The sequence below is a fragment of the Streptomyces sp. NPDC007157 genome, assembly GCF_040634235.1.
In the GTDB taxonomy this organism is placed as follows: Bacteria; Actinomycetota; Actinomycetes; order Streptomycetales; family Streptomycetaceae; genus Streptomyces.
The window spans coordinates 1-55812 of the sequence record NZ_JBEYFE010000024.1 but is presented as its reverse complement, the minus strand read 5'-3'; the positions used below and the strand labels follow the sequence as shown (position 1 = coordinate 55812).

Genomic DNA, 55812 nt, shown 5'->3' with positions numbered 1-55812 from the left:
CCCGCCGGCCGTCGAACTCGGCCTGACCGGCGGCCGGTTCGTCGAGCCGGGCAGCACGGCCGTGCTCACCACCTCCGTCACCGACCTCGGCCGCAGCACCGCCCACAAGGTCTCCGTGACGCTCACCGGCCCCCGGGGCTGGACCGTCACCCCGACCTCGCCGACCAGGACCACGGCACTGCCGACGGGCCGTGCCCTGCGCACCGGCTGGAAGGTGACCGCCCCCGCGGGGACGCCGAAGGGGTCCTACGACCTCGGGCTCAGGGCGAGTTACCGGTCGCCGGCCGGAGTGCGCGCCGAGAGCACCGTGACGATCACGACGACCGTCGCGGACCCGCCGCCCGCCGGAAGCTCCTATCTCAGCGACCTCCCCTGGCTGTCGGCCGACAACGGCTGGGGCCCCGTGGAGCGCGACACCAGCAACGGGGAGACCGCCGCGGGCGACGGGCATCCGATCACCGTCGGCGGTGTGGTGTACGCCAAGGGGCTCGGCACCCATGCTCAGAGCCAGGTCGACTACTACACCGGGAAGGCGTGCGAGAAGGTCACCGCCGAGGTCGGCGTGGACGACGAGGAAGGCGCCGCCGGAAGCGTCTCCTTCGAGGTGTGGGCGGACGGCACGAAGGTCGCCTCGACCGGCGTGCTGACCACGGACATGCCCGCCCAGCCGCTCACCGCCGACGTCACCGGCGCCGAGGTCGTCAGCCTCGTCGTCACCGACGGCGGGAACGGCGTCACCTCCGACCACGGCGACTGGGCGGACGCGCGGATCACCTGCTGACGGCCCGCGGCGACCGCGTCGCACGTTCCCGGCCGGCCGTCCCCGAGCGGCCCGGTCGGCCGGACCTGAACCCCGGCCGACCGGGCCTGAACGTTCCTGCCGAGTACGGCGGCTGTCTCAGACCCCCGCCGTCGTCGCGTCCGTGCCCATCCGCGCCAGCGCGGCCGCCGCGGCGCCCACCAGTCCCGCGTCCGTGCCCATCTGGGCCGGCACGATCGTCAGGCGCTGCACGAAGGAGAGGGTCGCGTAGTCGGTGAGGGCCTTGCGCAGCGGCGTGAAGAGGATGTCCCCCGCCTTGCCCACCCCGCCGCCGATCACCGCGATGTCGATCTCGACCAGGGTCGCGGTGGCCGCGATCCCGGCCGCCAGCGCCTGCGCGGCCCGCTCGAAGGACGCCACCGCGACCGGGTCGCCGGTCCGGGCCGCGTCCGCGACCGCCGCCGCCGAGGTGTCGCCGTCGGGACCCGGCTGCCAGCCGCCCTCCAGCGCGCGCCGGGCGATGTTGGGGCCGCTCGCGATGCGTTCCACGCAGCCGCGCGATCCGCAGGGACAGGGGTCCCCGTCGAGGTCGACGCTGATGTGACCGATGTGGCCCGCGTTGCCGGTCGGTCCGGGGTGCAGTTTCCCGCCGAGCACCAGGCCGCCGCCGACACCCGTCGACACCACCATGCACAGCGCGTTGTCGTGGCCGCGGGCCGCGCCCTGCCAGTGTTCGGCGGCCGTGATGGCGACGCCGTCGCCGATCAGCTCGACCGGCAGCCCGCCGGACGCCGCGCGGACCCGCTCGACGAGCGGGAAGTCCCGCCAGCCCGGCACGTTGACCGGACTCACGGTGCCGGCGGAGGCGTCCACCGGACCCGCGCTGCCGATCCCGAGCGAGCCGGCCCTTCCCCACAGGGGTGAACCGGCGAGTTCGCCGACCACCTCCTCGACGGCCCCCATGACCGTCTCGCCGTCCTGCTGGGCGGGCGTCGCGCGCTGGGCGCGCGCCTGGATCCGTCCGTGACCGTCCACCAGAGCGCCGGCGATCTTGGTGCCGCCGATGTCGAGGGCCGCCACGAGGTCGGTGTGCATCAGAGTCAGATCTCCCCGTCAACCATGAGTAACCGAGTGAAAGGCAGCCGTCCAGCGGTGGGGGCGCGGGCCGGAGATTGCGGTGGACAGTCTCCCTCGCATCTGACAACGTTGTCCAGGCTCTATGCTCGACGCCACATCCTCATACAAACCCATGGACCTGTGCATCCCCCGTGGACAACAGGAATCCCACCGTGGACGACAGGACAGGACGCCGCATCGTGCCCGAGACCTCCCGCCGCGCAGACCGCCTTCCCGGCTCCCGTTACGGGACCCGGCCGACGATGAAGGACGTGGCTGCGCGCGCCGGTGTAGGCCTGAAGACGGTGTCCCGGGTGGTCAACGGCGAGCCCGGGGTGACCCCGGACACCGAGCGGCGGGTCCAGGAGGCGATCGACGCGCTCGGCTTCCGCCGCAACGACAGCGCACGGGTGCTGCGCAAGGGCCGTACCGCGAGCATCGGTCTGGTCCTGGAGGACCTCGCCGACCCGTTCTACGGCCCGCTCAGCCGTGCCGTCGAGGAGGTGGCCCGGGCCCATGGCGCGCTGCTGATCAACGGATCCAGCGCCGAGGACCCGGACCGGGAGCAGGAGTTGGCGCTCGCGCTGTGCGCGCGGCGGGTGGACGGGCTGGTGGTGATCCCGGCCGGGGACGACCACCGTTATCTGGAGCCGGAGATCAGAGCGGGCGTGGCCACGGTGTTCGTGGACCGCCCGGCCGGGAAGATCGACGCCGACGTGGTGCTGTCCGACAACTACGGCGGGGCCCGCGACGGCGTCGCCCATCTGATCGCGCACGGCCACCACCGGATCGGCTTCATCGGCGACATGCCCGGCATCCACACGGCGGCCGAGCGGTTGCGGGGCTACCGGGCCGCGATGGAGGACGCCGGGATATCCGTCGAGCCGGCGTGGACCTCCCTCGGCATGACGGACCCGGAGCGGGTGCGCCGGGCCGCCGAGGAGATGCTGTCCGGGCCGGCGCCGGTGACCGCGATCTTCACCGGAAACAACCGGGTGACCGTCACCGTGATCCGGGTCCTCGCCGAACAGCCCCGCCCGGTCGCGCTCGTCGGGTTCGACGACATCGAGCTGGCCGATCTCCTGCATCCGGGCCTCACGGTCGTCGCCCAGGACGCGGCCCTGCTCGGCCGTACAGCCGCCGAGCGGCTCTTCCGCCAGCTGGACGGCGTTCTCCTGGCGCCGGAGCGCATCGAGCTGCCGACCCGGCTGGTCACCCGCGGCTCGGGCGAGCTGCCGCCCTCGGAGTGAGCGGCGCGTGAGCGGCCGTACACTCGCGGAGCTGGGCCTCGACCTGGCACCGCGCGACCACCCGCTGACCTACCCCGGCTCCTGGCCCGCCGACTCCGGACTCCTCGACGGCGACCGGCTGTTGCCGCTGGACCGGCTGGTGCACGACGACGGACGGGTACCGGTGCTCGCGGTCGGCTCCAACGCCTCCCCCGCCCAACTCCAGCACAAGATGGCCGAGTCCGGGGTGACCGGGCCGATCCCCATGGTGCGCACCCGGGTGACCGGCCTCGACGTGGGCGTCTCCGCGCATGTCAGCCGGCTCGGCTATGTCTCGGCGTCCCCGCTCCGATCCGCCACGACGGTACGGGAGTTGTTCGTCGTCTGGCTGGACGGACCGCAACTGGAGGTGATCGACGCGAGCGAGGGCGTGCCGCTGCCGGGCGGCAACTTCGGCCGGGCCTGGCTGCCCGCCCCGCACGTGCGCGTCGCCCTCGCGGACGGCACCACGCTCCCCGGCGTCCACGCCTACGTCAACCGGCACGGTGTCCTGCACGACGGCACCGGCACACCTCGCCGCCACCCCGGCGAGCGCACCCTCCTCACCGAACTCCTCGAAGAATCAGCGGCGTTGAGGGAGCTGTTCGGTGTCACGCCCGAGGAGTTCTGCACGCGTGCGCGGGCCGACTCCGAACTGTGCCGCCGGGGCACCCGGTTGTTCGCCGAACGGAACTGGGCGGTCGCGTCGGGCCTGGAGCGGTACCTGCGCGTTCAGCAGACGGGAAGACCGGGGACCGGCTCGTCGTGGGCGCCGCCCTCGGTGTAGACGCCGCTGATGTACACGCCGGTGTCGCCTTTGTCGTCGTCGGTCCCGGCCCACCAGACGTCCGCCCCCAGACGTCGGTCCGCCTGCCGCGGGGCGCCCGGCGGCCCGGATCTCCCGAACCCGGACACGCCGGCCGCTACTTGCCCCGGGCCGTCAGGTCGCCGCGTCGAGGTGCCGCGAAGCCCTCCAGGTCGGCTCGGGTCAGACCGGCCAGCCGGGCCACCTCGGCGATGTCCAGGGCGCCGCAGTCCAGTCCGCGCAGCAGGTAGCCGCTGAGAGCCTTGGCGGTGGCCGGCTCGTCCATGACGTCACCGCCGGTGCGGTTGGCGTACCGCGCGAGCCGGGCGGCGGCCTGTTCGAAACCCTCGCGGTAGAAGGCGAACACGGCCGCGTACCGGGTCGGGATGTGGCCGGGGTGCATGTCCCAGCCCTGGTAGTAGGCGCGGGCCAGGGCGCGCCGGGTGAGCCCATAGTGCAGCCGCCAGGCGTCGTGCACCTTCGCGGTGGGGCCGACCGGCAGCACGTTGGTGGAACCGTCCGACACGCGTACGCCGGTACCGGCGGCCGCGACCTGCATGACCGCCTTGGCGTGGTCGGCGGCCGGGTGGTCGCTGGCCTGGTAGGCGGCGGAGACGCCGAGGCAGGCACTGTAGTCGAAGGTGCCGTAGTGCAGTCCGGTGGCGCGGCCCTCGGCAGCCTGGATCATCCGGGCGACGGTGGCGGTGCCGTCGGTGGCGAGGATGGACTGGCTGGTCTCGATCTGGATCTCGAAGCCGATCCGGCCCGCCTCCACACCGTGCGCCTTCTCGAAGGCCTCCAGGAGCCGGACCATCGCGGTGACCTGCTCGGGGTAGGTCACCTTGGGCAGGGTCAGCACCAGGCCCTCGGGCAGCCCGCCGGCCGCCATCAGCCCGGTGAGGAAGATGTCGAGGGTGCGGATGCCCCGGTCGCGCACCGCGGCCTCCATGCACTTCATCCGGATGCCCATGTACGGCGCCGCCGTCCCCTCGGCATACGCCTGGGCGATCAGCCGCGCCGCCCGGGCCGCCGTCTCGTCCTCCTCGGCGTCGGGGCGGGGGCCGTAGCCGTCCTCGAAGTCGACGCGCAGGTCTTCGATCGGCTCTCGCTCCAGTTTGGCGCGGACCCGGGAGTGGACGGGCTCGGCGAGTTCCTCGGACAGGCCGAGGACGGCGGCGAAGGCGGCGGCGTCGGGGGCGTGTTCGTCGAGGGCGGCCAGCGCCCGGTCGCCCCAGGAGCGGATGGTGTCCGCGGCGAAGGCGTCACCGGGGACGTACACGGTGTGGACGGGCTGGCGGGTGCCGGGGTCGCCCGGGTAACGACGCTCCAGTTCGGCGTCGACCGGCGCGAGGGAGGCGCTGATCTCCTCGCTGACGGCGCCCGCGAGACTCGTCGCCACCTTCTGCTGCTGGCCCTGGCCCATCCCACACCCTCCTGTTTTCCACTGTACGGAATCAACAATCCGTTGAATGAAGTTATCCGGGCGCCTTCGGGATGGTCAACACCATGTCCACCGTGCGACACGCCCCCATCTGGGCATGTTCACGCTCGACTCACACCTGGGTAGCACACTCTCTGCGCAGGACTCGCCTTACGCACGCCGCGTCCGGCCGTCGCCACCGAAGGAGCACCCGTGCCGAAGCAGCGCCGAGTCACCCGCCGCCTGGGTCTGAAGGTCCTGTTGGCCGCGGCGGTCACCGTGCCCCTCGCCAGTACCGCGGTCTCCGCGTCGTCCGCCTCCTCCAGGCCGTCCGCCACCCTGCGGTCCGGGCGGGCGACCCCTTCGGCTCCGCCACGGCCCGCGCCCCGGCTCGACGTCATGACCTTCAACCTGCGGTACGCGAGCACCGCCGAGCCCAACAGCTGGGCCGACCGCCGCCCCGTGATGAGCGAACTGCTGCACCGCGCGCACCCCCAGGTCATCGGCACCCAGGAAGGCCTCTACCAGCAACTGCGCGACATCGACGCCGACCTGGGACCGCACTACGACTGGATCGGCACCGGCCGCGAGGGCGGCAGCCGGGACGAGTCCACGGCGATCTACTACGACATCCGGCGCCTGGCCCCCGTGGAGCACTACACCTTCTGGCTCTCCGACACCCCGGAGGTCATCCGCTCCAACACCTGGAACGCCGCCTTCCCCCGCATCGTCACCTGGGTCCGCTTCCGCGATCTCGCCGACGACGACCGAGAGTTCTACGTCGCCAACACCCACTTCGACCAGAAGAGCCAGTACGCCCGCGAGCGCAGCGCGACCCTGCTCACCCAGCGGATCGCGGAGTTCGACCCCGCGCTGCCGGTCGTGGTGACCGGCGACTTCAACGCCGCCGCGCACAAGAACCCGGCCTACGACACCCTGGTGGACTCCGGGCTCGTGGACGCCTGGGACGCGGCACAGCGGCGGGGCACCCTGTACGGCACCTTCCACGGCTACCACCGGCTGAAGCAGGACGGCGACCGTATCGACTGGATCCTGACCTCGCCGGGTGTGACCACGCACCAGGCGACGATCGACACCTTCTCGATGCACGGCCAGTTCCCGAGCGACCATCTGCCCGTGCAGGCCTCGCTGAGCCTGCGCTGACACCACGAGGCCCCCGTGACCGGTGTCGGTCACGGGGGCCTCGGACAGCCTGGCGGTGATCAGCCCTTGCGGGTGTTGATCTCCTCGGTCAGCTGCGGGACGACGTCGAAGAGGTCGCCGACCACGCCGAAGTCGACCAGTTCGAAGATCGGGGCCTCGGCGTCCTTGTTGACCGCCACGATCGTCTTGGAGGTCTGCATGCCGGCGCGGTGCTGGATGGCGCCGGAGATGCCGTTGGCGATGTACAGCTGCGGGGACACGGACTTGCCGGTCTGGCCGACCTGGTTGGTGTGCGGGTACCAGCCGGCGTCGACGGCGGCACGCGAGGCGCCCACGGCCGCGCCGAGGGAGTCGGCGAGGGCCTCGATGACCGCGAAGTTCTCGGCGCCGTTGACGCCACGGCCGCCGGAGACCACGATCGCGGCCTCGGTCAGCTCCGGACGCCCGGTCGACTCACGCGGGGTCCGGCCGGTCACCTTGGTGCCGGTGGCCTTGTCGGAGAAGGTCACCGCGAGGGCCTCGACGCTTCCGGCGGCCGGGGCGGCCTCCACGGCGGCGCTGTTGGGCTTGACCGTGATGACCGGAGCGCCCTTGGTGATACGGGACTTGGTGGTGAACGAGGCGGCGAACACCGACTGGGTGGCCACCGGGCCCTCGTCGCCGGCTTCCAGGTCGACGGCGTCGGTGATGATGCCCGAGCCGATCCGCAGCGCCAGACGCGCCGCGATCTCCTTGCCCTCCGCGGAGGACGGCACCAGCACGGCGGCCGGCGAAACCTGCTCCACAGCGGCCTGCAGCGCGTCCACCTTCGGCACGACCAGGTAGTCGGCGTACTCGGCGGCGTCGTGGGTCAGGACACGGGTCGCGCCGTGCTCGGCCAGCACCGCGGCGGTCTCGGCGGCACCGTTGCCCAGCGCGACGGCGACGGGCTCGCCGATCCGGCGGGCCAGGGTCAGAAGCTCCAGGGTGGGCTTGCGGACTGCACCGTCCACGTGGTCGACGTAGACGAGGACTTCAGCCATGGGAATGCTCTCCTGCTTGCGAAAGTTGAGGGGCGGCGGTCAGCGACAGCGGAACTCAGATGAACTTCTGGCCCGCGAGGAACTCGGCGAGCTGCTTGCCGCCCTCGCCCTCGTCCTTGACGATCGTGCCGGCCGTGCGGGCCGGACGCGCGGTCGCGGTCTCCACCGCGCTCCAGGCACCCTCCAGACCGACCTCCTCGGCCTCGATGTCCAGGTCGGACAGATCCCAGGACTGAACCGGCTTCTTCTTCGCGGCCATGATGCCCTTGAAGGACGGGTAACGCGCCTCACCCGACTGGTCGGTCACCGACACGACCGCCGGCAGCGAAGCCTCCAGCTGCTCGGAAGCCGCGTCCCCGTCACGGCGGCCCTTCACAGTGCCGTCCTCGACCGTGACCTCGGAGAGCAGGGTGACCTGCGGGACACCCAGCCGCTCGGCCAGCAGGGCCGGGACCACACCGGCGGTACCGTCCGTGGACGCCATACCGGAGACCACCAGGTCGAAGCCGGCCTTCTCGATCGCCTTGGCCAGCACCAGCGAGGTACCGATCACGTCGCTGCCGTGCAGGTCGTCGTCCTCGACGTGGATCGCCTTGTCCGCACCCATCGACAACGCCTTGCGCAGCGCGTCCTTCGCGTCCTCCGGGCCCACCGTCAGGACCGTGACCTCGACGTCGTCGTCGGAGTTCTCGGCGATCTGCAGCGCCTGCTCCACCGCGTACTCGTCCAGCTCGGAGAGCAGACCATCCACGTCGTCACGGTCGACGGTCAGGTCATCGGCGAAGTGCCGGTCGCCAGTGGCGTCGGGCACGTACTTCACAGTGACAACGATCCTCAGGCTCACGCCGGCTCTCCTACTGCATCGTCTTTTCTGGCCTGCCTCTTGAAGGCAGCATAGGCGCCTCAAGCGGCTCATCCCGGTCGGGGCGGCCGCGCGCTCCGAACGAAATATTACTCGTCAGTACACCCAGTTCGTGCCCGCTAAGCAAGCGCTTTGAACTGTGACGTTCGCAACGCAGCGTAACCGGGATTCGACGCCTTCGCAGAACGAGGGGCGCGTGATCAATCACGCAATCCGTTGAAACCGCCCTGGTGATACAGGAGCGGTCGGCCGGCGCGGGAGGGATCTCCGACGACCACCTCGGCCAGCACGATGCGATGGTCGCCGGCCGGTACCCGCGCGACGACCCGGCACACCAGCCAGACCAGCACGTCGTCGAGGACCGGAACCCCCGCATGGCCCTCGCGCCAACTGGTGGGCGCCCCGAACCGGTCGGCGCCGCTGCGCGCGAAGGTGGCCGCGAGCTCGGCCTGGTGCTCGCCGAGGATATGGACGCCGATGTGCTCGGCGGTGGATATCGCGGGCCAGCTGGAGGCGCCCGTGCCGACGCCGAAGGAGAGCATCGGCGGTTCGGCGGAGACGGAGGTGAGGGAGGTGGCGGTGAAGCCGACCGGGCCGCCGGCGCCGCGCGCGGTGATCACCGCGACTCCGGCGGCGTGCCGCCGGAAGGCGGAGCGGAGCAGGTCGGGAGAGGCGAGCCGGGAGGTGCCGAGGTCGGGCGTGGCCGTCATGGAGTCTTCCTTCTGAGGGAGGCGGCGTTCGGGTCCGGGGTCGTTCAGCGACCCGGACAGCGCGCGCTCGCGGTGCGGGCCAGGTCGACGTGGACCCGCCCGAAAAGAAGGAGTTCATGGGACATGCGGTCAGGCTGACGATAGGTGGTACGCCCAGTCAAGTACGTTCCGCGATATGGGAGCTGCCTCTCCGTCATCGGCACGACCGTCAGACCGCCTCTCCCAGCGCGGCGATGACGTCCGCCTTCCGGGGCTGTCCGGTGGCCCGGCGCACCACCCGGCCGTCCGCGTCGAGCACCAGCACGGTGGGCGTCTTGAGGATCTCCAGTTCGCGCACCAGGTCCAGGCGGGCCTCGGCGTCGATCTCCACGTGGGTGACCCCGGGGACCATCTCGGCGACCTCGCCGAGCACCCGCCGGGTGGCCCGGCAGGGGGCGCAGAAGGCGCTGGAGAACTGCACCAGTGTTGCCCGTCCGCCCAGTTCGCCGCCGAGTTCGGCCGCTCCGAGCCGCTTGCCGTCGTCCCGCCCGCGCACTCTCACCCTCCCGCTCCGCCGCCTGTGCAGCACTCCGTAGACGCTCGCCGCCGCGAGCACCGCCACGCACACCATCAGTCCGGTCGTCACGCGCACCAGCTTTCACGACGCCGCCCGCCCTTTCGACCAGCGTTCACGAGACTGCAAAGATTCCCGGCTCCCCTGACGGGCTTCGGGGCGGAATCCTTGGTTCATGGACATCGACGCTCGTGGACCGCGTTTCGCGGCCGCCGTGACGACGGTCGTACTGGCCGCCGCACTGATCACCCGGAACCCCTGGATCCTCGCCTGGCAGACGCTGGTGTTCGCGCTCGGCGCGGCCGCGGGCGTGAGCCGTTCGCCGTACGGCTGGGCGTTCCGGACGGCCGTACGCCCCCGGCTCGCTCCCCCTACGGAGTTCGAACCACCCGAACCCCCGCGTTTCGCACAGGCGGTGGGACTGGTGTTCGCGGGACTCGGCCTGGTCGGCTTCGCGCTGGGCCCCGGCTGGCTGGGTCTCGCGGCGACCGGGATGGCGCTCGCCGCGGCCTTCCTGAACGCGGCGTTCGGGTACTGCCTGGGGTGCGAGATGTTCCTGCTCATCCGCCGAGTAGGGGTACGCGCGGAGTAAAGGCGGGTTAAAAATACGAGGTGGATCATAGGCCGACGTGACGAGGATCTCGCCACTCCGGGGCACCAGGGCTGGCTCCCCGTCCGTTCTTCGGGCACGATCTGCGATACGCCGTAAACCTACGGCTCCGTAACTTTCCCGCCGGGATCCCCTTTCCCAGGCAGAGCAGAAAGGGTCCGCCCCGCCCATGGCCGAGCTGGTCTACCGTCCCGTCATCGGTTTCGCCAAGACGCTGTTCAAGGTCTGGGACCTCAAGATCGACTGCCAGGGTTCCGAGAACATCCCGCGCTCGGGCGGCGCCGTGCTGGTGAGCAATCACATCAGCTATCTGGACTTCGTCTTCGACGGTCTGGCCGCTCTCCCGCAGAAGCGCCTGGTGCGTTTCATGGCGAAGGAGTCGGTCTTCCGGCACCGGATCTCCGGTCCGCTGATGCGCGGGATGAAGCACATCCCGGTGGACCGCAAGCAGGGCGAGACGGCGTACCAGCACGCGCTGGACTCGCTCAAGTCCGGTGAGATCGTGGGGGTCTTCCCGGAGGCCACGATCTCCCAGTCATTCACGCTGAAGAGCTTCAAGTCGGGTGCGGCGCGCCTCGCCCAGGAGGCCGGCGTCCCGCTGATCCCGATGGCACTGTGGGGCACGCAGCGGCTGTGGACCAAGGGCCAGCCGCGCAACTTCAAGCGCGACCACCTCCCCGTCACCATCCGGGTGGGCGAGCCGGTCGAGGCCCCGCGCGACCAGTACGCGGGCGCCATCACCCGCCGCCTGCGCGGCCACGTCCAGGACCTGCTGGACGCGGCCCAGCGCGCCTACCCGGCCCGCCCGAAGGACACGTCCGACACCTGGTGGCTCCCGACCCACCTGGGGGGTACGGCGCCCACGCAGGAGCAGTTGAAGGCGGCCGAGGCGGTCTGAGTCTCAGCCCGCCGACTCGGGCGCCCGCACCTCGACACGCGCACCCGGGCTGAACTTCTCCAGCAGCTCGGTGAGTTCCGCCCCCGCCGACTCGACGTCGGCGACCGGCATCGGGGCGAGACTCTCCAGGAGGAAGAGGGCCGAGGTGGTCTGCTCGGTCAGGCGGGTGCGGGGGCCCTGGCGCCAGTTCCAGCGGCGGCAGGTGACGCCCGCTTCGTCACACCACACGACCTCGCCGGCGTCCGGGTGCTCGACGGCCTCCTCACCGCCCGCGACCGTCACGAAGTCCTCCCCGCCCGTGGCGCGCACGAGGCGCATACCGCCCTGGATGAGGTCGACGTCCTCGCCGCCGACGGGGATCAGGTGGGCGACGCTGATGGCGTTGTAGAGGTCCACGAGCAGGTTGATGCGGGGCAGACCGCCGTCCGCGAGGGCCCGCTTGGCCAGCGCCTCGGCGGAGTTCCGGGTCCGGGACGGCTTGGAGCCGAACGCCGTGTAGGCCGCGCGCCAGGCCACCATGTGCGGATCCTCGTGCGGGGCGCGTCCGTCCAGGCGTGTCGCGAGCCGCCGGGCCGCGTCGTCGAGGAGAGCCGAACTCGCCTCGGTGCTGGGCCCGTTGACCAGGCCGTGGGCCTCGATCGCGAGATGCGTGAAACCGGGCGCGATCGCGCGCACCTCGTCGGACACGGTGAGCGTGAGAGTCATCTGCCTTGCCTCAGAGTGCGGTGGGGAGCGTCTTCCACAGGTACGGACGGTCGGGCGCCGCTTTCAACGCGCCGAGGACGGCCGGGTGGGGTTCAGCGTACAGGACCGGATAGTCCATCTCACTGGACTCCGGATCAGGGATCCAGGCCAGCCGCTCGCCGTCCAGGGAGAACCGCGCGTCGACGCCGGGCTTGTTGCCCCGCGGGTCCTGCCGGTGCCAGCCACCGTTGAAGCGGACGGCGACCAGTCCGTGCACGACGTGGCCGGCACCGTCGTCCGCCAGCCGCTGGTAGCACAGGGCCGTGGGGATGTCCTCGGCGCGCAGCAGGGCGGCGAGGGCGTGGGCCTTGGCGTAGCAGATGCCGGTGCGCCGCTCCAGCACGTCCGACGCACGCCAGGTGACACGAAGATCACCGGAGTCGACGGAGTGCGGGATGGCGTCCCGTACGAACTCGTACGCGGCCTGTGCATAGGCATACGAGTCCCCGACATCCGACGCCAGCCGGGCCACCGTCTCCCGGACCAGCGGATGGTGATGGTCGATGACCTCGTCGGCGGCCAAGTATGCGGACAGGTCGGCGGTGTTCTGGATCAGCTCCATGGTCGCAGAGCATAGAAATGCGGCCACCCGAGCGTCAATTACTTTTCAGGTGACCGCATATCTATGCATTACCTCCCGGTCAGCGCGCCATCTCCTCCTTGAGCGCCGCCACGAACGCGTCCACGTCCTCCTCGGTCGTGTCGAAGGCGCACATCCAGCGCACGTCTCCGGCGGCCTCGTCCCAGAAGTAGAACCGGAAGCGCTTCTGGAGGCGCAGGCTGACGTCGTGCGGGAGCCGGGCGAAGACCCCGTTGGCCTGCACCGGGTGGAGGATCTCCACACCGTGCACGGCGCGGACGCCCTCGGCGAGCCGCTGGGCCATCTCGTTGGCGTGCCGGGCGTTGCGCAGCCACAGGTCCTTGGCGAGCAGCGCCTCCAACTGCACCGACACGAAGCGCATCTTCGAGGCGAGCTGCATGGACAGCTTGCGCAGGTGCTTCATGTGGCTGACGGCGTCCTGATTGATCACCACGACCGCCTCGCCGAACACGGCGCCGTTCTTGGTGCCGCCCAGGGAGAGGATGTCGACGCCGACGGCATTGGTGAACGTGCGCATCGGGACGTCCAGGGAGGCCGCCGCGTTGGCTATCCGGGAGCCGTCCAGGTGCACCTTCATCCCGTGCGCGTGGGCGTGCTCGCAGATCGCGCGGATCTCGTCCGGCGTGTAGAGGGTGCCCAGCTCGGTGCTCTGGGTGATCGAGACGACCTGCGGCATCGCGCGGTGCTCGTCCTCCCAGCCGTACGCCTGCCGGTCGATGAGCTCCGGCGTGAGCTTGCCGTCGGGCGTGGGCACGGTGAGCAGCTTGAGGCCGCCCATGCGCTCGGGGGCGCCGCCCTCGTCGACGTTGATGTGCGCGCTCTCGGCGCAGATCACCGCGCCCCAGCGGTCGGTGACCGCCTGGAGCGCGACGACGTTCGCACCGGTGCCGTTGAAGACCGGGAAGGCCTCCGCGGACGCGCCGAAGTGGCCGCGGACGATCCGCTGGAGGTTCTCGGTGTACTCGTCCTCGCCGTAGGCCACCTGGTGGCCGCCGTTGGCGAGAGCCAGGGCGGCGAGAACCTCGGGGTGGGCTCCGGCGTAGTTGTCACTGGCGAAACCGCGGACCTCCGGGTCGTGGTGGCGACGCGCGTCGGTCTTCGGAGGGTTCACGGCTGCTCGGTCAGCCACAGACGGTTTCCGTTCACTTCGGAGGCGGGCCTGCCCCAGACGCCCTCGACGGCCTCGGCGAGGTCCGTGACGTCCGTGAAGCCCGCGAACTTCGCGTTGGGCCGCTCGGCGCGCATCGCGTCGTGCACCAACGCCTTCACCACCAGGATGGCAGCAGCGGAGGCCGGGCCCGCCTCGCCCCCGGCCTTGCGGAAGCCGTCGGCCATGGCGAGCGTCCAGGCCTCGGCGGCGGCCTTGGCGGCGGAGTACGCGGCGTTCCCCGCGGTGGGCTTGGACGCACCGGCGGCACTGATCAGCACGTACCGCCCGCGGTCGCTGCGCTGCAGGCCGTCGTAGAAGGCCAGGGAGGTGTGCTGGACCGTGCGGATCAGCAGCTTCTCCAGCAGGTCCCAGTCGGCCAGGTCGGTCTCGGCGAAGTTCGCGCTGCCGCGCCAGCCGCCGACCAGGTGGACCAGGCCGTCGACACGGCCGTGGTCCTTCTCGATCCGGTCGGCCCACGCCCGGGTCGAGTCCAGGTTGAGCAGGTCGACCGTCTCACCGGTGACCACGGCACCGCCGCCCGCGTAGCGGGCCGCGTCCACGGCCTCGGCCAGGCGCTCGGGATTGTTGTCGGCGCCGACGACGGTCGCGCCCGCACCCGCCAGCCTGACCAGGGTCGCGTGCCCGGCGGGTCCGCCCGCACCGGCCACCGCGATCACCGCACCACTGAGAGACCCGTTGCCCACCATGTGCTTCCCCTCTTGAGCCGTGTTCCGGAGTCGGTCGCTCACGCGGCGACCGGCTCGGCGCTGTCCGCCGTGATGCCCTTGGTCTCGGCGATCACGTTCTTCAGTTTCTTGGACAGGGCCTCGTAGAACATGCTCAGCGGAAACTCGTCCGGAAGCACGTCGTCCACGAGCTTGCGCGGCGGCAGTGCCAGGTCGAGGGCGTCCGGGCCCTTGGCCCACTTGGAACCGGGGTGCGGGGCGAGGTAGGTGGCGACCAGTTCGTAGCCGGCGAACCAGTGGACGAGCTTCGGACGGTCGATGCCGTCCTTGTACAGCTTCTCGATCTCGCCGCACAGCTGGTTGGTGACCTGCGGGGCGCGCTCCCAGTCGATGGTGAGCTTGTTGTCGGTCCAGCGGACCACGTCGTGCTTGTGCAGGTACGCGAAGAGCAGCTGGCCGCCGAGCCCGTCGTAGTTGCGGACGCGGTCGCCGGTGACCGGGAAGCGGAACATCCGGTCGAAGAGCACCGCGTACTGCACGTCACGGGCCTGCGGGACGCCGTCGGCCGCCAGCTTCACGGCCTCCTTGAAGGCGGTGAGGTCGCAGCGCAGCTCCTCCAGGCCGTACATCCAGAACGGCTGGCGCTGCTTGATCATGAACGGGTCGAACGGCAGGTCGCCGTGGCTGTGGGTGCGGTCGTGGACCATGTCCCACAGCACGAAGGCCTCCTCGCAGCGCTTCTGGTCGTGGACCATGGCGGCGACGTCCTCGGGGAGTTCCAGGCCGAGGAGGTCGACGGCCGCGTCGGTGACCCGGCGGAAGCGGGCGGCCTCGCGGTCGCAGAAGATGCCGCCCCAGGAGAATCGTTCCGGCGCCTGGCGCACGGCGATGGTCTCGGGGAAGAGGACGGCCGAGTTGGTGTCGTAGCCGGCCGTGAAGTCCTCGAAGGTGATGCCGCAGAACAGCGGGTTGTCGTACCGGGTGCGCTCCAGCTCGGCCAGCCAGTCGGGCCAGACCATGCGCAGCACGACCGCCTCCAGGTTGCGGTCCGGGTTGCCGTTCTGGGTGTACATCGGGAAGACGACCAGGTGCTGCAGGCCGTGCGTGCGGCCCGCGGCCGGCTGGAAGGCCAGCAGCGAGTCGAGGAAGTCGGGCACCTGGAAGCCGCCGACGGCCCATCGCCGCAGGTCGGTCACCAGGGCGCGGTGGTACTCCGCGTCGTGCGGGAGCAGCGGGGACAGCTCCTCGACGGCGGCGATCACCGTGTCGACGGCACGCTCCGCGTCGGCGCGGCCGGGGGCGTCCTCGGCGTCGAAGTCGATGGACCCGTCCTTGGCCTGCCATGGCCGGATCCGCTCCACGCCATCCTTGAGCACGGGCCACGCCGGGTGCTCGACCACCCTGGTCACGGGAGGAACCCGCTCCTCCGAACCCACCTGCACAAGAATTTCCGTCATGACCCATCCTCCACGGGAGCACCTCGCGTTAGGACACCGTATGCATACGTGCTTTCTCCCAGCAAGGGGCACCTCGGGAAATTATCCTGCGCCACTCCATCCTCACCGCGCTTTTTCCTGTCCGAAACCGTGAAGGCGCTCACATTCACTGCGCCCGATGACGGGGTGTCAGCTCCCGGGCGCCGCATGGATCCGGCCGGTCAATACACGGCGGGACGCGCCCACCCCCGGGTGACCGCCGACAGGGGCACGAGCCAGGCACCACGCGCCCCGCGCACCAATCCCCCGTGTACGCACGGGTTCATCGCGACGGGCGGCCATTAGGCTGCGCCCAGCCGCGTGGACAGCGACGTCCCGTCGTACGGTCCGCGCGCGCATCCCCCGCCGCCGTCGACGGAAGCGAGTTGAATCTTGAACTTCCTTACCATCGGTCACCGCGGAGTCATGGGCGTCGAGCCCGAGAACACCCTCCGTTCCTTCGTCGCCGCCCAGCAGGCCGGCCTCGACCTGATCGAACTCGATCTGCACCTCAGCAAGGACGGCGCCCTGGTCGTCATGCACGACGCGGAGGTCGACCGCACGACCGACGGCACCGGCCCGATCGCCGAGAAGACCCTGGAGGAACTGCGCACCCTGGACGCGGGCCGCGGTGAGCGAGTGCCGGTGTTCGAGGAGGTCCTGGACGCGGTACGGACACCGTTGCAGGCCGAGATCAAGGACGTGGCGGCGGCCCGCGCGCTGGCCGAGCTGATGCAGCGGCGGGATCTGGTGTCCCGGGTGGAGGTGTCGTCTTTCCACGACGAGGCCGTCGCCGAGATCGGCCGGCTGGTGCCGGGCGTGCGCACCGCGCTGATCGCCAGCCGCTACGGCCCCGACGTGGTGGAGCGGGCCCGGGAGGCGGGGGCGGCGACCCTCTGCCTCAACATCCGGCGGCTCACCCTGGAAGTCGTCGAACACGCCCGCAAGGCGGACCTCAGGGTGATCGGCTGGGTGGTGAACACCCAGGACGACCTGCGGCTGGTGCGCGCCCTCCAGCTGGACGGCGCGACGACCGACTATCCGGAGATCAAACGCACCGCCCGCTTCACCGCGTGAACCGTCACACCAGGGGCTTGACCAGCAGCTCGAACTGCAGGTCGGTGCGCTGTGGGATACCGAAGCGCTCGTCGCCGTACGGGAACGGCGTCATCTCTCCCGTACGGCGGTAGCCGCGCCGCTCGTACCAGGCGATCAGGTCGTCGCGCACGGAGATCACGGTCATGTGCATCTCCGTGGCGCCCCAGTCCTGCCGGGCCCGGCGCTCCGCCTCGGCGATGACGACCTTGCCGAGGCCGGCACCCTGGAGGGCGGGGCTGACCGCGAACATGCCGAAGTAGGCGTGGGTGCCGCGGTGTTCCAGCTGGCAGCAGGCGACGACCCGGCCGTCCCGCTCGACCGTGAGCAGCTTGCCGTCCGACGCCTTGATGACCTCGAGGACACCCTCCGGGTCGGTCCGCTGTCCCTCCAGGATGTCCGCCTCGGTGGTCCAGCCGGCCCGGCTGGCGTCGCCCCGGTACGCCGACTCGATCAGCGCGACCAGCACGTCCACGTCGGTGTCGGTGGCGTCGCGGAAGGTCAGTCCGGCGGCGGCGTTCTCCATGGGCGGTCTCTCCGATCTCGGGCAGGCTGAGCCGGCCATGAGCCTAACGCCGCCGCTCGGCGGCCGGCGGTCCGGTCGTCCCGGAGGCGGCTCCCGGATGCGGGGTGCAGGCATCGGCCGGCATTACGCTCCGGTCGCATGGTGCATGTACTGAGCAGTCGGACCCTCGTCCACCCCACCGACCCGGAGCGCTCCCGGGCCTTCTACGGCGAGCAGCTCGGCCTTCCCGTCTACCGCGAGTTCGGCACGGGCCCCGAGCGGGGCACGGTGTACTTCCTGGGCGGCGGCTTCCTGGAGGTCTCCGGGCGCGCGGACGCCCCCGCCTCCCCCGCCGTGCAGCTGTGGCTGCAGGTCGCGGACGCCGCCGCGGCACACGAGGAACTGGTGGCCAAGGGCGTCGGGATCGTACGTCCGCCGGTGAAGGAGCCGTGGGGCCTGGTCGAGCTGTGGATCGCGGATCCGGACGGCATCAGGATCGTGCTGGTGGAGGTGCCGGCCGACCATCCGATGCGGTACCGCCCGGGGATCTGACGATGCGCTGGTGTCCGATGGCCGCTGTCAGTGGCGGGGTCTAGCGTTCGGAGAAGAGATCCCCCCTGGACGACCCCTGACCCCTGGAGGAGTGGCCATGGAGTTCGACAAGCCGGTGCCGGGCGGCCCCTGCTGGACGGAGCTGGGGACCGACGACCTGGAGGGCGCCAAGCGGTTCTACGCGGAGCTGTTCGGCTGGCGTCCGGAGACGGACCCCCGGCAGGAGGCCGGCGGCTACACCGTGGCGCATCTGGGGGACGCGGCGGTCGCGGCCATCAGCCCGCTGTACCAGGAGTCCCAACCGGTCGCGTGGAACGTGTCGTTCGCGGTGACCGAGGCGGACGCGACCGCGCGGCTGGTGGAGGAGGCCGGCGGCACGGTGGTGGTCGGACCGACGGACATCTTCGACGTGGGCCGCTTCGCGGTCGCCCTCGACCCCACCGGCGCGGCCTTCCAGTTGTGGGAGGCCCGGGCCTTCCCGGGTGCCGGGCTGCTCAACGCGCCCGGCGCGCTGGGCTGGGTGGAGCTGGCGACCCGGGACACCGTCCGGGCCGGCGGCTTCTACGGCACCGTCTTCGGCTGGAGCGCGGAGCCCTCCGAGTGGTACACGGAGTTCACCGTCGGCGGGCAGCGGTTCGGTGGGATGGCCGACATGGGCGACCGGTTCCCGCCCGAGGTGCCGCCGCACTGGCTGCCGTACTTCGCGGTCGAGGACGTGGACGCCACGGCCGAGGTGGCGGTGGCGGCGAACGGAACCGTGCGGGCGGCGCCGATGACGGTGCCGGACGGCCCGCGCATCGCCGTACTGGCCGATCCGCGGGGTGCGGCGTTCGGCGTCTTCCGGGCGGCGGAGGAGGGCTGAGCCGGGGATCACCCGTGCTGCGCACGGAGGCCGCCGGAAGCCGGCCGGCGCCCCAGCCGTCGCCGTGCCCCGAATCGCAGCTCGCGGTCAGGTCCGCAACGCGCCTGCCCGGCCCTCCAGTCGCCCCAGCAACTCGGCGAGCAGACCGGCCAGTTCGCCCTGTCCGTCGGGGGCGAGGACGGACAGCACGGCCGTCTCGTAGGCGAGTTGCTCGGGCAGGATGCCGTCGACCAGGTCGCGCCCCGCGTCGGTGAGGCGGAGGTGGGCCACCCGCCGGTCCCGGGCGTCGCCGCGCCGCTCGACCAGGCCCCGCTCGGTGAGCTGCTTGAGGCGTTTGGTGACGGCGGCGCCGGAGGAGAAGGTCTCCTTGGCCAGCTCGCTGGGGGTCAGTTCGTGGCCGGTGCGGCGCAATGCGCCGAGCAGGTCGAACTCGGGGCGGCTGAGGCCCGCCCGGCGCAGCGGGGCGTCCTCGGCCTGCTGGAGGAGGGCGGCACAGCGGTTGATCCGGCCGATGACCTCCATGGGTCCGGTGTCCAGCTGGGGATGGACGGCCTGCCACTGCCGGACGACGGCGGCGACCGTGTCGTCTCTGCCCGTACCCCCGTCCGCGTCGCCGCCGGCCGCCGGTCGTCCGTTGGTCGCCGTCATGGCCGTACGTCCTCCGTAGTCCTCGTGCCGTCCCAGGAGTGCGGCCCCTGGCGTCGTACCGTCGCGGCGAGCGTACGGTGTCCGGACTGCTCGGCGAGCACGACCCGCTCCTGGGGCAGTGCGCGCTGCCACCACTCGCCGGTCGCGGCGTCGGCCGTGGCCCGCAGCTCGGCCAGGGCGGCGGACAGGGTCCGGCGGGCGGTCCCGAGGGCGCGCGGGGCCGGGTGCGGCCCGGCCAGCAGCCGGGCGGCCTCCTCCCGGGCCCGCTCGACGGAGGTCAGGGCGTCTTCGATGCGGTCGCCGGCCCGCCGGTTGGTGACCACGACGGCGGCGACGAGGCCGACGAGCGCGCCGACCAGGGTGTCCAGGACCCGCTCGGTGATCAGCTGCCCGGAGTCCTGGGTGCGGGCGAACTCGGTGATGAGCAGCGCCATCGGGGTGACGCAGACGCTGCCGAGCCAGTAGTTGCGGCCGATCAGCGCCTCGGCACCGAAGTTGAAGGCGAGGCAGCTCAGCACCAGGACGGCCGGGTGCAGACGGGTCAGGGGCACGACGGCGGCGAAGACCAGGACGCCGAGCAGGTTGCCGACGACGCGCTGGACGCCACGGCTCCAGGTGAGGGTGATGTTGGCCTGGTACAGGGAGGCGGCGGTGACCAGCGCCCAGTAGGGGCGGCCGACGCCGAGGGCCAGGGAGGCGTATCCGGCGAGGGCGCAGCCGAGCGCGGTACGGGCGGCGAGCGGGGCGAGCGGGCCCAGCCGGCGCCACAGCGGGCGGTGCGGTACGGCGCGTGAGGCGTCGACACCGAGGAGTTCGTCGTCGGCGCCGGCCACCCGCGGGACACGTCCGGTGCCGCGCAGTTCGCGGGCCCAGCCGCGCAGCCGCTCGGGGTCGGCGTCGGCGGGCGCGGCGAGGGCGACCTCGGCACGGACGACGAGGTGTTCGAGGGCACGGCGGGTGCGGTCGGCACGGACGCCGGTGGCGAGCAGGGACTGCCAGGCGGCCTGCACGGCGGCGGCCGCGGCGACCCGGGCCCGGGCGTGGTCCGCCCCGGTACTGCGGGTGGCGGCACAGGCGGCGGTGGCGTTCAGGGCCTGGGCGGTGGCCCGGCGCTCGGGGCCGTGCGGGCGCAGCAGCCCGGGTGCCATGCCGACCAGCCAGGCCCAGGCGCCCGCGAGCAGGGCGAGCCCGGCATGGCCGGGCACCTGGCCGAGGGTCCCCGGGGCGAACAGGGAGGCGGAGCTGATGAAGGTGAGGACCACGTTCCCGGGCGGACCGACCCGGGTGGCGTCGCACAGCACCTTCTGCGCGGCCGCGAGCAGCGCGCCGACGGTGACCAGGGCGACCGCGTTCGTGGTGAGCGAGGCGGCGAGCAGGGCGACGGCCAGGCCGCCGGTCATGCCGAGGACGACCCGGGCCAGGGTGCGGGCGCGGGCGGGGTAGGGGCGGTTGTGGCCGTAGAGGGCGCACAGCGACCCGGCCATCGTGTACATCGCCAGGTCGAGACGGCCCAGGGCGAGCAGGGTCAGGTTGGGCGGGGCGACCGCGGCGACCACGCTGAGGGCGGGTTTGAACCAGATGTCGGAGGGCCGGCCGAGGCGCAGCGCACCGGCGAGGGGCAGACGGCGGGTGGTCGGGGTCGCGGTGCTCATACCCATCAATTTAGCATGTGTTTTACTCGTAAAACAATCTCGAACATGCCGCTCGCCCGACCGTCGGCTATGTTTCGAACAGGCCACCCTCACCTGCTGTGCTCCGCCGAGTGCTCCCCGTGTACATCCTTGCGCTCGCGTGCGCGCCGTGCGGGCGGGGCATCGCATTCCTCGAAGCGACGTCGAGCGGGGAGGTGCGCGTGCACGGACCGGCTTCGCCCGGCTGGCTGCTGGTCGCGCTGTGCGCGGCGACCGGGGCCTACTGCCTGCTGCGGATGCGCAGCACCGTCGAGGAACAGCGGCGCGCCGCGGGCGGCGAGGCGCTGATGGGGTTCGGCATGGCCGCGATGGCCGTGCCCGCGACCGTCTTCACCCCGCCGGTCTGGGCATGGCCGCTGTACGCGGCGGTGTTCGGCGCGGCCGCGCTGCGTGCCCTGTGGAGCGCCCGCGGCAGTACGCACCACCTGCACCACCTCGTGGGAACGGCCGCGATGGTCTACATGGCGGTGGTCATGGCGGCCTCCCCCAGCGCCCACCACCACGGCGGCGCCGGAGTGCCGGCGGTGACCGGGCTGCTGCTCCTCTACTTCACCGGCTACGTCCTGCTGTCCGGGGCACGTCTGGTTCCGGTCGCGGTGGCGGCGGCCGGGAGCGGGACGGCCGGATGGGGCGACCGGCCCGAGTTGGCGCGCGCGTGCCGGCTGTCGATGGGAATCGGGATGGTGGCGATGCTGCTGGGGCTGTGAGCCGGTGACGGCACTCGGGGCACACGCGTTGCTTGCGTCACTTTGGCGCGATGCGCTGTACCCCTGGGCGGTCCCCCGCTCATAGGGTGCTGGCCATGATGGTCCCCGTGGCACTGCTGCTGCTCGGCACCCTGACGGCCGTGGCCGGTCCCCGGCTGCTCGCCCGGGCCGACTGGACGGACCGGGAGCCGGTGGTCGCCCTGTGGGTCTGGCAGTGCGTGGTGGCGGCCGTACTGCTGTGCTGTGCGCTGTCGATGACACTGAGTGCGGCGGCGGCCTGGCAGGCGGCGCGGGGGCAGCTGTTCGCGACCGCTCCGAGCGGGGTGGCGGACGCCTATCCGCTCGCCGCGACCGGCCCCTGGGCGGCGACGACCGCGGTGACGCTGGCCTGCGCCGGGCTGTGGAGCGGGGCGATGCTGGTGCGCGAGATCGCGGGGGCCAGGGCCCGACGCCGGCAGCGACGGGCCGAACTCCTGCTCCGGGCACCACTGTTGCCAGGGGAGGAGAGGTCCGCCGACCGCCTCGTGGTTCTCGAGGGCGAGCGCTCGGACGCCTGGTGGCTGCCCGGCGCGCCGCCCCGACTCGTCGTGACCACGGCCGCGTTGCGCCGGCTGAAAGGGCGTCAGCTGGACGCGGTCCTCGCCCACGAGCAGGGGCACGCCCAGGCCCGGCACGACTGGCTGCTGCACTGCTCAGCCGCGCTGGCCGGCGGGTTCCCGCAGATACCGGTGTTCGCCGCGTTCCGCGACGAGATGCACCGGCTGGTCGAACTGGCCGCCGACGACATGGCGTCCCGGCGCCACGGCCGTCTCACCACCGCGCTCGCCCTGGTCGAACTCAACGAGGACCGCGGCGTGTTCGGCCCCGGTCCGGCGCCGCACGCCCATGTCCCGCAGCGCGTCCACCGGTTGCTCACCGCCCCGGACCGGCTCCCGGCCCGGCACCGGCTGCGGCTGACGGCGACCGCCGCCCTGGTCCCGGTGGTCCCGGTGCTGGTGGCGCTCGTCCCTGGACTGCGCGCGCTCGGGTAACGCCGTATCCAGCAGGGGAATTGCCCTTCGAGCAATGATTCGGCAAAGATCACGCCATGCGCCCCCCGCCCAGCGACCGTCCTGCCCCGCTTCTCGCGACCGCCGTCCTCGCCCTCTCCTCGGCGCTGCTGCTCGCCCTCGTCGCCGGTGAGTGGCCTCCGCTGGTCGCGCTGGACGAGGACATCGCCGACACCACCCATCGCTGGGCCCTCGCGGACCACGGCACCACCCATGCACTGCGCATCCTGACGGACTGGGTCTGGGACCCGCTGACCATGCGCCTGCTGTGCGCGGGGGTCGCGGTGTGGCTGGTGTGGCGGCACTCGGCGTGGTGGACCGCCCTGTGGCTGGGCGTGACCTGCGCGCTCGGCACGGTCGCCCAGCAGTCCCTCAAGATCGCCGTCGACCGTCCGCGCCCACAGTGGCCCGACCCGGTCGACTCTTCCCACTACGCGGCCTTCCCCTCCGGGCACACCATGACGGCCACCGTGGTCTGCGGCCTGCTGCTGTGGCTGCTGCACCGCTGCGGCACCGGCGGCGCGCTGTGGCGTACGGCCCTGGTCGCGGCCGGTGTCTCGGTCGTCGGCGTCGGCCTGACCCGGGTGTGGCTGGGCGTCCACTGGCCCTCGGACGTGCTGGGCGGCTGGCTGCTCGGGGCCCTGGTGGTGGCACTGGCGGTGGTCGCGTACGAGTGGGAGCGCGACGGCCGGGGCCGTTCTCACTAGAACCTGTCCGACCATTCCCGTCGGCCTCGCGAGACCATGCACGCACTCTCGCCGCACCGGGCGCGGACCCGGGTACGGAACCATGCTCCCCCGACGGCAGCCCGCCCCCGACAACGGCCCGGGTAAAGTCCGGCGCATGGCTGCCGTGCTCTTCGACTTCTCCGGGACTCTCTTCCGTATCGAGTCCACCGAATCCTGGCTGCGGGCAGTGCTCGACGAGTCCGAAGCGGAGTCCGGAGCGCGGCTCACCGACCCGGAGTTGGCCGCCGCCGCGCGGGCGCTGGAGGTGGCCGGGGCGCAGCCCGGCGGGGCGAACCCGGTGGAACTGCCCGCGGAACTGGCCGGGGTGTGGGCGGTGCGCGACGAGAGCGCGGAGCAGCACCGGGCCGCGTACACCGGGCTGTCCCGCCGGGTGCCGCTGCCGGACCCGGCCCTGCACGAGGCGCTGTACGAGCGGCACATGGCCCCGGACGCCTGGACGCCGTACCCGGACGCCGCCGAGGTGCTGCGGACGCTGCGCCGGCAGGGGATCGCGGTCGGTGTGGTCAGCAACATCGGCTGGGACCTGCGCCCGGTCTTCCGTGCCCACGGGCTCGACGCGTACGTGGACGCCTATGTCCTGTCGTACGAACACGGTGTGCAGAAGCCGGACCCGCGGCTCTTCACGGTGGCCCTGGAGGCGCTCGGAGCCGCGCCCGCCGAGACGCTGATGGTCGGGGACAGCAGGCCGGCCGACGGCGGGGCGGCGGCGCTGGGCTGCCAAGTGCACTTCGTGGACCATCTGCCGGCGGCCGAACGGCCGGACGCGCTGCTGCCGGTGCTCGGCCTGGTGGGCGTGGCCCGCCGACCGGCCACGCCCACGCAGGCCTGACCTGTCGGCGCCGGCCGCCCGAGACGCTCCCCCGTGTCGCCCCGGACGGACGGCAGCCCTGAACAGGCCCCGCACAGGGCGGTGCCCGCCGCGTCGATTATAGTTGGCTGGCAGCCAGTCAACGCAGGAGTTCCAGCATGTCCCCTCGCAGCGCCTCGGTCAATGAAGAGTTGCGGAGGCGTTCCCGGGAGCGGCTGCTGCAGGCCGCGGTCGAGCTGGTCGACGAGCACGGTTTCGAGGCCACCACCCTGGGCGCCATCGCCGATCGGGCCGGGTCGGCGCGCGGACTGGTGTCGTACTACTTCCCCGGCAAGCGCCAGCTGGTCCAGTCCGCCGTGCACCGGCTGATGCACCGCACGCTGGAGGAGGGACTGGAGTGCGAGCCGCGCACGGAGGACGGCCGGGAGCGGCTGGCCCGGGCCATCGACGCCATCCTGGGCCTCACCCGCGACCGGCCGGTGCTGATGCGCCAGCACATGGCGGGCCTGCTCCAGGCGGAGGGCTTCGTGCAGTGCCCGGAGCAGCGCCGACTGTCGGAGCTGCTCGGCGACACCGTCGCCCGGTACGGCTCGCAGGACGTCACGGCCGACTACCCGATGCTGCGCGCCCTGCTGATGGGGGCGGTGTACGCGGCGCTGGTGCCGGGGGTGCCGATGCCGATCCCGGTGCTGCGGGCGGAGTTGTTCGAGCGCTACGGGCTCGACTGGGAGCTGGGCGTTCCCCCGGAGTCCGCGCCCGCGAGGGAGCCGCAGGACCTGTCCCGGTTCTTCGCCACGGAGGACCGGACCGGGGCCGAGTGACGGGCCTCGTCAGCGGCGTGCGTGACGCGGTACCAGAAAGCCCGCGTCGCGCGCCTGGGCGATGAGCCGGAGCGAGCGTCGGCGGCTGTGCCCGGTCGCCGACATCACGGCGAGGACGGGGTCGACACCCTCCTCCTGAGCGGCCCGGTATTTCTGGGCGACCAGCCACCGCCCCTCGATGCCCCGAGGCCAGGCGGGCCGGGCACGTCGCGGGCCGACCGCGCCCTCCGCACCGTCCGCGCCCTCCCTATCTTCCGCGCCCTCCACACCCGCCGCGCCCTCGGTGCCCTCCGTGCCGTACGCGCCGTCTTCGAAGTCCTCCCCGGTGGGCTCCTCGTCCGCGTACGACTCCAAGCCGCACGCCCGGAACAGCGGCTCCTCGATCCAGTCGGCGAGCGCCGTCAGATCGGCCAGGGACAGCGCGGGCCGCGCCTTGACGTCCTCGATCGACACCCGCCCCCCGGCCACCACGGCGAGCGCGTCGACCTGTGCGCCGTCGCCGAAGGCCAGCCTGACCTGGAACCAGGACGTGGCCCCCGTGTGCTCCTGCACCTCCCAGGCCGGCGACACGGACACCGTGCCGTCCTCCGCACGCCGATCAGAAAGATTAAGAAAGGATGCTTCTAGCACACACGAAACGTAACCTCATGATCACACTCCGGGGCGACGGACACGCGTCCGCTTCACCCCAGCGGCCCCTGTCGAGGCGACCGGGCCGGTGGGATGCTGGAGGCACCAGCCCCTCGGGCAAGGAGTCTCCCCGTGTTGCGTGTCGCCGTCGTCGGCTCCGGGCCGAGCGGGTGCTACACCGCCCAGAACCTCGTCCAGCTCGACCCCACCGTGGTCGTGGACGTCCTGGACCGGCTGCCGTGCCCGTACGGACTGGTGCGGTACGGCGTCGCCCCGGACCACGAGAAGATCAAGTCGCTGCAGGGCAATCTGCGCACGGTCCTCGAACACGAGCGGGTCCGGTTCCTCGGCGGGGTACGGATCGGCGGCGGTCCCGGCGAACTCCCGGTGGACAGGCTCCGCGAGCTGTACCACGCGGTGGTGTACTGCGTGGGCGCCGCCGGCGACCGGCGGCTCGGCATCCCGGGCGAGGAGTTGCCGGGCAGTTGGTCGGCGACCGAGTTCGTGTCCTGGTACAGCGCGCATCCGGACGCGATCGACGCCGGTTTCGTGCGCGACGCCCGCTCCGCGGTGGTCATCGGCGTCGGCAATGTCGCGGTGGACGTGGCCCGGATGCTGGCCCGTGGCGTGGCGGAACTGAGCCCGACCGACATGCCGCAGGCGGCACTGACCGCGCTGGCGGCGAGCCGGATAAGAGAGGTCCACGTGGTGGGCCGGCGCGGCCCGTCCCAGGCCCGCTTCACCACCAAGGAACTGCGCGAGCTGGGCGCCCTGCCGGACACCGAAGTCCGCGTGGATCCGGACGAGTTGGCCCTCGACCCGGCCTTCGCCGACCCGTCCGCGCTGCCCGCCGCGCAGCGCCGCAACGTGGAGGTGCTGCGCGGCTGGGGCACGGCCGGCGCCCGTGGTGCGGGGCGCCGTATCTGGCTGCGGTTCTTCCTGCGCCCGGTCGAACTGCTCGCGGACGGCGGGCGGGTGAGCGCGGTGCGCTTCGAGCGGACGGAGCCGGACGAGCACGGCGGGGTGCGGGGCACCGGGCGGTACGAGACCGTCGACGCGCAGCTGGTGCTGCGTTCGGTGGGCTATCGCGGGGTACCGCTGGACGGGCTCCCCTTCGACCCGGTGACCGGCACCGTGCCGCACACGGCGGGCCGTGTCCTGCACGGCCCCGCCGGGGTACCGGGCGGCGTCTACGTGGCCGGCTGGATCAAACGCGGCCCGACCGGCGTCATCGGCACCAACCGGCCGGACGCCAAGGAGACGGTGACGTCGCTCCTGGCGGACGCGCCCGTGCTGCTCGGCAAGGCGGTGCCGGAGGATCCGGTCACGGCGCTGCGCGCGCTGGGCATCGAGCCGGTCGCGTGGTCGGGGTGGCAGGCGATCGAGCGGGCCGAGGCGGCACTCGGCGCCCAGCTCGGCCGCAGCGTGGTCAAACTGGCGGACTGGGACACCCTGCTGACGGCGGCACGGTCGGGGGCGTAGCGGAGTCGACCGCGACCAGGTGGGCAGGACACGTATCGGCAACACCGCGGAAATCAACAAACTGTTCAATCCGCTTACGGTCTGGTCCTGACCGGATGTCGTCCCCGCCGCCGCTCTGGAGTCCCCGTGTCCACCACCGACGCCCCCGCCCCCGCCCCCTCCTCCGTCCATCCCGTCGACGAGATCCCACCCGTACGGCAACTGGCCGCCTTCGGCCTGCAGCACGTGCTCGCGATGTACGCGGGTGCCGTCGCCGTCCCGCTGATCGTGGGCGGCGCGATGAAGCTGTCGCCCGCAGACCTGGCATACCTGATCACCGCCGACCTGCTGGTGTGCGGGGTCGCGACGCTCATCCAGTGCATCGGCTTCTGGCGCTTCGGCGTGCGGTTGCCGATCATGCAGGGCTGCACGTTCGCCGCGGTGTCGCCGATGGTCCTCATCGGTACGACGGGCGGCGGACTGCCCGCGATCTACGGCTCGGTGATCGTCGCGGGTCTGGCGATCATGCTCCTGGCCCCGGTCTTCGGAAAGCTGCTGCGCTTCTTCCCGCCTCTGGTCACCGGCACCGTGATCCTGATCATCGGGGTCTCGCTGCTGCCAGTCGCGGGTAACTGGGCGGCGGGCGGCGCCGGTGCCAAGGACTTCGGGGAGCCGAAGAACCTGGCGCTGGCGGCCTTCGTGCTCGCGGTGGTGATAGGCGTCCAGCGGTTCGCTCCGGCCTACCTCGCCCGGATCGCGGTCCTGATCGGCATCGCGGTCGGCCTCGCGGCCGCGGTGCCCTTCGGGTTCACGGACTTCAGCGGGGTCGGCGACGCGGACTGGCTGGGCATCAGCACGCCGTTCCACTTCGGCACGCCGACCTTCAAGGCGTCCGCGATCGTCTCCATGCTGGTGGTGGCCCTGGTCACCATGACGGAGACCACCGGTGACCTGATCGCGGTCGGCGAGATGACCGGCCGGAAGGTCGAGCCGCGCTCCCTCTCCGACGGTCTGCGCGCCGACGGTCTCTCGACCGTCCTGGGTGGTGTCTTCAACACGTTCCCGTACACGGCGTTCGCGCAGAACGTGGGCCTGGTCGGGATGACCCGGGTGCGCAGCCGCTGGGTGGTCGCGGCGGCCGGCGGCATCCTGGTGCTGCTGGGTCTGCTGCCCAAGCTGGGCTCGGTGGTCGCGGCCGTACCGGCTCCGGTGCTCGGCGGTGCGGGACTGGTGATGTTCGGGACGGTCGCGGCCAGCGGCCTGCGCACGCTCGCGACCGTCGACTTCAACGGCAACAACAACCTGACCGTGGTGGCCGTCTCGGTGGCGGTCGGGGTGCTGCCGGTGGGGGTGCCGACGGTCTACGAGAAGTTCCCCGACTGGTTCCAGACGGTGATGAACAGCGGTATCAGCGCGGGCTGTCTGACGGCCATCGTCCTGAACCTGCTCTTCAACCACCTTCCGGTGAGGGCGAGTTCGGGCTCGCAGGCGGTGAAGGCGAGCTGACGGGATCGGCTGGGCGCGGGCCGACCGCTCACCCTTGCGCGGACGGCCTACGCGTCGGCGGCGTCGGTCGTGAGCACGGGGCCGGCCCGCGCCCGTCGATCCCGCGCAGGACGTCGTGCGGTACGGACCGGAAGCGCACCGGCTCCCCGATCAGGGGAGGTACACGTTGATGCGTCAACTTCATTGACGGGATTCAGCCCGGTCCACTCGACGGCGGGACGCCCGCAGGAGGAACGCCCCCGACCGCGCGTCCATGGGCCCTCAGGCCCGGGTACGCCTTCGCACCTTGCCGCCCACCCCGGGCCGCCCGGTCAGCTCGGGTCCTCCTCCAGCTTCTCCACCACGCGGTCGGAGAGCTGAGCCAGCATCCGCAGCTCCGCCGGCGTGACATGGTCGAGGAAGAGTTCGCGCACCGCCTCCACGTGCCGCGGGGCGGCCGCCTCGATCGCCGCGCGCCCCTCCTCCGTGATCACCACGAACGCGCCGCGGCCGTCCTCGGCGCACTCGTCCCGAACGACCAGCCCGCGCTTCACCATGCGGGCGATGTGATGGGACACCCGGCTCTTCTCCCATTCCAGCGCCCGGGCGAGATCCAGGATCCTCCGTCGCCCGTCCGGTGTGTCCGTCAGCTCGACCAGCACTCCGAAGTCCGCGGCCGACACATTCGACTCCGCCTGCATCAGGCGCGACAACCGGCCCCGCAGCCTGTCGTTCAGCCGGAGGAAGCCCCGCCACGCGTGCTGCTCGTCCGCCGTCAACCAACGCACCCTCTCGCCCATGAGGCCGAGTGTAGACGTGGTTGACATTTCATCGAACCGCTGGATTCCCGCGCGGAGTGATGACGGCGTTCGGCAGGGCGGGGGCGGGAAGACGGCTCCCCGGGTAGCCCTCGACGGCTCCGAAGCGGTCGGAGGACGCCTCCCAGTCCGCTCGGGCCCGGACGATGTCGTCATGACTCCGGCCGATGAAGTTCCACCACATGACGATCTCCTCCTCGAAGGGAGGTCCTCCGAGCAGGATCGTCCGTGCCGGGCCGTCCGACTCGTTCACCAGCGTCAGGGTGTCCACGCCGCAAGGGACGTACCCGAGTTCGGCCGGCCGCAGCACGGTGTCGATCAGGCGGACGTCCCCGCTGTCCACGAGGAGGCCGTGTTCGAAGTCGGGCGCCACGGTGAGGGTGACCGTCGCCCGCGGTTCGAGAACGACCTCCGCTCCGAGGAGTGGGGTGAAGCTTCGTACCGGAGATGCGCTGCCGGCGAGCGAGCCCAGGAAGACCCTGATCTCCGCCCCGTCGACACGCGCGGGTTCCGGCACGTAGTGCTGGAAGTCCCGATCGGCGGCACGGTGCTGCCCGGGCAGCGCCACCCACAGCTGGACGCCGTGGATGACGGTGGTGCCCGGGGTGGAGACCTCCGAGTGGGCGATGCCGTGACCGCCGGTCATGAGGTTCATCTCTCCGGGACGGATCAGGGCATGGGTGCCGAGGCTGTCACGATGCTCGATCTCGCCGCTGAACAGCCAGCTCACCGTCTGCAGTCCGGTGTGCGGATGGGGGGCGACGTCCATGCCGCCCGTGGCTGTCACATCGACGGGGCCGTAATGGTCGGCGAAGCACCAGGCCCCGATCAGCGTCCGGGCCCGCTGGGGCAGCGTCCGACGCACGAGCATCGCACGCGGGCCGCCCAGGGGCACTTCTCGCGCCGACAGCACACCGACCCGGGGCCCTCCGGCCGGCCGGTTCCCGTCACCCGGGGCACCGCACCGTACTTCCGCAGGCCGGGTTTCCACGTTGCTCATGAGGAGCACCTCCCCCACACTTTGGTTGTCGTATCAACTATCATGCCATGAAGGCGGCTCGGACACGCACAGAGCCGCGGCCAAGGCCGGACTCGACCGCGAGCACCGGCCGGCGGGACAAGCCGTGCACCGTGCCGCACGCGCGACACCTCCCACTTTGATTGACACGTCAAGTAAATATTCCCCGGGATTCGAGTCACCCCGCGGGTGAACCGACCACTCACGAAGGAGCCCACCCATGTCTGATCTCGTCTTCGGCCTGGACACGTTCGGCGACGTGCCGGAAGACGACTCCGGCAACCGGGTCTCCGACGCCCGCGCCATCCGGCAGGTCCTCGACGAGGCCGTACTCGCCGAGGAGATCGGCGTCGACGTCATCGCACTCGGGGAACATCACCGCCCGGAGTTCGCGATCTCGACCCCGGAAACCGTCCTCGCCGGCATCGCGACCCGCACCAGCCGCATCCGGCTGGCCTCCGGCGTGACCGTGCTGAGTTCCGACGACCCGGTCCGGGTGTTCCAGCGGTTCGCGACCGTGGACGCCCTCTCGAACGGCCGGGCCGAGGTCATCCTGGGCCGCGGCTCCTTCACCGAGTCGTTCCCGCTCTTCGGCTACGACCTCGCCGACTACGACGTGCTGTTCGAGGAGAAGATCGAGCTCTTCGCCAAGCTGCTGGAGGAGAAGCCGGTCACCTGGAGCGGCACCAAGCGGGCACCGCTCAAGGACGCCGACGTCTTCCCCAAGACCGAGTCCGGGCACCTGAGCACCTGGGTCGGTGTCGGAGGTTCGCCCCAGTCGGTCGTCCGCACCGCCCACTACGGTTTCCCGCTGATGATCGCCGTCATCGGCGGCGCCCCGGAACGCTTCGCGCCGTACATCGACCTCTACCAGCGCGCCACCGAGCAGTTCGGCACCACCGCTCACCCGGTCGGCCTGCACTCGCCCGGCTTCATCGCCGACACGGACGAGGAGGCCAAGGAAGCGCACTGGCGGCACTACAAGGTCATCCGGGACCGCATCGGCAAACAGCGGGGCTGGGCGCCGGTCCGCAAGGCGGAGTACGAGGCCGAGATCGAGAGCGGCTCGCTGTACATCGGATCGCCGGAGACGGTCGCCCGCAAGATGGCCCGCGCGATCAAAGCACTCGGTGTCGGCCGTTTCGACCTCATCTACACCAACGGCGCGCAACCGATCAGCGCTCGCCTGCGCGCCGTCGAGTTGTACGGCACGAAGGTCATCCCCATGGTCCGCGAACTCCTCGCGGACTGACACCGGGAACGGAGAAGAGATGCCCGCCAACACCGTCCGCACCGTCGGCATTCTGGGTGCGGGAAAGGTCGGCACCGTGCTGGCCCGCCTGGCCCTGGCCGCCGGTTACCGCGTGTTCGTCGCGGGGTCGGGCGACCCCGCCAAGATCGCCCTCACCGTCGAAGTCCTCACCCCAGGCGCGGTCCCGGTGACCGCGGCCGAGGCCGCGGCACAGGCGGATGTCGTCGTCCTGGCCCTTCCGCTCGGCAAGTACCGCAGCGTGCCCGCCGACGCCCTGCGCGGCAAACTCGTCATCGACGCGATGAACTACTGGTGGGAGGTGGACGGCAGCCGCGAGGACCTCACCGACCCGCTCACCTCGTCGAGCGAGATCGTGCAGTCGTATCTGCCCGAAGCTCGTGTGATCAAGGCGTTCAACCACATGGGCTACCACGACCTGGAGGACGGGGCCCGGCCCGAGGGAACCGCGGGTCGCAAGGCGATCGCGATCGCCGGCGCCGATCCGGACGACCTCGCCACCGTGGCCGGCCTCGTCGACGCGTTCGGATTCACCCCGGTCATCGCGGGCCCGCTCGCCGAAGGAGTTCGCCTCGAACCGGGCACCGAGCCCTTCGGTGCCAACGTCGGCGCCGACGAACTGCGCGCGATGCTCGACCGCTTCCCGGCATCGGACCGGGGACGGGCCGTGATCAGCGCGCGGACCGCGGCTTCGGCACGGGCCGAGGACGCGGCCTGACCACCGGCCGAGGTGGCGAGGCGAGCACCGGCCCTCGGGCCTGGGCGGACCCTGGTGACGCGGCTCGGCAGCGGTGCCGGACGCCCGCGAATCGTCAGCGGCGGAGGAACAGTTCTGCCGGAACCGCCTCCGCCAGGATCCCGTACCCGGCCGGGTTGAGGTGCAGCCAGTCCCCCACCTGGAGGTCGGCCCGCAGCCGGCTCGGATCGGCCGGATCCCGTACCACCCGGTCGAAGTCGATCACGGCATCGAAATGACCACGGATCCAGGCGTTCACCCGCTGCCGGGCCGCCTCGCGCACGCCCGCCCCGTCGTCGTAGGCGTTGCCGCCGAAGGGCAGCAGGGTGGCGCCGTAGACCCGGATGCCCTGGGCGTGGGCGCGGACCACGATCTGCCGGTAGGCGGCGATCAGGTCTTCGGCCACGGCGCGCTGGGCGTCCGGGGTGGCCGCGGCGGTCCCGATGTCGTTGACGCCCTCGAAGACGATCAGCCAGGAGACCCCGCTGCGGGACAGGACGTCCCGGTCGAGGCGGGCCAGGACATTGGGGCCGAGCCCGTCGTTCAGCACCCGGTTGCCGCCGGCCGCCTGGTTGAGGACCGCGATGTCCGAGGTGGCCGGGCGGGCCTGGAGGCGGTCGAAGAACTGGTCGGGCCAGCGGTCGTTGCCGTTGGTCGTGGATCCCCGGCCGTCGGTGAGCGAGTCACCGAGCACGGCCACCGCCCGGGTCGCGGCCGGCGCCGCCACCTCGACGTCGCTCAGCAGATACCAGTGGTCGGCCGAGGCGGCACCGCTCAGGTCCGGGTCCCGGGTGTGGTCGCCGGTGACGAGGTACGACGTGGTGCGCGACCCCGGATGCGAGGTGAGCGCCAGATCGGGCTGGCCCTGCGCGGTGTAGGCGGTGACGGAGAGGTTGGATCCGGGGGCCAGCTCGAAAGCGACGGGATCGGAGACGACCTGGGCGCCGACCGGGACCACGGTCGCGGTACGGCCCGAGAACGTGACCGGGTGGAGGCTGCCCGGCACGATCGCGCGGACCCCCGCCCGCCCGTCCTGCGGGAGCGCCACGGTCACCGAGGTGAGCGGGAGCGGGGTGTCGCCGTAGGCGTTGGAGAAGCGCAGCCGCAGCCGATGGCCGCCGGTGGTGACGCGGACGGTCTGCCGCAGGGTGGTGTCGACCAGCACCGACCTCTCCCCCGTGAAGGGCGCGGGCGGCAGATTGCCGGGCTCGGTGAGCTGCGGCATGCCGGTCCAGGTGTTCACCCAGTGGCTGCCCCGGTACGACTGTGCGCCGGCCGGCCGGGGACCGCGGACCAGCGCGGTGACGGCCGTGGCGGTCACGACCAGGGCGAGAGCCAGGACGCAGGCGCTGAGGAGCGTGACGAGCGGTGTTCTGCTGGGCTGCGGCTTCACGGGAGCCTTCCTGACGAGGGACGGCGACGGGGCCGTCGTCAACTGACCGTGCAGGTGGTGCCGTTGAGGGTGCACGCGGTGGGGCCGCGGTGTTGCCGATGTGACCGGCCTGGTGGCCGATGCTCACGCTCACATGGAAGCGCTCCCACGCGCCTTCGGGGGTGCGGCCGGACCGGAACGGATACTGCGCTAGGCGTTGACTAGAAAGCGCTTGCATCCTACGTTCCGTTCAGCACCGTGACCACCGGTTCCAGCAATGGTCCCCACCGGGCAGATATCTGCATTTCAGGTTCTGCGAGATGGACGTCGTTCACGTACGCGTTCATCCGTCGAACCCCCAGGAGGACCCCCCACTCGACAGAAGGCATACGGGACATGACTTCACGAGCACGAACCAGCGCGCGGGCGCTGGCGGGCGGACTGGCCGCATTCGGACTCTCGCTTGGCATGATCATGACTGACGGGGCCCAGGCGAACGCGGCCACCTGGCCGACCGCGAGCGGCAGCCAGGCCGTCACCGCGACCATCAAGCTGTCGGGCACGAAGGACTACGGGATGCTGCGCCTGTACGGCAGCGGCGACCTGGGCAGCGGTGGCCAGAGCGAGGACCAGGACCCGATCCTCGACCTGGCGGCCGGCACGGTCCTGAAGAACGTCATCATCGGCGCGCCCGCCGCGGACGGCATCCACTGCGAGGGCAGTTGCACCCTGCAGAACGTGTGGTGGGAGGACGTCGGCGAGGACGCGGCGACCTTCCGCGGCTCCTCCTCGTCCAACGTCTACACCGTCTCCGGCGGCGGCGCGAAGGAGGCCAGCGACAAGGTGTTCCAGTTCAACGGCGCCGGGACACTCAACGTGTCGGGCTTCGCCGTGCAGAACTTCGGCAAGCTGGTCCGCTCGTGCGGCAACTGCTCCACGCAGTACAAGCGCACGATCAACCTCAACACCGTCGAGGCGACCTACAAGGGCAGCGCGCTCGTCGGGATCAACACCAACTACGGCGACAGCGCGACGCTGAAGAACATCACGATCGTCGGGGACAGCAGCAAGAAGATCGTGCCGTGCCAGAAGTACATCGGGAACAACACGGGCGCGGAGCCCCCGACGAACGGAAGCGGGCCGGACGGGACGTACTGCAAGTACGCGAGCTCGGACATCACCTACAGGTGAGCCCCAGCGGTGGGGTCGTCGCCCCTTGCCGGGCGGCGGCTCCACCGCAGCGGGTCCGTGTCCGCTCCGGGGCGGGGACCCTCACCGGTGTGCGGGCCGAACGAGGGGACCCGGAGAGGGAGTTGGCGAGAACGGCGGAGAGCGTCGAGCCCCGGCGGGTCGCGCGGACAGGCCGGTCCCGCACACCCGGTCCGTCACTTCACGGTGTCGGTGACGCCGTGGCGGGTCGTCGCCCGGGCGGGCACCGGAGGCTGGTCCGGCCAGGCGCACGCGTACCGGGGATCGCCGCCACGGCTCAGCCGGACGAAGCGCAGGAGTTCGCGGACGATGCCCGCGTTGCCCATCGCCCAGCCGGTGCACGGTTCGAGGTCGCTCGGGGTGGCCCGGTGCTCGAAGTTGGACCAGCGGGCACCGTCCTCGTCCCGGATCGCGCGGGCGGCGAGGTCCGCGACGAGGAGGTGGGCGAAGTCGTACGGGTCCCGCTGTTCGGCGATCCGGTCCGAGGCCAGGGCGAGGACGCCCGCGGTGCCGCAGCAGCGGCCGTTGTTGTCCCAGAAGCCGGGGCGCAGCCGCTGCGGCAGGCCGGAGTGCGTGACCGTGTGCCAGCAGCGGTCGGCGAGGGCGGTCCAGCCGGGGTCGGCCGTGACGTCCCGCAGCAGCCGGAAGGCCTGGGCGTCGCCCGCCGGGCCGTGGCACCAGCCGTAGCTCACGGGATCGATCACGTCGGGGCGGAACTGAGGGGTGGAGTGCGGCACCAGGAAACCCTCCGGCCCCGCCTGGTCACGCGCCACGACGTCCGCGGCACCGGCCAGCGCCAGTTCCACCAGGTCCGTACGGCCGGTGGCGCCGCCGACCCGGGCCAGCGCCAGGACGATACCGAGCGCGCCGTGTGAAACGTGGTGCAGACGGGAGTCGACACCCTTGCGATGGGGCCACTGGACGCCCGCCGCAGTCGGCTCCGCCGTCCGCAGATACGGCTCCACGGCCAGGACGGCCAGTTCGGGGTCGCCGGCCGCGAGTGCCCCGAGGCCGATCCCCGCGTTTCCGCCCATCAGCTCGAACAGGTCCCCCCAGCGGGTGCCGTCGAAACGTGACCGCACGATCGTCAGCGCGCGGTCGGCCGCGGCACCGGCGGCCTTGTCGCCGAGTTCTTCTTGAAGTGCCCGCAGGACGAGCGCCATCCCGGTACGGCCGAAGTACAGGGAGTCGTCGTCGATGCCGTCGACGGCGTCCGCGATGCTGCGGCCCGTGCGCAGGGCGGTGTCGGCGTAGGAGTCGTCGCCGAAGTGCCGCCACGCCTCCAGGAGCACCAGGACATGCCCGGCCGTACCGCTGTAGAACATGGGGTTGAGTTCGTCGTCGGAGCGGCGGTTCGGCCAGGCGAGTCCCCCGTCGGAGGTCTCCCGCGCGGACTCGGTCAGCCAGCGCAGACCGTCCAGCGCGAGCCCCTCGACTTCGTCAACCGCCACTGTCGTGGCCTGTGATGCGGTCATGGGCCCACTCTTCCACGATCTTCAAGGGTCGCCCAGGCCGGAGTTCCTCGGAGCCCTGGAGCCCGAGGCTCCTCCGTGGCCGAACCGACGTCCGGTGGCGTCAGTCGGCCGGGTCCCCCGCCGGCTCGCCCAGTTCCGTGCGGTAGGCCGCGTAGGCCGTGCGCAGTCGGTCGCCCGGCCAGTCGGCGGGCAGGAGTTCCGGCGGCAGGACGGGGTCGGTCAGCAAGTGGCGTACGGCCGCCGCGAAGAGCGTCAGGCGGTCGGCGGGGCGGGAGGATTCGGCCGCGCGGGTCAGCAGGGCGCGGGCGGTCTCGGCCCAGGTGGTCAACGGCCAGAGGTGGGCGGCCAGTTCGGGGGCGGGGCGGGAGGGGCGGGCCGTGCAGGGCTCGGCGATCGCCAGCACCTCGTCGGGGAGGGGTCTGGCGAGGTTCGCCGGGCGCAGCCAGACACCCTCCCGGAGTTCGGCCAGGCGCAGGGCGGTCAGGCGGGTGCGCAGGTCGGCGCGTTCGGCGGGGCCGCGGCCCGTGGTCGTGATGATCAGCATCTCCCAGTCGCCGTCCCACGCGCGCGTGCGGGGCCGTACCGCCTCGTCCTGGCGCCGCTGGCGGGCCAGGAGCCGGTCGCTGAGGCCGTAGACGGCGTCGTCGGTGCGGCGCAGGTCGCCGGCCGCCGTCATCCGGCTGAGCGCGGCCCGGAGCGCGGAGCCGCCGACCCCGAACGGCTCCACGAGGCGGACCAGGTCCTTCACGGGCAGCCGGGGCGGATGCGTGCCCAGCAGCAGGCTCAGCACGACCGACCGGGCGGACAGCGGCCGCAGGTCGACGCCGGCGGGCTCGGCGGACACGTTCATGCGCATGGTCACGTACTGTACGTGCGGCTTGTTATTGCATCATTGCTACAGCCGTAGCGAGAGTGCAACATGGAGGCATGGACTCGACCGCCGCGCTTCCGCAGCCGCAGTACGCCACTCACGACGTCACCAACCAGCCGCCGCCGCTCGCCCCGTACGACGCCTCCGACGACCCGGCCCTCCTCGAGGGGCTGCGCCGGGAGGGCGCCGAGTGGGCCGAGCAGGGGATCCGGCGGCTCGGGGTGCGGGCCGGAAGCGCGCAGGCTCAGGAGTGGGGCGAGCTGGCCAACCGGCACGAGCCGGAGCTGCGCAGCCACGACCGGTACGGCAACCGGATCGACGAGGTCGACTTCCACCCCAGCTGGCACCACCTGATGCGGACGGCCGTGGCCGAGGGGCTGGCCGGGGCGGCCTGGGCGGACGACCGGCCGGGCGCCCATGTCGCGCGGACGGCCGGCGGGCTGGTGTGGGGGCACACCGAGTCCGGCCACGGTTGCCCCACCTCGATGACCTATGCGGCGGTCCCCGCGCTGCGCGCCACACCCGAGCTGGCCAAGGTGTACGAACCGCTGCTGACCAGCCGGGAGTACGACCCGGAACTGCGCGTGCCGACCGAGAAGCCGGGCCTGCTCGCAGGCATGGGGATGACCGAGAAGCAGGGCGGTTCGGACGTACGGACCAACACCACGGCCGCCACCCCCACCGCCGAGCCGGGCGTCTACACCCTGCGCGGGCACAAGTGGTTCACCTCGGCGCCGATGTGCGACGTCTTCCTGGTGCTGGCGCAGGCACCGGGCGGCCTGTCGTGCTTCCTCGTGCCGCGGGTGCTGCCCGACGGCAGCCGTAACACCTTCCGTATCCAGCGGCTCAAGGACAAGCTCGGCAACCGGTCGAACGCGTCCTCCGAGCCGGAGTTCGACTCCACCGTGGCCTGGCTGGTCGGGCCCGAGGGGCGGGGTGTGAAGACCATCATCGAGATGGTCAACTGCACCCGGCTGGACTGTGTGATGAACTCGGCGACCCTGATGCGCAAGACGCTCGTGGAGGCCGGTCATCATGTGCGCCACCGCAGCGCGTTCGGCGCGCGGCTCGTCGACCAGCCGCTGATGCGCAACGTTCTGGCCGACCTGGCGCTGGAGTCGGAGGCCGCGACCACGCTCACGCTGCGACTGGCCGGCGCCGCCGACCGCGCGGTGCGCGGCGACGAGCAGGAGCGGGCCTTCCGGCGGATCGCGACCGCCGTCGGCAAGTACTGGGTCACCAAGCGCGGCCCCGCCTTCACCGCGGAGGCCCTGGAGTGCCTGGGCGGCAACGGCTACGTCGAGGACTCCGGTATGCCCCGCCACTACCGCGAGGCACCCCTGCTGTCGATCTGGGAGGGCTCCGGCAACGTCAACGCGCTCGACGTGCTGCGGGCGCTCGCCCGTGAACCCGGCGCCGCCGACGCCCTGTTCGGGGAACTCGCCCACGCGCGCGGGGCGGACGCCCGGCTGGATGCCACCGTGACCCGGCTGAAGACGGAATTGGCGGAAACCGATCAGGCGGGCGCCCGCCGGCTGGTCGAGCGGATGGCACTCGCTCTCCAGGCCTCCCTGCTGGTCCGGTACGCCCCGACCGCCGTCGCGGACGCCTTCTGCGCGACCCGGATCGGCGGCGACTGGGGGTACGCGTTCGGCACGCTGCCCGCCGGGGCCGGGCTCGACGCGATCCTGGAGCGGGCGCTGCCTGGCGGGAACTGACCCCTCCACGCAGTGTCGTTGGCCGGTGGCCGTCGACGGATCGCCCACAGTCGTCGCCCGATTCCGCATTGTTGTCAGTGCCGTGGTGCAGACTCCTGATCAGGTGGTACTCGCCCGGGGAGGACAACGTGTTCACGGGGATCGACGAGGTCGACTGGGCCTCGCTGCGGCACGCGTACGGCAGCGCGGAGGACGTACCCGGTCTGCTGCGCGCACTGGCCTCGCCGGACGCGGCCGAACGGGAGGTCGCGCTCGACGGGATGTACGGCTCGGTGCACCACAAGGGGAACGTGTACGACTCGACGCTCGCCTGCGTGCCGTTCCTCTTCGCGCTCGCTTCCCGCGCGGAGGTGCGGGAGCGGGGCGCCATAGTCGAACTGCTGGTCAGCATCGGGGCGGAGAGCGCCGGCCCGTCGGCCCAGGCCGCGGTGCGCGCGGGCGCCGAGGCCTTCGTGCCGCTGGCCGACGACCCGTGCCCCGGGGTACGGCGGGCGGCCGCGGCCGCGCTGGTCCGGTTCCTGGACGAACCCGCGCGGGTGCTGGAGCTGCTGCACCGGCGGATCACGGTGGAGCGCGACGAACAGGTGCTGCCCGCCCTGACCGCGGCCCTCGGCCTGTTCGTACGGCGCCATCCCGCCGACGCGGCCGGGGCGGTGGAGCTGCTGGCCGCGCAGAGCCGGCCGCCGCACCCCCCGGGGATGCGGCTCGCCGCGCTCGGCCAGCTGGCCCTCGGCGCGCCGGAGCGGCTGCCCGCCGACCTGGTGCCGACGGCGGTCCGGCTGCTGAGGGAGCGGTCCGAGCGGCGGGCCACGGATCTGGACCGGCGGGAGCCGGACACGCTGGTCGGCCGGATACGGCGGCTGCGGCCGTCGGACGAGGAGGGTTCGTACCTGCTGCGCACCCTCCACCGGGCGCTGGACGACCGGGTGGCCGACCGGATCGCCCTGCTCGTGGGCCAGTTGGGCAGCCCGGACGCGATGGACCGGTGCAACGCGGTGCGGATGTCGGCCGGGCTGTTCCGGGAGTGGCGGGCGGACTTCGGCGCGCCCGTCTCGTTGATCGGCGGCCAACTGGGCTGCCAGGAGGATCAGTTGCGTGACGCGGCCGTCTCGGTGCTCGCGGAGCTGTTCGAGCTGGCCGCGCCCGCCGCCGACGAGCTGCACGCGCTGGTGATCGCGCGACCCGACCTGTGGGTGCGCACGTGGGAGCGCGGCAGACCCGCGCTGGGCGGACCGCTCAAGGCGCTGGCCAGAAGCGGTGATCCGCGCGCGGTCCCGGTCCTGGCCCAGTTACTGGCGGGCCCGGCGGCTCCCGCCGGGCTGGGCTTCGAGGTGGTCCGGCTGGGCCCGGCCGCGGCTCCGCTCGCCCCCGCGCTGCGGCACCGGCTGGGCCGGCTACCGCTGGACTCGCCCGAGGCCGCCGAGCTGGCGGCTCCCCTGCTGGCGGCGCTCACCGCCCTCAAGGATCCGGCAGCGGTACCGGAGGTGCTGCGGCTGCTGCGCGGCGCACCGGACGGACTCGGGGCGCGGGAAGCCCTGGTCGGGCAGGCGGTGCGGGCACTGGACGCCCTGGGTACGGCGGCCCGGGCGGCGGCGCCGGTCCTGCGCGGGCTCCTCGGCACCCGGCACGCGGCCCTGGCGGCGGGGGCCCTGTGGGCGGCGGAGGGCGACGCGGGCGCCGTACTCCCCGCGCTGCTGCGGGAGTTGACGCACGGTCGCAGCCGCAGCGCGCGGACGGCGGCCGAGCAGCTGGGGCGGCTCGGGCCCGCCGCCCGGGAGGCGCTGCCCGCGCTGCGCGGGCTGGCCGGATCGGGCCGGGTGTGGGAACGGACCGCGGCGGCGCAGGCCTGGTGGCGGATCGACGGGGATCCGGATCCGGTACTCCCGGTGCTGCGGGCCGCCTGGGCGGAGAATCCGTACGCCCGCGGTGCGATCGCCGAGTGCCTGGCGGAGCTGGGCCCGGCGGGCGCACCGCTGCGCGACCTGCTGACGGCCGAACTCGCCGCCGCCCGACGGCACACGGTCCGGCCGGGCGGGTACGGCAGCCACGACATCGCCCGGGACGAGCGGCTGCTCGCCAACTGCCGGACGGCGCTGGCGAGTCAGTGACCTCGAAGCCCGCCGGAGCGGGCGCCGGCTCAGCCGATCGTCCGGCCCCATTGCGGCCCGAGTCGCGACCACTCCGCGTCCCAGCGGTCCATCCGCCGCCGCTCCAGCCGGCCGCGCACCACGAGCCCGGCGACGAAGGGGACGGCGGCCGTGCTCAGCCCGACCAGACCGCCGATCAGCGCGGACCGGAGGTGCGCCTCGGACGCGGTGGCGGGCCGGGTGACCAGATGCCCCTGGGGGTCCGTCCAGACGGTGACCGGGGTGCCGACCTTGCTGCCGGCCGGGACCCGCGACTGGCCGGTGTGCGCGGAGCCGTCGTCGACGGTCCAGCCCACCCTTGCCCAGACCCGTTCGCCGCCGGAGGACTCGGACTTCGGCCCGGAACCTCCTGGAGCCTTGTCCATGACATGGGCCACGACCGGGTGCCATTCGGCGCGCTCACGGGCCAGGCCGTCCTCGACCGACCGGGCCGCCGCGAGCCCGCCGAGCACCCCGGCCAGCAAGGTGAACAGCCAGGTGCCGAGCAGCACCCAGGCCTCCAGTGTGTCGGCGCGACGCTTCAGCGGGTTGCGCCGCCAGCGCCACAACCAGACCTTCGGACCACGGAACGCCTTCAAAGGCATCCTCCTCACGCGCGCACGGACAGCCCGGACCGCCCTCCCATACGGGAGAGGCCGCCCCGTTGCTCACGGCGAACCTCCGATTCGACGGTCGCACGACTGAGCCCGCTCGCGCAGGCGTCTCCCGGAACGAGTCCCGGCACCTTGTTCGGCCGGGCCCGGACGCCGGCTCCGACCTGTGCCGACGAACCGGGCTGGGCGATGCCCGCTTCACCTCTGGTCTCGTGGCGTGCCGTGGCCTTCGGGACGCATGGCCGGTCACCGGTCGGAGGGCGGGGCGGAGAGACCGAGGACCTTGTCCGCGATCTTTGTTCGTTTTCCGTGACGCTCCCGGGAGAGCGTGCCGCTGTTGCAGTAGGTGACAGAATCGGCTCGGTCTGTCGGTCCGATGCAGTCCGGAATGGTCAGAATCATCGTCGTGCCGCGGTCCAACTGGCGTGCCACTGTCACCGGTTGGGCGCCCACGGCCACCCACCGCTCGCCGTCCAGTCGCCAGAGCGTCGAGGGGCGGTGAGGACGCATCTTGTCGTCCTCCGAGTCCCCGCTGCTGTCGCATGTCCAGGAGGAAATGGTGGCGTACAGGTGTTGGTCGGGACCCCACCACAAGTCGTGCACCTCGATGCCGCCGGTAACAGCGGGAATGTAGCCGGGCGGCAGGGCCGCCGACTGATCGGTGCCGTGCACCTCGCCGTCGGGACCGAGGAGGACGACGGGGAAGGAAGCGGCGCACTCGCCGGGATTCTGTCTCACCCCGACGGCGATGCGCTCCTGGCCGTCGATGGTTGCGACGGCTGTGGGCATGTAGGCGTTGGAGTCGAAGCGTGGGTAGGAGGTCGTGGTCCCTGTGCCTGCCGCGCCTTTGAGCTCGTGCAGGCGCAGTTCCATGCCTGGCTCTCCGCCGGACATGACGTATTCGCCGGTGAGCAGATGAGTGCGAGTGCCGCCCAGGAGCAGGTTCTGCCAGGTGCCGTCGCTGTCGGACGCGGGGGCGATACGGGTGCCGTGATCCGCTGGGTCGCCGACGTCATAGCGGACGGCCAGGGTTGCGCGGGCCTCGTCGTCCCACCGCAGGGCGACCACGTCGTGGTCACCGACCGGGGCAAGCTCGTCGCAGTGGGGGCAGGGCCGTCTCCGCACCTCGCCCGTCTGGGCGTTCAGGGTGATGAGTTGGACCCTGTCGGACTGGTCGAGGAGCGCGGCGTCGGAGAGGAGAGCGACCCAGCGGCCGTCATGGGTCCAGACGACAACGTTCTTCGCCGAGTCGGTCGGGTCGAAGACCCGGGAGACGCGGACCGGTGGGCGCTCACCCCGCACCAGCACGAATTCCCTCGCGGTGGTGTAGGCGTACACCTCGCCGAGCGGAGTCTGCCCCTTCGAGGCGGACGGGTCGGCGGCCGCGCCCCGGTCATCGCCCGGCGATGCTCCCGTCACCCGCACCACTATGAGGGTCGCCGCCACGGCAACGACCACGGCCAGTACGGCCAGGGCCACCAGTCGGCGCAGAGTGATCCCCTGTCCCCCGGACCGCCCGGTCATGGGGCCGCTCCCTTCGTCATCGCGGATCCCGGCTCGACGCTGTGCCAGCCGTCCTCTCCCTCCTCGTACGCGGCCCGGTATCCGGAGGGTGGCCGGCTGCCCGGGACGGCCGCAGCGGTCAGGGTGAAGGGCTTGCCCTGCCGGTCGATCTGCTGAGTGAGGACACCCTTCGCGGTGGCCACCACCAGTTCCAAGGTGAACGAGCAGCGGTGGCGCTTGCTGGTGACACCGATACTCAGCGTCTCCCGTTCCCCTGGCTCAAGGGTCAGAGTCCGTTCCTTGAAGTAGTCCCGCCCCGTCCACGTCAGTCCCGCGCCGGTACGGGCCCGTAGCTGTGCCTGGGGTTCGGTGGCATCGAGATCAAGACCGAGCGGGACCGTGTCGCCGCTGCCCTGCGTGTACCCCGTGAAGAAGGTGCCGTCCAGCGGTGGCCCGCACTTCTTGTGCACGTTGACGTCAGTGATCTGGACTTGTTCGGCAGCATTGCCCCGCAGCGCCAGGGTGATGGTGGCGGACTCCAGTACCGTCCCTCCGTTGCGGTCATACCAAGAGCTGAACGCGGCCGAGTTCGCCGCCACGTCGGAGCCGAACTTCCGCAGTTCGGTCGGGGACATGTGCAGCGCGTCCGGGAGGGCGAAGTCTCCACCAGCCAGGTCGCTGGCCGGCCCGGTGACGGACGTGACCAGTACCGGCGGCGCGTCGGAAGGCGCCGGGCGGGGCCGGGTATCCGCCGGCGGCTGGGCCACCGTGTGGCCGTGGTCCGCCTCGCGGCTCTGCCACCACATGGTGCCGCCGACAGCGAGTCCAACGACCGTCACCAGGCAGACCAGCGTGGTCCTCAGACCGACGGTACGACCGGCTGCGCCATGGACGATGAGGGTGTGGGCCGAGCCGACAGCCATTCCTTGATGCGAGGCGTGCACGTCGCCGTGTGATCGGGCGGGCGCCTCCGCGGACCTTGAGGACGGTTGGTCGGGGGCGTTACCTGCGTGGGCACTGTCGGCGGCCGGTTCGGCTAGCCCTGAGGCCGAACCGGCGGAGGAGGGGGGTTGAAGGTGACGTTCCCGTTGATCGTGCCGGAGGCGAGCGACCCGTGCTCGGCACGGATCCGCACGTCCCCTTGGGCGTTCACGTCACCGCTGCGGGCCCGGGGCGCCGCCGCCTCCTGCGCGACCAACCGGCGCAGATCTCGTACCGCGCCCTCCCGGTCGGGCTCGTCGAGCCGCACGAGCGCGGCAACGACTCGGTCCCGCCAGGCTGACCGATACCGTTCGAAATCCGCCTCGGTCGGTGCACCGGAGGCAAGCAACTCGGCCGCACTGGCATCGAGTGCCGCAAGCACGCCTTCCTCACGACCGGCGTCGCCCCGACCGAACCAACGTCCCAGGCCGGCGCGCAGCCCTGCCCAGGCGTCGGTGCCGGCGGCGGTGGCGACTGCGGCGCCCGTAGCCGAGGCGAGCGCCAGTAGTTCATCCGACAGCATGATGTCCCCGCTTCCCCCACTTTCAGCTGCTGGACTGCATTCTTAGCGATAACGCGGGGCACGCGCACCAAAACCGTCCAAGGTCTGCCCGATCAGTGAAAATGCAGGCCCTTTCTACGTCGCCACGCAAAATGACCGGGACGGGCGTCAGTCGTCCTCGCACGGGTTCCGTGCGGGCGGTCGGGCTCCGTCGACGCCGGTGACGCACCAACCGCCTGGTCGACATCCGGTCGACCTCGACCTCCGTCCCGTCCAGGCAGCCGGTGGGCCCGTAGCCTCGGGCGAGGGCGTGGGCGTCGCCGACGAAGCGGCATTCCCGCGGCTCTTCACGGACCGGCTTCCAGCCACAGCAGCCGTGCTGCTCAACGCCCGGTCCCAGTCCCAACCCACTGGCGTGATGCCCGGACTCCCCCGCCTCCGGCGGCATTCACGGGCGGCAGACCGAGGTGCGCCTGCTGCTCGACTTCATGCGGCCGGCCCGGGACGACCGCAACGACCAGCCGGGCGTACCTGTCATGGCGCTGGCCGGAACGGCGGGCGTCGGCAAGAGCGCCCTGGCGCTCCACGCCGCGGCCGAAGCCGTCGCACGGAACTGGTTCGGCGGCGGCGTCCTCTTCGTCAACCTGCACGGTCGCTGTCGGCACGACAAGAGACTCGGTCGCTGCGACCGTCGCGTCCTACGGCAGTTGCCAGTTCACCGGCTGTCCCCCCTGCTGGATCAGCAGGTCGTTGGCCCGGCTGAACGGGCGGGAGCCGAAGAAGCCGCGGTCCGCCGACATCGGAGACGGATGAGCAGACTCAATCGCCGGCAGATCCCCCAGCAACGGCCGCAGATTCCGCGCGTCACGGCCCCACAGAACGGAGACCAGCGGCTTGCCGCGCGCGGCCAGCGCCCGGATCGCCTGCTCGGTGACCTCCTCCCAGCCCTTGCCCCGGTGCGCACCCGGACTGCGCGGCGCCGTCGTCAACGCCCTGTTCAACAGCAACACCCCCTGCTGCGTCCACGGCGTCAGATCACCGTTCGACGGCCTGGGCAGCCCCAAGTCGGAGTGCATCTCCCGGAAGATGTTCTCCAGGCTTCCCGGCAGTGAACGCACCTCAGGCGCCACCGCGAAACTCAACCCGATGGCCATCCCCGGCGTGGGATAGGGATCCTGGCCGACGATCAGGACACGCACGTCATCGAACGGCTGCTGGAACGCACGCAGGACATTCGCCCCGGACGGGAGATACGTCCGGCCGGCCGCTATCTCAGCCCGCAGGAAATCCCCCATCACAGCGATCCGTTCGGCCACAGGATCCAGAGCCTTCGCCCAGCCTGCCTCTACAAGTTCGTGCAAGGGTCGTCGTGCCACAGCGCGTCACCTTACTGGCACACGCCCAGAGCTCGCACACACGCCGAAGTCCCCGCGCACAGACGCCCCACGCACCGCTACTCTTCCCCCCTCAGCAAGGTCACCGAGGCGGTCCAGCAGCTCCCGCGGCCGGTCACCGGAAAGGAGGGGAACCCGTGGCAACCAGTGATCAACCCATTCCGCCATGGTCATCAGGCCTCGCCGGCGTCTCTCCGCCGATACACGGGTCCCGGAACCCCCGCACACGACGCCCGCAATCTCCGTCCGCTGCTCGGCCAATTGCCGGCGGTGGAGTCCGCGCGCCCCTCGCCCATGTCGGCGGACCGCGGTTTCCTCGGCTCCCGCCCGTTCAGCCGGGCCAACGACCTGCTGATCCAGCAGGGGGGACAGCCGGTGGACTGGCGTCTGCCGTGAGGCGCCTGCCGTGAGCGCAGGGAGCGGCGAGGCCCCGGACTCGGACGATCTCGCCGTCGGGCCTTGCGACTTCGGTGACTCAGGGGGCCCGGAAGGCTTCGGCGACTCAGGAGGCTCGGGGGACTTCGAGGGTTCCGGTCGTGCGGGAGGCTTCGGGGGCACCGAGGGCTTCGGCTCCGGCTTTCTCGCCGTCGACTCCGGTGGTTCCGGGCTGCGAGCCGTCGTAGGCGTGCCGGGGCGGGAGCCGTCAGTGCCGCGGGAGTCCCGGGAGCCGGTGCGGACGGGCCCGCGAGGCCTCGACCCCGGGCATCTGCTGGAGCAACTCCTGCCCATGGCACGGGCGTTGATCGGCGAGTACGGCCTGGACGGGGTGACGACGGTGGTCGTCGGCGCCGCCGGACTGGCCAGTCTCGGGGACGCCCTGCGGGCCGATCTGCCGGACGCGCTGGCCCGCGAGCTCGGCGTGCGGACGGTCGCCCTGGCCGCCGACGCGGTGACGGCGTACGTCGGCGCCCTGGGCCCGCACCCGGGCGCGGTGGTCGCCGCCGGCACGGGGCTGATCGCGATCGGCACGGATCTGGCCGGGTGGCGTCGGGCGGACGGCTGGGGGCATCTGCTGGGCGACTGCGGCGGTGGCGCCTGGATCGGCCGGGCGGGCCTGGAGGCGGCGCTGCGCGCCTTCGACGGGCGGGACGGCGGCTCGGCCGCGCTGCTGGCCTGCGCCGAGGAGCGGTTCGGGCCCCCGGCCGGGCTGCCCGGACAGCTCTATCCGCGCGCCGACCGGCCCGCCGTACTGGCCTCCTTCGCCCCGCGGGTCGCGGACTGCGCCGCCCATGACCCGGTCGCGGCCGGGATCCTGCGCGCGGCGGCCCGGCACATGGCGGAGTCGGCCGCCGCCGTCTGTCCCACGGCCGGTGCGCCCCGAGTCGCCCTCACCGGCGGCCTGTCCCAGCTGGGCGACCCGCTTCTGGTACCGCTGGCCGAGGAGTTGGCGAGGCTCCTGCCGCGGGCCCGGCAGGTTCCGGCGGAGGGCGGCCCGCTGCACGGAGCGGTACGCGTCGCGAGTGACCTGATCACCGGGCGGCTCACTCTGCCGGGTGATGAAAAGCTGCTCTCCGTAGTACATACAAAAAGGGATTGATCCCACTGGGACACGAAGTGTCCGACAGTTGACGGGATCACCTCCGAATCATGCGTAACTCATCAGACAAAACCGGACGGATACCGCTCACCTGCACCCTCCCCGAACAGGGGAGCCCAATAAGCCAGTAACATGCGTCGCCATGAGCTCCCCCACTGGGCCCGCGTCCGGCCTGCCAGTACGAATGCCGCGACCTCGCCAGCCCGGGCGGCACCGCCGACCCGAGCCGCTGGTGGCTCCCGAGGACGCGCCCGCGCTCGTCCTCGCGGTGCCGGGTACGCCCAGCGCGGTCACGCGCTCCCTCGCCGAGGAGGTCGTGAGCATCGCCCGCTCCGAGCTGCCCGGCCTGGACGCCCGGATCGGGTACCTGGACGGGGACGACGCGGAGTTCCCCACCCTCCAGTCCGTGCTCGCCCGTGCCGCCGAGGAGCGCGCCGCCCGCTACGAGCAGGCCGTCGCCGCCGGTGTCGAGGGCGTCAAGATGCCCGACGGCCCGGTCGCGGTCGTCGTGCCGCTGCTGGCCGGCCCGGACAGCGCGCTGCTGCGCCAGGTCCGCCAGGCCGTCATGGAGAGCCGGGTCGCCGCCGACCTGACCGACGTCCTCGGCCCGCACCCGCTGCTCGCGGAGGCGCTGCACGTGCGCCTCTCGGAGGCCGGTCTGGCCCGCGCCGACCGCGCCCGCCTGTTCACCGTGGCCACGGCCGCCGACGGCATCATCCTCGCCTCCGTGGGCGGCGAGGAGGCCGTGCAGGCCGCCGGGATCACCGGCATGCTGCTCGCCGCGCGTCTGGCCGTGCCGGTGATGGCCGCGGCGCTGGACCAGGAGGGTTCGATCTCCTCCATCGCCGAGCAGCTGCGGGCGTCGGGTTCGCAGCAGCTGGCGCTGGCGCCGTATCTGATCGGTCCCGAGATCGACGGGGGCCTGCTGACGGCGGCCGCCGAGGAGGCGGGGTGCGCCACGGCCGAGCCGCTGGGTCCGTATCCGGCGATCGGCAAGCTGGCGCTGGCCAAGTACACGACGGCGCTGGGGATCGCTCCGCAGCAGCCGCAGGGTGCGCCGGTTCGCTGACGCATCCGCAATCCAGACGGGGCCCCTTTCCGAAGAGGGCCCCGTCGGCTGTTCTCGGGGTTGTGCGGTCGACCCCCGGCTGCGTGGGGGCGGCGTCAGTCGAAAACGACGCAGGAGGCCGCCGGGACCTCCACCGAGCCGTCGTAGCGCGGCAGGCCGGTCTCCTGGTCCACGGTGAACCAGGTGATGTTCCCGGAACGCTCATTGGCGGCGTACAGGAAGCCCCCGGACTCCGTGAGTGCCCGGGGCCAGTGACCCCCGCAGGGAACCGTCCCCGTCAGGTGCAGGCTGTCCCCGTCGACCGCGAACGTCGTCAGGACGTCCTCACCCCGGGTCGCCGTCCAGACGAAGCGGCCGTCGGGCGACACGACGATGCCGGACGGGTAGGCGTCGCCGGCCGGGGCGCCGGGCAGTACCGGGGTCTCCGCCAGGGGCTTCAGGGCGCCGGTACCGGCATCCCAGCGGCAGACCGTGACGGTCGGGGTGAGTTCGTTGACCACGTAGGCGTACCGGCCGCCGGGGTGGAAGGCCAGGTGGCGCGGGCCGGAGCCGGGGCGCAGGGCGAACTCGCGGTGGACGGCGAGGGTGCCGTCGTTCAGGGTGCACACCCGGACCGAGTCGGTGCCGAGATCGACGCTGACCGCCCAGCGGCCGCTGGGGTCCGGCTGCACCTGGTGGGCGTGCGGGCCACGCTGACGGCGCTCGTGCGGGCCCGAGCCGGTGTGCCGGAGCACCCCGGAGGCGGCGCCTGCGAGGGTGCCGTCGGGGCGGACGGGGACGGCGCTGACACTGCCGGAGCCGTAGTTGGCGGTCAGGACGTGACCGTCGAAGACGCTGAGGTGGGTGGGGCCGCTGGCGTCGACCGGGACCGGCGGTCCGGCGAGCCGTGGCTTGTCGTCGTGGACGTGGTACGCGGCCACCGCGCCGTCGGCGGTCTCGCTGACCGCGTACAGGGTGTGTCCGCCGGGCGCGAGCGCGAGAAACGACGGGTCGGGGACGCCGTCGACGCCCTCCAGGAGGGCCAGGGCACCGCTGTGCGGATGGACCGCCGCCGTGACGACCCCGGGGCCGCCCGCCGCCGTGAACGATCCGATGAACGCCCTCCGCCGCCTGCCGCCGTCTGCCACCGGTGTCCCCTCTCGGTCTTCTCGGTTCTCGCTACGAGCCGGTACGAGTCAGTACGAGCCAGTCCGGGGCCGACGGTAGCAGTTTGCGGTCTAGACCAAGACGTCCGGGGCGGCGCGTCTCAGGCGCCGACCAGGGGTGAGCCCGAGGGGGCACGCAACGGCTCGGCGAGTTCGGCCAGTGCGCGCTCCAGGCCGTGCAGATGGGCGAGGGCGGGCTCGGTGGGCGGTTCGGCGGGGCCGGTGCTGTGCGCGGAGCCCTGGGTGAGCGCCGCCACGGCCGCCTCGACGCGCCAGCAGGCGGCGGCCAGCCGGGCGTCGTGGGAGGCCTCGGGGTCGGCGGCGACGGCGACCAGGCCGCGGATCTCCCGGGCGCAGTCGTCCAGCAGGGCGAGGACCCGGCGGGCGCGGCGCCTGCGGCCGGGCATCGGGGTGAGCGGATGGACCAGGGGCGCGACCGAGAGCCGTACCCGGCCGAGCAGCTGCTCCAGTTCGGCCACCCGGGGTGCCGGATCGGCGGTGGCGGATCCGGCGAGCCGGGCGGCGGCCTCGGCCGTGCAGGCGTGGACGCAGCGCAGGGCGCGCTGGATCCAGGCGTCGGTGATGAGGTGGGTGGTGACCGGCAGCACGAACAGCACGGCGAGCCCGGCGCCGAGGGCGCCCACCGCGGTCTCGGTGAGCCGGAGCGCCAGCAGGCCGGGGGTGAGGACGCCGAGGAGGCCGTAGAGGAGCTCGGCGAGCAAGGTCACCCAGAGCATCATCCAGGTGTAGGAGACGGCGGCCGAGTAGAAGATGCCGAAGACGGCGACCGCGACCAGCACGGCGGTGGGGACGGGGGCGCCGTGCACCGGGACGGCGACGAGCAGGCCGAGCGCGATGCCGAGGACCGTGCCGAGGACCCGGCGAAAGCCCCGGACCAGGGTCTCGCCGCGCGAGGCGGTGTTGACGAAGATCCACCAGGTGGCGCCGACCGCCCAGTACCAGCGCTGGCCCGACACCGCCTGACCAGCGACCAGCGCGAACCCCGCGCCCGCGGTGGCCTGGACCGCCTGCCGGGTGGTCACCCGGGCCAGGCCGCTGCCGGCGGGTGGGGCGGGTGCCGGCGCCGGGGGCAGGCGGCGCTCGTAGCACCACAGGCCGAAGCGGACGGCGGCCGCGCCGAGCACGGCGAGCAGCACGGCGGCGTACAGCTCGGGCAGCTGTCCGGGCGTGGCGTGCAGGAACTGGGCCACGAAGTAGGTCATGAAGGCGAACACGCCGAGGCTGTGGCCGCGCGGCCCCCAGCGGCGCGCGTACACGCCCGCGCCGACCACGGCGAGGAAGACCAGGTCCCGTGCGACGGGCACGTCGTGCAGTTCGGCCGCGGCGGCCAGCACGGGGAGGCCCACGGCCGGCAGCAGCGCGGTGGTGACGGCCTGCCCGCGCACGGTGGCGTCGGCGACCGTGAACAGGGCGAGCAGCGCGGCGAGCCCGCCGGTGACGGCGCCCGTGAGGGAGTGCCCGGCAGCCCCGCACAGCACGACGGCGAGGCCGATGCCCAGCACGGCCCGGGCGGCGAAGCGCAGCCGCACCCGCCCCGGGTCCGGAGCCGTGAACACCCTCTTCAGCACTGCTTTCCCTCCCATGGACAGCACAGAAACGGCGCCGCGTGGACGGCACGGAAGCCGCGTGGACGGCACAGAAATGGCGCCGCGGGGATCCGCAGCGCCATCGACACCCCCATGAGAGCATCGTCGGGGCGACCGGCTCAAGTGTTCCCGATATGACTGAGCCATCGGTCCACTTCCACCGCACGAGGCTGGCCACCCAGGGCACCAATGGCCCAGCTCAGCCGGAACCGACTGTGAGCCATTGGTACAGTCGCACACCATGACCGTGGACGAGCTCGACACCCGCATCCTGCGCCTGCTGCTGGCGCAGCCGCGCACCAGCGTGCGCGAGTACGCCCGGATCCTCGGTGTCGCCCGGGGCACCCTCCAGGCCCGCCTGGACCGGCTGGAGCGGGACGGTGTGATCACCGGCAGCGGCCCCTCCCTCTCCCCCGCCGCCCTCGGCCACCCGGTGCTGGCCTTCGTGCACATCGAGGTCACCCAGGGCCACCTCGACGACGTGGGGGACGCGCTGGCCGCGGTGCCGGAGATCGTGGAGGCGTTCTCGATCACGGGCGGCGGGGACCTGCTGACCCGGGTGGTGGCGCGGGACAACGCGCACCTGGAGGACGTGATCCAGAAGCTGATCAGCCTGCCGGGCGTGGTACGCACCCGCACGGAGGTGGCCCTGCGCGAACGCGTCCCGTACCGCCTGCTGCCACTGGTGGAGTCGATCGGCCGGACGGCACGCGCGTAGCGGCATCCGTGACCTGAACTCCTGCTGCCTGTCCGTACCGTTGTCGCCCCCGCCTCCGAAGGGCAGCACGCTCACGGTCGGCGGCCGCTCACCGAAACCGACCCGGACGGACCAGCACCGCCAGCCGTTCGCTCCGCCGGTCGTGCGACATCTGCGATGACTGCATAGCGTGGCGGCATGACCACGACCTGGGCAAAGCCGCAGCGACCGGCCACCGAGGACCGGCGGTGGCGGGCGCTCGGGGTGTGTCTGGCGGCCGGCTTCATCTCGCTGCTCGACACCTCCATCGTGAACGTGGCACTGCCCTCGATCGAGCACGGGCTCGGCGCGACCGAGGCCGCCCAGTCCTGGGTGGTCTCGGGCTACGCGCTGACCTTCGGGCTGGCGCTCGTACCGGCCGGCCGGCTCGGGGACATGCGCGGGCGGCGCCAGGCCTTCCTCTTCGGGCTGGCCGCGTTCACGGTGGCGTCGGCGGCCTGCGGGCTCGCCGCGAGCCCCGACTGGCTGGTGGTCTTCCGGCTGATCCAGGGCGCGGCGGCGGGCATGGTGGCCCCACAGACCTCGGGTCTGATCCAGCAGATGTTCCAGGGCACCGAGCGGGCCAAGGCCTTCGGGCTGCTCGGCAGTGTCATCGGCGTCTCGACGGCGGTCGGTCCGCTCGCGGGCGGTCTGATCATCGACGCGGCCGGTACCGGCGACGGCTGGCGCTGGGTGTTCTTCGTCAACCTGCCCATCGGGGTGGCCGCGTTGGCCGCCGGACTGCGGCTGCTGCCCCGGTTCCCCGCCTCGCCCGGCCGACGGGAGGAGTTCGACCCCGTCGGGGTGGTGCTCCTCGGTGCCGGGGTGCTCGCGCTGATGCTGCCGCTGGTGCAGGAGCAGCAGTGGACCGGGCGGCTGAAGTGGGCGCTGGTGCCGGTGGGCGGAGCGCTGCTGGGCCTGTTCTGGGTGTGGGAACGGCGGCAGGGACGGCTCGGACGGGCACCCCTGGTCGATCTGGACCTGTTCTCGCTGCGGTCCTTCACCCGCGGCGCGCTGATCAGCCTGACCTACTTCGCGGGCTTCACCACGGTCTTCTTCGTCCTCGCCCTGTTCCTGCAGAACGCCGCCGGATACAGCGCGCTGGCCTCCGGGCTCACGGTGCTGCCGTTCGCGATCTCCTCGGCGGTCGGTGCCGCCCTCGGGGGCCGGCTGGTGGTGCGGCACGGGCGCAAACTGGTCGTCATCGGCCTCAGCGGGGTGGCGGTGGGGCTGCTCGGGATCGCCGCGGTGGCGTGGCTGGTGCCGTTGGAGGACCTGGGATGGGCCGCGGCGGTGCCGATGATCATCGGCGGGATCGGCTCCGGTATCACGGTCTCCCCCAACACGACGCTCACGCTCACCCTCGTCCCGGTGAAGCGGGCCGGCGCGGCCGGCGGGGTGCTGCAGACCGGCCAGCGCGTCGGCTCGGCGGCCGGCATCGCCGTGGTGGGCTCCGTGTACTTCGCCCACCTCGCGAACCGCGGCTCGGCCACCGAGGCGCTCCAGTTGGGCCTGCTCACGTCCGTCGGGTTCATCCTGGTGGCGCTGTGCCTGGCGGTCGCCGACATGCGCGATCGGTCCAGGGCGCCAGAGTTCGACTGAGCCAGAGTTCGACTGAGCCGGAGTTCGACTGAGCCGGAGGGCGACTGAGCCCAGGGTGCCCCGGGCCGGGAGCTTGGACCTGAGGCCTGTGACCTGGACCTGAGGCCTGTGATCTGGGCCTGAGGCTTATGACCTGGACCTGAGGCTACGACCGGCGGCGGGGCTTGCCGCGTTTCGCGGGCTTGGCGGACTGGGTGCGCTTGGCTCCGCCGGCCCCGGCCCGGCCCGGTGCGCCACGGCCCGCCGCGGTCGCCTTCTGTGGCCGTTTCGGCTGCGTCCGCCCGCCCTGGGATCCCTGCGGCGCCTGTTCGGCCTGGCGGCCGCGCGTGCTGTTGACCGTGCGGCCGCGGACGATGCCGATGAAGTCCTCGACCAGGTCCGTGGTGGCCTCCTCGGGCCAGGACAGGGCGACGGTCGACTGGGGGGCGTCGGTGAGCGGCCGGTAGGTGAGGTCCCGGCGGTGGTACAGCCGGGCCAGCGACTGCGGGACGACCAGCAGGCCGACACCGGCGGCGACCAGTTCGACGGCGTCCTCGGTGGTGGCCGGGCGCTCGAAGGCGGGCTCGCCGGGCGGTGCGTCCCAGTCGAAGACGTCGTCCAGGGGGTGGAAGAGGACCTCGTCGGCGAGGTCGGCGACGGTGACCTCCTCGGCCGCCGTGATCACGTGGTCCTTGGGTACGACGACCACCGAGGCCTCGGTGTAGAGGGGGATCGCGCTGAAGAACGTACGGTCCACCGGGAGCCGTACGAGACCCGCGTCCGCGTCCCCCGCGCGCAGCATGTCGGACGCCTCGGCGGCCGTGACCTGGTGGAGGCCGAGGGGGATGTCGGGCAGGCGCTCCTGCCAGATCCGTACCCATTTGGCGGGCGTCACGCCCGGGACGTACGCGAGCCGGAACGACGGTGTTTCCTCCGAGCCTGTCACTTGGCCAGGTTAACCGGCCGGGGGCGGCAGCCCCGCATCGGCCGAAGCCGGCGGCCCCGCGTCGACGATGCCGACCGCCCCGCGTCGACGGTGCCGGCCGCCCGCGCAGCCGTGGTCGGCGGTTACCTACCCGGCCGATACCCTTGACCTCATGAGTTCGCACCAGACCACCCAGACGATGAAGCCCGCGACCGCGGCGAAGAAGCTGGGTGTGTACCTGCCCGCCACGCCCGCCGCTTTCCAGGAGGGCGTCGTCTCGCGCGCCGAGCTGACCGAACTCCAGGCCGACCCGCCCGAGTGGCTGCGCGAGCTGCGGGCCAACGGGCCGCACCCGCGTCCGGTGGTCGCGGAGCGGCTGGGCGTGTCCATCGCGGGGCTGGCGCGCGGCGGGGTGACCGAGGCGCTCACCACCGAGCAGATCGAGGAGCTCAAGCGCGAGCTGCCCGAGTGGCTGGCGAAGGAGCGCGCCACCCAGGCGGAGGTCCGCAAGGAGGGCGCACGGCTGAAGAACCTGAAGCGCGAGAAGGAGGCGGGGCAGGGCTGACGTCCCCGCCCGACTGACTTCCGCACGGCCCCGGGGCCGGCGGCGCCGCCCGGGCCCGGGCCGGGCCCCGATCCCACCGGGGCCCGGACCCCGATCGGGAGAGCGGGGGGGGGGGAAAGAGGGGGTGAAGCCC

The 55812-nt window shown here is 72.3% G+C and carries 54 protein-coding genes and 1 pseudogene (1 of these 55 only partly in view); 27 read left to right on the top strand and 28 right to left on the bottom strand.

Features of this window, described 5'->3' with window-relative positions:
- Positions 1-781, top strand: partial view of an NPCBM/NEW2 domain-containing protein gene (locus tag ABZ642_RS34525; RefSeq protein ID WP_360491399.1) — the 3' portion only. 1238 nt of this gene lie to the left of the window's left edge; 781 of the gene's 2019 nt are visible here — the last part of the coding sequence; its start codon lies beyond the left edge, outside the window; the stop codon is at positions 779-781.
- Between the two features lie 117 nt (positions 782-898).
- Here the strand turns inward: ABZ642_RS34525 and ABZ642_RS34520 are convergent, their stop codons facing one another.
- Positions 899-1855, bottom strand: coding sequence for an ROK family protein (locus ABZ642_RS34520; RefSeq protein ID WP_360491396.1), 957 nt, complete (start codon positions 1853-1855; stop codon positions 899-901).
- A 221-nt stretch (positions 1856-2076) separates the two neighbouring features.
- On the opposite strand from ABZ642_RS34520, the gene ABZ642_RS34515 reads away from it, so the two are divergent.
- Positions 2077-3126, top strand: coding sequence for a LacI family DNA-binding transcriptional regulator (locus tag ABZ642_RS34515; protein ID WP_360491667.1), 1050 nt, complete (start codon positions 2077-2079; stop codon positions 3124-3126).
- A gap of 7 nt (positions 3127-3133) precedes the next feature.
- A complete protein-coding gene (locus ABZ642_RS34510; RefSeq protein WP_360491393.1) occupies positions 3134-3931 on the top strand; it encodes a hypothetical protein in 798 nt (265 codons plus the stop codon).
- A gap of 136 nt (positions 3932-4067) precedes the next feature.
- Here the strand turns inward: ABZ642_RS34510 and ABZ642_RS34505 are convergent, their stop codons facing one another.
- Complete coding sequence (locus ABZ642_RS34505; protein WP_360491390.1) at positions 4068-5372, bottom strand: aldolase/citrate lyase family protein; 1305 nt, start codon at positions 5370-5372, stop codon at positions 4068-4070.
- A gap of 210 nt (positions 5373-5582) precedes the next feature.
- On the opposite strand from ABZ642_RS34505, the gene ABZ642_RS34500 reads away from it, so the two are divergent.
- Positions 5583-6533: an endonuclease/exonuclease/phosphatase family protein gene (locus ABZ642_RS34500; RefSeq protein ID WP_360491387.1), complete on the top strand. Its 951-nt coding sequence runs from the start codon at positions 5583-5585 to the stop codon at positions 6531-6533.
- Positions 6534-6592: 59 nt separating this feature from the next.
- Here ABZ642_RS34500 and ABZ642_RS34495 read toward each other — a convergent pair whose 3' ends face one another.
- From ABZ642_RS34495 to ABZ642_RS34480, 4 genes are all read right to left on the bottom strand, one after another.
- The gene (locus ABZ642_RS34495) at positions 6593-7555 is read right to left on the bottom strand and encodes an electron transfer flavoprotein subunit alpha/FixB family protein (RefSeq protein ID WP_360491384.1); all 963 of its coding nucleotides are present in this window, start codon (positions 7553-7555) and stop codon (positions 6593-6595) included.
- Between the two features lie 55 nt (positions 7556-7610).
- Positions 7611-8399: an electron transfer flavoprotein subunit beta/FixA family protein gene (locus tag ABZ642_RS34490; RefSeq protein WP_360491381.1), complete on the bottom strand. Its 789-nt coding sequence runs from the start codon at positions 8397-8399 to the stop codon at positions 7611-7613.
- Positions 8400-8617: 218 nt separating this feature from the next.
- Positions 8618-9127, bottom strand: a complete 510-nt coding sequence (locus ABZ642_RS34485) for a flavin reductase family protein (protein ID WP_360491378.1) — start codon at positions 9125-9127, stop codon at positions 8618-8620.
- A 208-nt stretch (positions 9128-9335) separates the two neighbouring features.
- Positions 9336-9737: a thioredoxin family protein gene (locus tag ABZ642_RS34480; protein ID WP_360491664.1), complete on the bottom strand. Its 402-nt coding sequence runs from the start codon at positions 9735-9737 to the stop codon at positions 9336-9338.
- A 118-nt stretch (positions 9738-9855) separates the two neighbouring features.
- Here ABZ642_RS34480 and ABZ642_RS34475 point away from each other — a divergent pair, with 118 nt between their 5' ends.
- Positions 9856-10272 carry a DUF4395 domain-containing protein gene (locus ABZ642_RS34475; protein WP_360491375.1) on the top strand — a complete coding sequence of 139 codons (417 nt, stop codon included), beginning with the start codon at positions 9856-9858 and terminating at the stop codon, positions 10270-10272.
- Positions 10273-10459: 187 nt separating this feature from the next.
- The gene (locus tag ABZ642_RS34470; RefSeq protein ID WP_360491372.1) at positions 10460-11188 is read left to right on the top strand and encodes a lysophospholipid acyltransferase family protein; all 729 of its coding nucleotides are present in this window, start codon (positions 10460-10462) and stop codon (positions 11186-11188) included.
- A 3-nt stretch (positions 11189-11191) separates the two neighbouring features.
- Here ABZ642_RS34470 and ABZ642_RS34465 read toward each other — a convergent pair whose 3' ends face one another.
- The 5 genes from ABZ642_RS34465 to ABZ642_RS34445 all read right to left on the bottom strand — a co-directional run bounded on the left by ABZ642_RS34465 (position 11192) and on the right by ABZ642_RS34445 (position 15826).
- Positions 11192-11893: a phenylalanine--tRNA ligase beta subunit-related protein gene (locus tag ABZ642_RS34465; RefSeq protein WP_360491369.1), complete on the bottom strand. Its 702-nt coding sequence runs from the start codon at positions 11891-11893 to the stop codon at positions 11192-11194.
- A gap of 10 nt (positions 11894-11903) precedes the next feature.
- The gene (locus ABZ642_RS34460; protein ID WP_360491366.1) at positions 11904-12494 is read right to left on the bottom strand and encodes a transglutaminase family protein; all 591 of its coding nucleotides are present in this window, start codon (positions 12492-12494) and stop codon (positions 11904-11906) included.
- Between the two features lie 79 nt (positions 12495-12573).
- Positions 12574-13644: a low specificity L-threonine aldolase gene (locus tag ABZ642_RS34455; protein ID WP_360491363.1), complete on the bottom strand. Its 1071-nt coding sequence runs from the start codon at positions 13642-13644 to the stop codon at positions 12574-12576.
- On the bottom strand, positions 13641-14390 hold the full coding sequence (locus ABZ642_RS34450) for an SDR family oxidoreductase (protein WP_360491360.1): 750 nt from the start codon (positions 14388-14390) through the stop codon (positions 13641-13643). The genes ABZ642_RS34455 and ABZ642_RS34450 overlap by 4 nt, the downstream gene beginning before the upstream one ends.
- 38 nt (positions 14391-14428) lie before the next feature.
- Entirely contained in the window at positions 14429-15826 is a 1398-nt protein-coding gene (locus ABZ642_RS34445) for a DUF6421 family protein (RefSeq protein WP_360491357.1), read from the bottom strand.
- A 411-nt stretch (positions 15827-16237) separates the two neighbouring features.
- On the opposite strand from ABZ642_RS34445, the gene ABZ642_RS34440 reads away from it, so the two are divergent.
- Positions 16238-16921, top strand: a complete 684-nt coding sequence (locus ABZ642_RS34440) for a glycerophosphodiester phosphodiesterase family protein (protein WP_360491354.1) — start codon at positions 16238-16240, stop codon at positions 16919-16921.
- A gap of 4 nt (positions 16922-16925) precedes the next feature.
- Here ABZ642_RS34440 and ABZ642_RS34435 read toward each other — a convergent pair whose 3' ends face one another.
- Positions 16926-17465, bottom strand: coding sequence for an N-acetyltransferase (locus ABZ642_RS34435; RefSeq protein ID WP_360491351.1), 540 nt, complete (start codon positions 17463-17465; stop codon positions 16926-16928).
- A gap of 138 nt (positions 17466-17603) precedes the next feature.
- On the opposite strand from ABZ642_RS34435, the gene ABZ642_RS34430 reads away from it, so the two are divergent.
- Together ABZ642_RS34430 and ABZ642_RS34425 are read left to right on the top strand one after the other, a co-directional pair.
- On the top strand, positions 17604-17996 hold the full coding sequence (locus ABZ642_RS34430) for a VOC family protein (protein WP_360491348.1): 393 nt from the start codon (positions 17604-17606) through the stop codon (positions 17994-17996).
- Between the two features lie 97 nt (positions 17997-18093).
- Positions 18094-18858, top strand: a complete 765-nt coding sequence (locus tag ABZ642_RS34425) for a VOC family protein (RefSeq protein ID WP_360491345.1) — start codon at positions 18094-18096, stop codon at positions 18856-18858.
- Between the two features lie 87 nt (positions 18859-18945).
- Here ABZ642_RS34425 and ABZ642_RS34420 read toward each other — a convergent pair whose 3' ends face one another.
- Positions 18946-19506, bottom strand: coding sequence for a MarR family transcriptional regulator (locus tag ABZ642_RS34420; RefSeq protein ID WP_360491342.1), 561 nt, complete (start codon positions 19504-19506; stop codon positions 18946-18948).
- Positions 19503-21158: an FUSC family protein gene (locus ABZ642_RS34415; RefSeq protein ID WP_360491339.1), complete on the bottom strand. Its 1656-nt coding sequence runs from the start codon at positions 21156-21158 to the stop codon at positions 19503-19505. Before ABZ642_RS34415 ends, ABZ642_RS34420 begins: the two co-directional genes overlap by 4 nt.
- Before the next feature lie 200 nt (positions 21159-21358).
- Here ABZ642_RS34415 and ABZ642_RS34410 point away from each other — a divergent pair, with 200 nt between their 5' ends.
- From ABZ642_RS34410 to ABZ642_RS34390, 5 genes are all read left to right on the top strand, one after another.
- A complete protein-coding gene (locus ABZ642_RS34410; protein WP_360491336.1) occupies positions 21359-21904 on the top strand; it encodes a DUF5134 domain-containing protein in 546 nt (181 codons plus the stop codon).
- Positions 21905-21999: 95 nt separating this feature from the next.
- A complete protein-coding gene (locus ABZ642_RS34405) occupies positions 22000-22935 on the top strand; it encodes a M56 family metallopeptidase (protein WP_360491333.1) in 936 nt (311 codons plus the stop codon).
- Between the two features lie 56 nt (positions 22936-22991).
- Positions 22992-23660: a phosphatase PAP2 family protein gene (locus ABZ642_RS34400; RefSeq protein ID WP_360491330.1), complete on the top strand. Its 669-nt coding sequence runs from the start codon at positions 22992-22994 to the stop codon at positions 23658-23660.
- Between the two features lie 136 nt (positions 23661-23796).
- Complete coding sequence (locus ABZ642_RS34395) at positions 23797-24531, top strand: HAD-IA family hydrolase (RefSeq protein ID WP_360491327.1); 735 nt, start codon at positions 23797-23799, stop codon at positions 24529-24531.
- Between the two features lie 137 nt (positions 24532-24668).
- The gene (locus ABZ642_RS34390) at positions 24669-25331 is read left to right on the top strand and encodes a helix-turn-helix domain-containing protein (protein WP_360491324.1); all 663 of its coding nucleotides are present in this window, start codon (positions 24669-24671) and stop codon (positions 25329-25331) included.
- Positions 25332-25340: 9 nt separating this feature from the next.
- Here ABZ642_RS34390 and ABZ642_RS34385 read toward each other — a convergent pair whose 3' ends face one another.
- Positions 25341-25907, bottom strand: coding sequence for a DUF6214 family protein (locus ABZ642_RS34385; protein WP_360491321.1), 567 nt, complete (start codon positions 25905-25907; stop codon positions 25341-25343).
- Between the two features lie 186 nt (positions 25908-26093).
- On the opposite strand from ABZ642_RS34385, the gene ABZ642_RS34380 reads away from it, so the two are divergent.
- Both ABZ642_RS34380 and ABZ642_RS34375 read left to right on the top strand, forming a co-directional pair.
- Entirely contained in the window at positions 26094-27443 is a 1350-nt protein-coding gene (locus ABZ642_RS34380; protein WP_360491318.1) for an FAD-dependent oxidoreductase, read from the top strand.
- A gap of 126 nt (positions 27444-27569) precedes the next feature.
- Positions 27570-28928 (top strand): nucleobase:cation symporter-2 family protein, encoded by a 1359-nt coding sequence (locus ABZ642_RS34375; protein WP_360491315.1) that lies wholly within the window; start codon positions 27570-27572, stop codon positions 28926-28928.
- A 311-nt stretch (positions 28929-29239) separates the two neighbouring features.
- Here ABZ642_RS34375 and ABZ642_RS34370 read toward each other — a convergent pair whose 3' ends face one another.
- Together ABZ642_RS34370 and ABZ642_RS34365 are read right to left on the bottom strand one after the other, a co-directional pair.
- Positions 29240-29707, bottom strand: a complete 468-nt coding sequence (locus ABZ642_RS34370; protein WP_360491312.1) for a MarR family transcriptional regulator — start codon at positions 29705-29707, stop codon at positions 29240-29242.
- A 28-nt stretch (positions 29708-29735) separates the two neighbouring features.
- On the bottom strand, positions 29736-30725 hold the full coding sequence (locus tag ABZ642_RS34365; RefSeq protein WP_360491309.1) for a pirin family protein: 990 nt from the start codon (positions 30723-30725) through the stop codon (positions 29736-29738).
- Between the two features lie 238 nt (positions 30726-30963).
- On the opposite strand from ABZ642_RS34365, the gene ABZ642_RS34360 reads away from it, so the two are divergent.
- Entirely contained in the window at positions 30964-31995 is a 1032-nt protein-coding gene (locus ABZ642_RS34360) for an LLM class flavin-dependent oxidoreductase (RefSeq protein WP_360491306.1), read from the top strand.
- A 19-nt stretch (positions 31996-32014) separates the two neighbouring features.
- Entirely contained in the window at positions 32015-32731 is a 717-nt protein-coding gene (locus ABZ642_RS34355) for an NAD(P)-binding domain-containing protein (RefSeq protein ID WP_360491303.1), read from the top strand.
- Between the two features lie 94 nt (positions 32732-32825).
- Here the strand turns inward: ABZ642_RS34355 and ABZ642_RS34350 are convergent, their stop codons facing one another.
- The gene (locus ABZ642_RS34350; RefSeq protein WP_360491300.1) at positions 32826-34142 is read right to left on the bottom strand and encodes an SGNH/GDSL hydrolase family protein; all 1317 of its coding nucleotides are present in this window, start codon (positions 34140-34142) and stop codon (positions 32826-32828) included.
- 375 nt (positions 34143-34517) lie between these two features.
- Here ABZ642_RS34350 and ABZ642_RS34345 point away from each other — a divergent pair, with 375 nt between their 5' ends.
- Complete coding sequence (locus ABZ642_RS34345) at positions 34518-35312, top strand: pectate lyase (protein ID WP_360491297.1); 795 nt, start codon at positions 34518-34520, stop codon at positions 35310-35312.
- Positions 35313-35506: 194 nt separating this feature from the next.
- On the opposite strand, the gene ABZ642_RS34340 is transcribed toward ABZ642_RS34345, so the two are convergent.
- Complete coding sequence (locus tag ABZ642_RS34340) at positions 35507-36805, bottom strand: lanthionine synthetase LanC family protein (protein WP_360491294.1); 1299 nt, start codon at positions 36803-36805, stop codon at positions 35507-35509.
- Between the two features lie 100 nt (positions 36806-36905).
- Positions 36906-37661: a PaaX family transcriptional regulator C-terminal domain-containing protein gene (locus ABZ642_RS34335; protein ID WP_360491291.1), complete on the bottom strand. Its 756-nt coding sequence runs from the start codon at positions 37659-37661 to the stop codon at positions 36906-36908.
- A gap of 71 nt (positions 37662-37732) precedes the next feature.
- Here ABZ642_RS34335 and ABZ642_RS34330 point away from each other — a divergent pair, with 71 nt between their 5' ends.
- The gene (locus tag ABZ642_RS34330; protein WP_360491288.1) at positions 37733-39394 is read left to right on the top strand and encodes an acyl-CoA dehydrogenase family protein; all 1662 of its coding nucleotides are present in this window, start codon (positions 37733-37735) and stop codon (positions 39392-39394) included.
- 128 nt (positions 39395-39522) lie between these two features.
- Positions 39523-41502 carry a HEAT repeat domain-containing protein gene (locus ABZ642_RS34325; protein ID WP_360491285.1) on the top strand — a complete coding sequence of 660 codons (1980 nt, stop codon included), beginning with the start codon at positions 39523-39525 and terminating at the stop codon, positions 41500-41502.
- Between the two features lie 29 nt (positions 41503-41531).
- On the opposite strand, the gene ABZ642_RS34320 is transcribed toward ABZ642_RS34325, so the two are convergent.
- From ABZ642_RS34320 to ABZ642_RS34300, 5 genes are all read right to left on the bottom strand, one after another.
- On the bottom strand, positions 41532-42125 hold the full coding sequence (locus ABZ642_RS34320; protein ID WP_360491282.1) for a hypothetical protein: 594 nt from the start codon (positions 42123-42125) through the stop codon (positions 41532-41534).
- A 255-nt stretch (positions 42126-42380) separates the two neighbouring features.
- Positions 42381-43658, bottom strand: coding sequence for a hypothetical protein (locus tag ABZ642_RS34315; RefSeq protein WP_360491279.1), 1278 nt, complete (start codon positions 43656-43658; stop codon positions 42381-42383).
- Positions 43655-44560 carry a hypothetical protein gene (locus tag ABZ642_RS34310; RefSeq protein WP_360491276.1) on the bottom strand — a complete coding sequence of 302 codons (906 nt, stop codon included), beginning with the start codon at positions 44558-44560 and terminating at the stop codon, positions 43655-43657. Before ABZ642_RS34310 ends, ABZ642_RS34315 begins: the two co-directional genes overlap by 4 nt.
- 113 nt (positions 44561-44673) lie before the next feature.
- The gene (locus ABZ642_RS34305; RefSeq protein WP_360491273.1) at positions 44674-45141 is read right to left on the bottom strand and encodes a hypothetical protein; all 468 of its coding nucleotides are present in this window, start codon (positions 45139-45141) and stop codon (positions 44674-44676) included.
- A gap of 677 nt (positions 45142-45818) precedes the next feature.
- The gene (locus ABZ642_RS34300) at positions 45819-46496 is read right to left on the bottom strand and encodes a uracil-DNA glycosylase (RefSeq protein WP_360491270.1); all 678 of its coding nucleotides are present in this window, start codon (positions 46494-46496) and stop codon (positions 45819-45821) included.
- A gap of 246 nt (positions 46497-46742) precedes the next feature.
- On the opposite strand from ABZ642_RS34300, the pseudogene ABZ642_RS34295 reads away from it, so the two are divergent.
- From ABZ642_RS34295 to ABZ642_RS34285, 3 genes and pseudogenes are all read left to right on the top strand, one after another.
- Positions 46743-46910, top strand: a pseudogene (locus ABZ642_RS34295) (uracil-DNA glycosylase); the annotation flags it as partial.
- 211 nt (positions 46911-47121) lie between these two features.
- Positions 47122-48051: a BadF/BadG/BcrA/BcrD ATPase family protein gene (locus tag ABZ642_RS34290; RefSeq protein ID WP_360491661.1), complete on the top strand. Its 930-nt coding sequence runs from the start codon at positions 47122-47124 to the stop codon at positions 48049-48051.
- A 142-nt stretch (positions 48052-48193) separates the two neighbouring features.
- On the top strand, positions 48194-49120 hold the full coding sequence (locus tag ABZ642_RS34285) for a hypothetical protein (protein WP_360491267.1): 927 nt from the start codon (positions 48194-48196) through the stop codon (positions 49118-49120).
- Positions 49121-49215: 95 nt separating this feature from the next.
- On the opposite strand, the gene ABZ642_RS34280 is transcribed toward ABZ642_RS34285, so the two are convergent.
- Together ABZ642_RS34280 and ABZ642_RS34275 are read right to left on the bottom strand one after the other, a co-directional pair.
- Positions 49216-50247, bottom strand: a complete 1032-nt coding sequence (locus ABZ642_RS34280) for a lactonase family protein (protein WP_360491264.1) — start codon at positions 50245-50247, stop codon at positions 49216-49218.
- 119 nt (positions 50248-50366) lie between these two features.
- Entirely contained in the window at positions 50367-51854 is a 1488-nt protein-coding gene (locus ABZ642_RS34275; protein WP_360491658.1) for an FUSC family protein, read from the bottom strand.
- Between the two features lie 259 nt (positions 51855-52113).
- Between ABZ642_RS34275 and ABZ642_RS34270 the strand changes: the two genes are divergently transcribed.
- Positions 52114-52590: an Lrp/AsnC family transcriptional regulator gene (locus ABZ642_RS34270; protein WP_360491261.1), complete on the top strand. Its 477-nt coding sequence runs from the start codon at positions 52114-52116 to the stop codon at positions 52588-52590.
- A gap of 177 nt (positions 52591-52767) precedes the next feature.
- Positions 52768-54210: an MFS transporter gene (locus tag ABZ642_RS34265; protein ID WP_360491258.1), complete on the top strand. Its 1443-nt coding sequence runs from the start codon at positions 52768-52770 to the stop codon at positions 54208-54210.
- A gap of 145 nt (positions 54211-54355) precedes the next feature.
- On the opposite strand, the gene ABZ642_RS34260 is transcribed toward ABZ642_RS34265, so the two are convergent.
- Positions 54356-55135 carry a LysR family substrate-binding domain-containing protein gene (locus ABZ642_RS34260; protein ID WP_360491255.1) on the bottom strand — a complete coding sequence of 260 codons (780 nt, stop codon included), beginning with the start codon at positions 55133-55135 and terminating at the stop codon, positions 54356-54358.
- A 151-nt stretch (positions 55136-55286) separates the two neighbouring features.
- Here ABZ642_RS34260 and ABZ642_RS34255 point away from each other — a divergent pair, with 151 nt between their 5' ends.
- A complete protein-coding gene (locus tag ABZ642_RS34255; protein ID WP_360491252.1) occupies positions 55287-55679 on the top strand; it encodes a DUF5997 family protein in 393 nt (130 codons plus the stop codon).
- The last annotated feature ends 133 nt before the right edge of the window (positions 55680-55812 follow it).

What these genes read in the sequence shown, in the direction of transcription:
- ABZ642_RS34520 (WP_360491396.1), bottom strand. Translation starts at nt 1,855, where the DNA reads ATGCACACCGACCTCGTGGCGGCCCTCGACATCGGCGGCACCAAGATC.
- ABZ642_RS34505 (WP_360491390.1), bottom strand. Translation starts at nt 5,372, where the DNA reads ATGGGCCAGGGCCAGCAGCAGAAGGTGGCGACGAGTCTCGCGGGCGCC.
- ABZ642_RS34495 (WP_360491384.1), bottom strand. Translation starts at nt 7,555, where the DNA reads ATGGCTGAAGTCCTCGTCTACGTCGACCACGTGGACGGTGCAGTCCGC.
- ABZ642_RS34485 (WP_360491378.1), bottom strand. Translation starts at nt 9,127, where the DNA reads ATGACGGCCACGCCCGACCTCGGCACCTCCCGGCTCGCCTCTCCCGAC.
- ABZ642_RS34480 (WP_360491664.1), bottom strand. Translation starts at nt 9,737, where the DNA reads ATGGTGTGCGTGGCGGTGCTCGCGGCGGCGAGCGTCTACGGAGTGCTG.
- ABZ642_RS34475 (WP_360491375.1), top strand. Translation starts at nt 9,856, where the DNA reads ATGGACATCGACGCTCGTGGACCGCGTTTCGCGGCCGCCGTGACGACG.
- ABZ642_RS34470 (WP_360491372.1), top strand. Translation starts at nt 10,460, where the DNA reads ATGGCCGAGCTGGTCTACCGTCCCGTCATCGGTTTCGCCAAGACGCTG.
- ABZ642_RS34465 (WP_360491369.1), bottom strand. Translation starts at nt 11,893, where the DNA reads ATGACTCTCACGCTCACCGTGTCCGACGAGGTGCGCGCGATCGCGCCC.
- ABZ642_RS34460 (WP_360491366.1), bottom strand. Translation starts at nt 12,494, where the DNA reads ATGGAGCTGATCCAGAACACCGCCGACCTGTCCGCATACTTGGCCGCC.
- ABZ642_RS34450 (WP_360491360.1), bottom strand. Translation starts at nt 14,390, where the DNA reads ATGGTGGGCAACGGGTCTCTCAGTGGTGCGGTGATCGCGGTGGCCGGT.
- ABZ642_RS34445 (WP_360491357.1), bottom strand. Translation starts at nt 15,826, where the DNA reads ATGACGGAAATTCTTGTGCAGGTGGGTTCGGAGGAGCGGGTTCCTCCC.
- ABZ642_RS34435 (WP_360491351.1), bottom strand. Translation starts at nt 17,465, where the DNA reads ATGGAGAACGCCGCCGCCGGACTGACCTTCCGCGACGCCACCGACACC.
- ABZ642_RS34430 (WP_360491348.1), top strand. Translation starts at nt 17,604, where the DNA reads ATGGTGCATGTACTGAGCAGTCGGACCCTCGTCCACCCCACCGACCCG.
- ABZ642_RS34425 (WP_360491345.1), top strand. Translation starts at nt 18,094, where the DNA reads ATGGAGTTCGACAAGCCGGTGCCGGGCGGCCCCTGCTGGACGGAGCTG.
- ABZ642_RS34420 (WP_360491342.1), bottom strand. Translation starts at nt 19,506, where the DNA reads ATGACGGCGACCAACGGACGACCGGCGGCCGGCGGCGACGCGGACGGG.
- ABZ642_RS34415 (WP_360491339.1), bottom strand. Translation starts at nt 21,158, where the DNA reads ATGAGCACCGCGACCCCGACCACCCGCCGTCTGCCCCTCGCCGGTGCG.
- ABZ642_RS34405 (WP_360491333.1), top strand. Translation starts at nt 22,000, where the DNA reads ATGATGGTCCCCGTGGCACTGCTGCTGCTCGGCACCCTGACGGCCGTG.
- ABZ642_RS34400 (WP_360491330.1), top strand. Translation starts at nt 22,992, where the DNA reads ATGCGCCCCCCGCCCAGCGACCGTCCTGCCCCGCTTCTCGCGACCGCC.
- ABZ642_RS34395 (WP_360491327.1), top strand. Translation starts at nt 23,797, where the DNA reads ATGGCTGCCGTGCTCTTCGACTTCTCCGGGACTCTCTTCCGTATCGAG.
- ABZ642_RS34390 (WP_360491324.1), top strand. Translation starts at nt 24,669, where the DNA reads ATGTCCCCTCGCAGCGCCTCGGTCAATGAAGAGTTGCGGAGGCGTTCC.
- ABZ642_RS34370 (WP_360491312.1), bottom strand. Translation starts at nt 29,707, where the DNA reads ATGGGCGAGAGGGTGCGTTGGTTGACGGCGGACGAGCAGCACGCGTGG.
- ABZ642_RS34365 (WP_360491309.1), bottom strand. Translation starts at nt 30,725, where the DNA reads ATGAGCAACGTGGAAACCCGGCCTGCGGAAGTACGGTGCGGTGCCCCG.
- ABZ642_RS34360 (WP_360491306.1), top strand. Translation starts at nt 30,964, where the DNA reads ATGTCTGATCTCGTCTTCGGCCTGGACACGTTCGGCGACGTGCCGGAA.
- ABZ642_RS34355 (WP_360491303.1), top strand. Translation starts at nt 32,015, where the DNA reads ATGCCCGCCAACACCGTCCGCACCGTCGGCATTCTGGGTGCGGGAAAG.
- ABZ642_RS34345 (WP_360491297.1), top strand. Translation starts at nt 34,518, where the DNA reads ATGACTTCACGAGCACGAACCAGCGCGCGGGCGCTGGCGGGCGGACTG.
- ABZ642_RS34340 (WP_360491294.1), bottom strand. Translation starts at nt 36,805, where the DNA reads ATGACCGCATCACAGGCCACGACAGTGGCGGTTGACGAAGTCGAGGGG.
- ABZ642_RS34335 (WP_360491291.1), bottom strand. Translation starts at nt 37,661, where the DNA reads ATGCGCATGAACGTGTCCGCCGAGCCCGCCGGCGTCGACCTGCGGCCG.
- ABZ642_RS34330 (WP_360491288.1), top strand. Translation starts at nt 37,733, where the DNA reads ATGGACTCGACCGCCGCGCTTCCGCAGCCGCAGTACGCCACTCACGAC.
- ABZ642_RS34320 (WP_360491282.1), bottom strand. Translation starts at nt 42,125, where the DNA reads ATGCCTTTGAAGGCGTTCCGTGGTCCGAAGGTCTGGTTGTGGCGCTGG.
- ABZ642_RS34315 (WP_360491279.1), bottom strand. Translation starts at nt 43,658, where the DNA reads ATGACCGGGCGGTCCGGGGGACAGGGGATCACTCTGCGCCGACTGGTG.
- ABZ642_RS34310 (WP_360491276.1), bottom strand. Translation starts at nt 44,560, where the DNA reads ATGGCTGTCGGCTCGGCCCACACCCTCATCGTCCATGGCGCAGCCGGT.
- ABZ642_RS34305 (WP_360491273.1), bottom strand. Translation starts at nt 45,141, where the DNA reads ATGCTGTCGGATGAACTACTGGCGCTCGCCTCGGCTACGGGCGCCGCA.
- ABZ642_RS34285 (WP_360491267.1), top strand. Translation starts at nt 48,194, where the DNA reads ATGAGCTCCCCCACTGGGCCCGCGTCCGGCCTGCCAGTACGAATGCCG.
- ABZ642_RS34270 (WP_360491261.1), top strand. Translation starts at nt 52,114, where the DNA reads ATGACCGTGGACGAGCTCGACACCCGCATCCTGCGCCTGCTGCTGGCG.
- ABZ642_RS34265 (WP_360491258.1), top strand. Translation starts at nt 52,768, where the DNA reads ATGACCACGACCTGGGCAAAGCCGCAGCGACCGGCCACCGAGGACCGG.
- ABZ642_RS34255 (WP_360491252.1), top strand. Translation starts at nt 55,287, where the DNA reads ATGAGTTCGCACCAGACCACCCAGACGATGAAGCCCGCGACCGCGGCG.